Source organism: Paraoerskovia marina DSM 21750 (assembly GCF_000701465.1).
Taxonomy (GTDB): domain Bacteria; phylum Actinomycetota; class Actinomycetes; order Actinomycetales; family Cellulomonadaceae; genus Paraoerskovia; species Paraoerskovia marina.
Genome location: NZ_JNIY01000010.1, coordinates 1 through 57,671, shown reverse-complemented (window position 1 = coordinate 57,671; position 57,671 = coordinate 1). Strand labels below are relative to the sequence as shown.

General features: G+C 68.9%; 48 protein-coding genes and 2 tRNA genes (1 of these 50 running past the window's edge). 22 read left to right on the top strand and 28 right to left on the bottom strand.

The window, feature by feature from the left end; translation table 11 throughout:
* Both Q343_RS0112345 and Q343_RS0112340 read right to left on the bottom strand, forming a co-directional pair.
* A protein-coding gene (locus tag Q343_RS0112345) for a rhomboid family intramembrane serine protease (RefSeq protein ID WP_248616830.1) crosses the window boundary here: on the bottom strand, positions 1-91 show its 5' portion. It extends 713 nt beyond the left edge of the window; only the first 91 of its 804 coding nucleotides appear in the window; the start codon lies at positions 89-91; its stop codon lies off the left edge, out of view.
* Positions 92-174: 83 nt separating this feature from the next.
* Positions 175-714 (bottom strand): peptidylprolyl isomerase, encoded by a 540-nt coding sequence (locus tag Q343_RS0112340; RefSeq protein ID WP_029253876.1) that lies wholly within the window; start codon positions 712-714, stop codon positions 175-177.
* Positions 715-844: 130 nt separating this feature from the next.
* Between Q343_RS0112340 and Q343_RS0112335 the strand changes: the two genes are divergently transcribed.
* The 3 genes from Q343_RS0112335 (at position 845) to Q343_RS14200 (ending at position 5,222) form a co-directional block, all read left to right on the top strand.
* Complete coding sequence (locus Q343_RS0112335; protein WP_052367190.1) at positions 845-1,885, top strand: hypothetical protein; 1,041 nt, start codon at positions 845-847, stop codon at positions 1,883-1,885.
* A 148-nt stretch (positions 1,886-2,033) separates the two neighbouring features.
* Positions 2,034-4,556, top strand: a complete 2,523-nt coding sequence (locus Q343_RS0112330; RefSeq protein WP_043110071.1) for a heavy metal translocating P-type ATPase — start codon at positions 2,034-2,036, stop codon at positions 4,554-4,556.
* A 51-nt stretch (positions 4,557-4,607) separates the two neighbouring features.
* On the top strand, positions 4,608-5,222 hold the full coding sequence (locus Q343_RS14200; RefSeq protein WP_248616829.1) for a CueP family metal-binding protein: 615 nt from the start codon (positions 4,608-4,610) through the stop codon (positions 5,220-5,222).
* A 66-nt stretch (positions 5,223-5,288) separates the two neighbouring features.
* Here the strand turns inward: Q343_RS14200 and Q343_RS0112320 are convergent.
* From Q343_RS0112320 to dnaA, 11 genes are all read right to left on the bottom strand, one after another.
* Positions 5,289-5,364: transfer RNA gene (locus Q343_RS0112320), tRNA-Ala, on the bottom strand.
* A gap of 31 nt (positions 5,365-5,395) precedes the next feature.
* A complete protein-coding gene (locus tag Q343_RS15490) occupies positions 5,396-5,515 on the bottom strand; it encodes a DLW-39 family protein (protein ID WP_211249010.1) in 120 nt (39 codons plus the stop codon).
* Between the two features lie 32 nt (positions 5,516-5,547).
* A tRNA-Ile gene (locus Q343_RS0112310) sits at positions 5,548-5,621 on the bottom strand.
* Positions 5,622-5,683: 62 nt separating this feature from the next.
* Positions 5,684-6,544 (bottom strand): DUF3566 domain-containing protein, encoded by an 861-nt coding sequence (locus tag Q343_RS14955; RefSeq protein ID WP_248616828.1) that lies wholly within the window; start codon positions 6,542-6,544, stop codon positions 5,684-5,686.
* A gap of 2 nt (positions 6,545-6,546) precedes the next feature.
* A complete protein-coding gene (gene gyrA / locus Q343_RS0112300; RefSeq protein ID WP_043110080.1) occupies positions 6,547-9,117 on the bottom strand; it encodes a DNA gyrase subunit A in 2,571 nt (856 codons plus the stop codon).
* Positions 9,118-9,257: 140 nt separating this feature from the next.
* On the bottom strand, positions 9,258-11,309 hold the full coding sequence (gyrB, locus tag Q343_RS0112295; protein WP_029253870.1) for a DNA topoisomerase (ATP-hydrolyzing) subunit B: 2,052 nt from the start codon (positions 11,307-11,309) through the stop codon (positions 9,258-9,260).
* A 329-nt stretch (positions 11,310-11,638) separates the two neighbouring features.
* On the bottom strand, positions 11,639-12,229 hold the full coding sequence (locus tag Q343_RS0112290) for a DciA family protein (RefSeq protein ID WP_029253869.1): 591 nt from the start codon (positions 12,227-12,229) through the stop codon (positions 11,639-11,641).
* On the bottom strand, positions 12,222-13,412 hold the full coding sequence (gene recF / locus Q343_RS0112285) for a DNA replication/repair protein RecF (RefSeq protein WP_029253868.1): 1,191 nt from the start codon (positions 13,410-13,412) through the stop codon (positions 12,222-12,224). Before recF ends, Q343_RS0112290 begins: the two co-directional genes overlap by 8 nt.
* 25 nt (positions 13,413-13,437) lie before the next feature.
* Positions 13,438-14,331, bottom strand: a complete 894-nt coding sequence (gnd, locus tag Q343_RS0112280; protein WP_029253867.1) for a phosphogluconate dehydrogenase (NAD(+)-dependent, decarboxylating) — start codon at positions 14,329-14,331, stop codon at positions 13,438-13,440.
* A 24-nt stretch (positions 14,332-14,355) separates the two neighbouring features.
* Positions 14,356-15,486, bottom strand: a complete 1,131-nt coding sequence (dnaN, locus tag Q343_RS0112275) for a DNA polymerase III subunit beta (RefSeq protein ID WP_029253866.1) — start codon at positions 15,484-15,486, stop codon at positions 14,356-14,358.
* A gap of 537 nt (positions 15,487-16,023) precedes the next feature.
* A complete protein-coding gene (gene dnaA / locus Q343_RS0112270; protein ID WP_029253865.1) occupies positions 16,024-17,550 on the bottom strand; it encodes a chromosomal replication initiator protein DnaA in 1,527 nt (508 codons plus the stop codon).
* 330 nt (positions 17,551-17,880) lie between these two features.
* Between dnaA and rpmH the strand changes: the two genes are divergently transcribed.
* The 8 genes from rpmH to Q343_RS0112230 all read left to right on the top strand — a co-directional run bounded on the left by rpmH (position 17,881) and on the right by Q343_RS0112230 (position 25,659).
* Positions 17,881-18,018, top strand: a complete 138-nt coding sequence (gene rpmH, locus Q343_RS0112265; RefSeq protein WP_029253864.1) for a 50S ribosomal protein L34 — start codon at positions 17,881-17,883, stop codon at positions 18,016-18,018.
* A 2-nt stretch (positions 18,019-18,020) separates the two neighbouring features.
* The gene (gene rnpA / locus Q343_RS14190; RefSeq protein ID WP_043110070.1) at positions 18,021-18,383 is read left to right on the top strand and encodes a ribonuclease P protein component; all 363 of its coding nucleotides are present in this window, start codon (positions 18,021-18,023) and stop codon (positions 18,381-18,383) included.
* Positions 18,380-18,718 carry a membrane protein insertion efficiency factor YidD gene (gene yidD / locus Q343_RS0112255; RefSeq protein ID WP_081829820.1) on the top strand — a complete coding sequence of 113 codons (339 nt, stop codon included), beginning with the start codon at positions 18,380-18,382 and terminating at the stop codon, positions 18,716-18,718. Before rnpA ends, yidD begins: the two co-directional genes overlap by 4 nt.
* A 54-nt stretch (positions 18,719-18,772) precedes the next feature.
* Positions 18,773-19,942 (top strand): membrane protein insertase YidC, encoded by a 1,170-nt coding sequence (yidC, locus tag Q343_RS0112250; RefSeq protein WP_081829819.1) that lies wholly within the window; start codon positions 18,773-18,775, stop codon positions 19,940-19,942.
* A gap of 35 nt (positions 19,943-19,977) precedes the next feature.
* Positions 19,978-20,496, top strand: coding sequence for a Jag family protein (locus Q343_RS0112245; protein ID WP_052367207.1), 519 nt, complete (start codon positions 19,978-19,980; stop codon positions 20,494-20,496).
* Between the two features lie 1,996 nt (positions 20,497-22,492).
* Complete coding sequence (rsmG, locus tag Q343_RS0112240; RefSeq protein WP_029253859.1) at positions 22,493-23,152, top strand: 16S rRNA (guanine(527)-N(7))-methyltransferase RsmG; 660 nt, start codon at positions 22,493-22,495, stop codon at positions 23,150-23,152.
* Between the two features lie 231 nt (positions 23,153-23,383).
* The gene (locus tag Q343_RS0112235; RefSeq protein WP_052367205.1) at positions 23,384-24,328 is read left to right on the top strand and encodes a ParA family protein; all 945 of its coding nucleotides are present in this window, start codon (positions 23,384-23,386) and stop codon (positions 24,326-24,328) included.
* Entirely contained in the window at positions 24,325-25,659 is a 1,335-nt protein-coding gene (locus tag Q343_RS0112230; protein WP_029253857.1) for a ParB/RepB/Spo0J family partition protein, read from the top strand. Before Q343_RS0112235 ends, Q343_RS0112230 begins: the two co-directional genes overlap by 4 nt.
* Positions 25,660-25,768: 109 nt before the next feature.
* Here the strand turns inward: Q343_RS0112230 and trxA are convergent, their stop codons facing one another.
* The 6 genes from trxA to Q343_RS0112200 all read right to left on the bottom strand — a co-directional run bounded on the left by trxA (position 25,769) and on the right by Q343_RS0112200 (position 33,655).
* On the bottom strand, positions 25,769-26,095 hold the full coding sequence (trxA, locus tag Q343_RS0112225; RefSeq protein WP_029253856.1) for a thioredoxin: 327 nt from the start codon (positions 26,093-26,095) through the stop codon (positions 25,769-25,771).
* Positions 26,092-27,123, bottom strand: coding sequence for a thioredoxin-disulfide reductase (gene trxB / locus Q343_RS0112220; RefSeq protein ID WP_043110069.1), 1,032 nt, complete (start codon positions 27,121-27,123; stop codon positions 26,092-26,094). The genes trxA and trxB overlap by 4 nt, the downstream gene beginning before the upstream one ends.
* 92 nt (positions 27,124-27,215) lie before the next feature.
* On the bottom strand, positions 27,216-29,060 hold the full coding sequence (locus Q343_RS0112215) for a hypothetical protein (protein WP_029253854.1): 1,845 nt from the start codon (positions 29,058-29,060) through the stop codon (positions 27,216-27,218).
* Positions 29,061-29,115: 55 nt separating this feature from the next.
* Positions 29,116-31,038 carry a murein biosynthesis integral membrane protein MurJ gene (murJ, locus tag Q343_RS0112210; protein ID WP_248616827.1) on the bottom strand — a complete coding sequence of 641 codons (1,923 nt, stop codon included), beginning with the start codon at positions 31,036-31,038 and terminating at the stop codon, positions 29,116-29,118.
* Positions 31,035-33,020 (bottom strand): DUF6049 family protein, encoded by a 1,986-nt coding sequence (locus tag Q343_RS0112205; protein WP_155990741.1) that lies wholly within the window; start codon positions 33,018-33,020, stop codon positions 31,035-31,037. The genes murJ and Q343_RS0112205 overlap by 4 nt, the downstream gene beginning before the upstream one ends.
* On the bottom strand, positions 33,017-33,655 hold the full coding sequence (locus Q343_RS0112200; RefSeq protein WP_081829817.1) for an NUDIX domain-containing protein: 639 nt from the start codon (positions 33,653-33,655) through the stop codon (positions 33,017-33,019). Before Q343_RS0112200 ends, Q343_RS0112205 begins: the two co-directional genes overlap by 4 nt.
* Positions 33,656-33,691: 36 nt before the next feature.
* On the opposite strand from Q343_RS0112200, the gene Q343_RS0112195 reads away from it, so the two are divergent.
* Positions 33,692-35,188, top strand: a complete 1,497-nt coding sequence (locus Q343_RS0112195) for a CCA tRNA nucleotidyltransferase (protein WP_052367188.1) — start codon at positions 33,692-33,694, stop codon at positions 35,186-35,188.
* Between the two features lie 21 nt (positions 35,189-35,209).
* Here Q343_RS0112195 and Q343_RS0112190 read toward each other — a convergent pair whose 3' ends face one another.
* The 3 genes from Q343_RS0112190 to Q343_RS15365 all read right to left on the bottom strand — a co-directional run bounded on the left by Q343_RS0112190 (position 35,210) and on the right by Q343_RS15365 (position 37,337).
* Complete coding sequence (locus Q343_RS0112190) at positions 35,210-35,446, bottom strand: hypothetical protein (protein ID WP_029253849.1); 237 nt, start codon at positions 35,444-35,446, stop codon at positions 35,210-35,212.
* Between the two features lie 25 nt (positions 35,447-35,471).
* Positions 35,472-37,010, bottom strand: coding sequence for a DHA2 family efflux MFS transporter permease subunit (locus tag Q343_RS0112185; protein WP_081829815.1), 1,539 nt, complete (start codon positions 37,008-37,010; stop codon positions 35,472-35,474).
* Between the two features lie 162 nt (positions 37,011-37,172).
* On the bottom strand, positions 37,173-37,337 hold the full coding sequence (locus tag Q343_RS15365) for a hypothetical protein (RefSeq protein WP_169738975.1): 165 nt from the start codon (positions 37,335-37,337) through the stop codon (positions 37,173-37,175).
* 82 nt (positions 37,338-37,419) lie between these two features.
* Between Q343_RS15365 and Q343_RS0112175 the strand changes: the two genes are divergently transcribed.
* Positions 37,420-39,144, top strand: a complete 1,725-nt coding sequence (locus Q343_RS0112175; protein ID WP_029253847.1) for an FAD-dependent oxidoreductase — start codon at positions 37,420-37,422, stop codon at positions 39,142-39,144.
* Positions 39,141-39,410, top strand: coding sequence for a metal-sensitive transcriptional regulator (locus Q343_RS0112170; protein WP_029253846.1), 270 nt, complete (start codon positions 39,141-39,143; stop codon positions 39,408-39,410). Before Q343_RS0112175 ends, Q343_RS0112170 begins: the two co-directional genes overlap by 4 nt.
* A gap of 15 nt (positions 39,411-39,425) precedes the next feature.
* On the opposite strand, the gene Q343_RS0112165 is transcribed toward Q343_RS0112170, so the two are convergent.
* From Q343_RS0112165 to Q343_RS0112150, 4 genes are all read right to left on the bottom strand, one after another.
* On the bottom strand, positions 39,426-41,135 hold the full coding sequence (locus tag Q343_RS0112165; RefSeq protein ID WP_052367187.1) for a GAF domain-containing SpoIIE family protein phosphatase: 1,710 nt from the start codon (positions 41,133-41,135) through the stop codon (positions 39,426-39,428).
* 136 nt (positions 41,136-41,271) lie between these two features.
* Positions 41,272-42,600, bottom strand: coding sequence for an MFS transporter (locus tag Q343_RS0112160; RefSeq protein WP_052367186.1), 1,329 nt, complete (start codon positions 42,598-42,600; stop codon positions 41,272-41,274).
* A 45-nt stretch (positions 42,601-42,645) separates the two neighbouring features.
* Positions 42,646-43,737, bottom strand: a complete 1,092-nt coding sequence (locus tag Q343_RS0112155; protein ID WP_029253843.1) for an inositol-3-phosphate synthase — start codon at positions 43,735-43,737, stop codon at positions 42,646-42,648.
* Positions 43,734-44,309, bottom strand: a complete 576-nt coding sequence (locus Q343_RS0112150) for a PadR family transcriptional regulator (RefSeq protein WP_052367202.1) — start codon at positions 44,307-44,309, stop codon at positions 43,734-43,736. The genes Q343_RS0112155 and Q343_RS0112150 overlap by 4 nt, the downstream gene beginning before the upstream one ends.
* 346 nt (positions 44,310-44,655) lie before the next feature.
* Between Q343_RS0112150 and Q343_RS0112145 the strand changes: the two genes are divergently transcribed.
* From Q343_RS0112145 to rplI, 5 genes are all read left to right on the top strand, one after another.
* The gene (locus Q343_RS0112145; RefSeq protein ID WP_052367185.1) at positions 44,656-47,058 is read left to right on the top strand and encodes a transglycosylase domain-containing protein; all 2,403 of its coding nucleotides are present in this window, start codon (positions 44,656-44,658) and stop codon (positions 47,056-47,058) included.
* A 136-nt stretch (positions 47,059-47,194) separates the two neighbouring features.
* Positions 47,195-47,485 (top strand): 30S ribosomal protein S6, encoded by a 291-nt coding sequence (rpsF, locus tag Q343_RS0112140; protein WP_029253840.1) that lies wholly within the window; start codon positions 47,195-47,197, stop codon positions 47,483-47,485.
* 134 nt (positions 47,486-47,619) lie between these two features.
* Positions 47,620-48,171 carry a single-stranded DNA-binding protein gene (locus Q343_RS0112135; protein ID WP_029253839.1) on the top strand — a complete coding sequence of 184 codons (552 nt, stop codon included), beginning with the start codon at positions 47,620-47,622 and terminating at the stop codon, positions 48,169-48,171.
* A 90-nt stretch (positions 48,172-48,261) separates the two neighbouring features.
* Entirely contained in the window at positions 48,262-48,498 is a 237-nt protein-coding gene (rpsR, locus tag Q343_RS0112130; RefSeq protein WP_029253838.1) for a 30S ribosomal protein S18, read from the top strand.
* A gap of 22 nt (positions 48,499-48,520) precedes the next feature.
* Positions 48,521-48,970, top strand: coding sequence for a 50S ribosomal protein L9 (rplI, locus tag Q343_RS0112125; protein WP_029253837.1), 450 nt, complete (start codon positions 48,521-48,523; stop codon positions 48,968-48,970).
* A gap of 141 nt (positions 48,971-49,111) precedes the next feature.
* On the opposite strand, the gene Q343_RS0112120 is transcribed toward rplI, so the two are convergent.
* Entirely contained in the window at positions 49,112-50,425 is a 1,314-nt protein-coding gene (locus Q343_RS0112120) for an MATE family efflux transporter (RefSeq protein ID WP_043110068.1), read from the bottom strand.
* 387 nt (positions 50,426-50,812) lie between these two features.
* On the opposite strand from Q343_RS0112120, the gene dnaB reads away from it, so the two are divergent.
* The 3 genes from dnaB (at position 50,813) to Q343_RS14945 (ending at position 56,377) form a co-directional block, all read left to right on the top strand.
* Positions 50,813-52,612, top strand: coding sequence for a replicative DNA helicase (dnaB, locus tag Q343_RS0112115; RefSeq protein WP_029253835.1), 1,800 nt, complete (start codon positions 50,813-50,815; stop codon positions 52,610-52,612).
* An 839-nt stretch (positions 52,613-53,451) separates the two neighbouring features.
* Positions 53,452-54,150 carry a TnsA-like heteromeric transposase endonuclease subunit gene (locus tag Q343_RS14950; RefSeq protein ID WP_081829814.1) on the top strand — a complete coding sequence of 233 codons (699 nt, stop codon included), beginning with the start codon at positions 53,452-53,454 and terminating at the stop codon, positions 54,148-54,150.
* Entirely contained in the window at positions 54,143-56,377 is a 2,235-nt protein-coding gene (locus tag Q343_RS14945; protein ID WP_155990740.1) for a Mu transposase C-terminal domain-containing protein, read from the top strand. Before Q343_RS14950 ends, Q343_RS14945 begins: the two co-directional genes overlap by 8 nt.
* Here the strand turns inward: Q343_RS14945 and Q343_RS0112100 are convergent.
* Positions 56,374-57,602, bottom strand: a protein-coding gene (locus Q343_RS0112100) for an IS3 family transposase (RefSeq protein WP_407946453.1) whose coding sequence is annotated in 2 segments (ribosomal slippage) — positions 56,374-57,287 and positions 57,287-57,602 — 1,230 coding nt in all. Because the reading frame shifts where the segments join, the coding sequence is not laid out codon by codon here. The genes Q343_RS14945 and Q343_RS0112100 overlap by 4 nt on opposite strands.
* Positions 57,603-57,671 lie beyond the last annotated feature (69 nt).

Sequence of the window (57,671 nt, the reverse complement as noted above, 5' to 3'; positions counted from 1 at the left end):
ACTCCTTGACGCAGTCGACGCACTGGACCCCGACGGCGGCGGGGCGCTGGCACTCGGGGCACGCCGGCCGTACGCAGCGCTGGCAGCGCACGTACGACGGGCGATCGGGGTGCCGCGGGCAGACGGGAACCTCTCCCGTGCCCTGCGGCGCCCCGGGGGTGGACGCGCTGATGATCAGTCCTCGATGGTGACGGACTTGATCGTGACGTCCTCGACCGGGCGGTCGCCCGGGCGGGTGCGGACGGCGTTGATCTGGTCCACGACGGCGCGGCTCGAGTCGTCGGCGACCTCACCGAAGATGGTGTGCTTGCCGTTGAGCCACGGGGTCAGCGTCGTCGAGATGAAGAACTGCGACCCGTTGGTGCCCTCGGTCTCTCCGGTGACGGGGTTGCGGCGCGAGCCGGCGTTCGCCATCGCGAGGAGGTATTTGCGGTCGAAGCTCAGCTCCGGGTGGATCTCGTCGTTGAACGTGTAGCCGGGGCCACCCGTCCCGGTGCCCAGGGGGCAGCCACCCTGGATCATGAAGTCCTCGATGACGCGGTGGAAGATCAGACCGTCGTAGAACGGGGCGTTGCTCTCAGCGCCCGTGCGCGGGTCGGTCCAGGCCTTCTCGCCCGTGGCGAGACCACGGAAGTTCTCGACGGTCTTCGGTGCGTGGTTCTCGAAGAGCTCGATGCGGATGTCGCCGGCAGAGGTGTGGAGTGTCGCAAACATGTCGACATTCTCGCACGGGCGTGCGGATCCCGGGCCTGATTCGTCACAAGTTGCCGATGCCGGGTGCGACGTATCGGACGGAGTGGCAGAGTGACGTAGAAGATAACCGCGCCACAACGATCGGAGCTCCATGGTGGGAAAAAACCGGAAGTCCGCCAGCACGGCGGCCGCCTCCATCGACACGGAAAAGCTGAAGGCACAGGGCGCACAGCTCGCAGCCCAGTTCCAGGAGGCGCGTGAGCAGGCAGGGCCCGCGGCACGGCAGCTCGCCGACCAGGCGAAGGACGCTGCCGGAGCGGCCCGCGACTGGGCCGCTCCGCGTGCCGAGAAGGCGTGGAACGAGAGCGTGATCGCCGCGGCGCCGCGCATCGAGGCCGCCGCCGACAAGGCTGGCCCGGCCATCGACAACGCTCACGCCAAGTTGCGTGACGAGGTGATCCCCAAGCTCGTCGCGTCGGTCAACGCCGCCGCGGAGAAGGCCGGCGACACGGCGAAGCAGGCGGGCAAGGCGACCATCGCCGCTGCCGACTCCGCCGTCGCGGACCTTCAGAGCAACGTCGAGGCCACGGGCAAGGCCGCCAAGAAGGCTGCCAAGAAGGCCGAGAAGGAAGCGGCCAAGGCCGACAAGAAGTCCCACAAGGTGCTGTGGACGGTCGTCGCCGTCGGTGCCGCCGGGACCGCCGTCGTCCTCTGGCGCCGCGCCCAGCCGACGGACGACCCCTGGTCCGACCCGGTCGAGCCCGCCAGCGTCCCCGCGTCGAGCGCGAGCTCACCGGTGGGCCGTGCCGCGGAGTCGGTCGGCGAGGCCGCCGGGACGGCCGTCTCGAAGGGCCGCGACGCCGCCGACAAGGCCGCCGCGGTCGCCAAGGACGCCGCCGGCAAGGCGAGCCACGCGATCGACGACGCCAAGGACGCCACCAAGAAGGTGGCGGACAAGGCACGGGGCACGGCCGACAGCGCCGTGGACTCCGCGAAGGACGCGACGAACGACGCCGCCGACGCGACCAAGGACGCCGTCGACGACGGCACCGAGGCCGTCAAGGATGCTGCGGAGAAGTCTGCCGACGCTGCCCAGGGCACGGCGGCGAAGGCTTCCGACGCCGCGAAATCAGCGGGCTCCAAGTCCTCCGGGACCCCGAAGCCCGGCCCCAAGGGCGGGTCGACGAAGTGACCTCGGGTCGGGTGTAGCCCGACCCTCGGACGAAGGCCGTGCCCCTCGGGGCGCGGCCTTCGCGCATCTCCGCCACTTCCTTGACATCGAGGTACCCCCACGGGGTACTGTGTTGATACCCCCTACGGGTATATGGCAAGGAGTCACCATGGCAGACCGCACCCCACCCGCACCCGAGCAGCAGGACGAGCACGCCCTCCCCCTCGGCGAGGTCGACCTCGCCATCTCCGGGATGACCTGCGCATCCTGCGTCGCCCGCGTCGAGAAGAAGCTGGGGGCCGTCGAGGGTGTCGAGGCGACCGTCAACCTGCCGCTCGAGACGGCGCACGTCCTCCTCACCGCCCCCGTGACCGACGAGGCACTCGTCCAGGCCGTATCCCGCGCCGGGTACACCGCGCGGGTCACCGGACGCCGCTCGACCGACGCGCCCGCCGGTGACCACCCCTCCGCCCCGGAGAGCACCCACGCCGACGCCCACGACCCGACGGAGCACGCCCTGTCCGGCCACTCGATGGCCGAGGGGCACCAGATGGTCGAGGGCGAGGACACCTCCGCGCCGACCCCGGACCGCGGAGCCGACCTCAGACGACGATTCCTCGTCTCCGCCGTGCTCGCGGTCCCGGTCGTCCTGCTCTCGATGGTGCCCGTCCTGCAGTTCCCCGGGTGGCAGTGGGTCGTCGCCGCGCTCTCGCTCCCCGTCGTGGTGTGGGGCGCGTGGCCGTTCCACGCCGCGGCGTTCCGGGCCGCGAGGCACGGAGCGTCGACCATGGACACCCTGGTCTCGATCGGCGTGATCGCGGCGACCGCGTGGTCGCTCTGGGCACTCCTGCTCGGCGGCGCCGGAGAGATCGGGATGCAGATGGAGTTCTCCCTCCTCCCCTCCCGCGAGCACACGGGACCGCCGGAGCTCTACTTCGAGGTCGCCGTCGTGGTCACCACGTTCCTGCTCGGCGGACGCTGGGCGGAGCACCGCTCACGCCGTCGCGCCGGGGACGCGCTGCGTTCCCTCCTGGAGCTCGGCGCCAAGGACGCCGAGCACGTCCTCACGGACGACGACGGCGCTCCCCGCCGCGAGAACGGGCGGTTCGTCACCGAGTCGGTCGACGCCTCCGACCTCCGCGTGGACGACCTGTTCACCGTGCGCCCGGGGGCCACGGTGGCGACGGACGGCGTCGTGGTCGAGGGCACCAGCGCGCTCGACACCTCCCTGCTGACCGGCGAGCCCGTGCCGGTCGACGTCTCCCCCGGTTCCGACGTCACCGGTGCCACCGTCAACACGTCCGGGCACCTGCTCGTGCGTGCGACCCGGGTCGGGGACGAGACGACTCTCGCCCGCATCGGCCGCCTCGTCACGCAGGCGCAGACCGGCAAGGCCCCGGTGCAGCGCCTGGCCGACCGCATCTCCGCGGTCTTCGTGCCGATCGTCCTGGTGATCGCGGTGCTCACGCTCGTCGGCTGGCTGCTCGCCGGCGCCGACACGGCGTTCGCCTTCACCGCGGCGGTGGCCGTCCTGATCATCGCGTGCCCCTGCGCCCTGGGCCTCGCCACCCCGACCGCACTGCTCGTCGGCACCGGCCGTGGCGCCCAGCTCGGCATCCTGATCAAGGGTCCGGAGGTGCTGGAGTCGACCCGTCGCGTCGACACGATCGTGCTCGACAAGACGGGGACCGTCACCGCCGGTGAGATGGCGCTCGAGACCGTCGTCCCGGCCCCCGGCACCGACGCGGACGACGCCCTCGCCCACGCCGGCGCGGTCGAGGCGCTCAGCGAGCATCCCATCGCGCAGGCCGTCGCCGCCGCGGCCGAGACGACCGCCGACCCGACCGCGCAGACCGGTGGCGACGGCGTCACCATCGGGTCGCTGCAGGCGTTCGACTTCACCTCCACCCCCGGCGGGGGCGTCGAGGCGGTCGTCCGCCAGGCGCACTCGGGCCTCTCCCCCGCGTCCACAGGCCTGGGGACAGGCTCGCTGAACGCGCGCCGCGTCGTCGTCGGCCGCCTGAGCCTCCTCGAGGCGGACGGGCTCACCATCCCACCCGAGATTCACGACGCCGTGGCCGAGGCCGAGCAGTCCGGTGCCACCGCCGTCGTGGTCGGGTGGGGCGGCTCAGCCCGCGCGGCCCTCGTCCTGCGGGACGCGGTGAAGGAGACCTCCGCCGAGGCCGTCGCGCAGCTGCGTGACCTGGGGCTGCACCCGATCCTCCTCACCGGGGACTCCGAGGCCGCCGCCCGGACCGCCGCCCGCACCGTCGGGATCGACGAGTCCGACGTGATCGCGCGCGTCCTGCCCGAGGACAAGGCCGACGTCGTGGCGCGGCTGCGCTCCGAGGGCAAGACCGTCGCGATGGTCGGCGACGGCGTGAACGACGCCGCAGCCCTCGCCGGGGCCGACCTCGGCCTCGCGATGGGCACGGGCACGGACGTGGCGATCGAGGCGTCCGACATCACGCTCGTGCGGGGCGACCTCCGCTCCGCCGCGACCGCGATCCAGCTCTCGCGCGACACCCTGCGGGTGATCAAGCAGAACCTCTTCTGGGCGTTCGCCTACAACGTCGCGGCGATCCCGCTCGCGGCAGCCGGTCTGCTCAACCCCATGATCGCGGGGGCCGCGATGGCACTGAGCTCGGTGATCGTCGTCGGGAACTCCCTGCGGCTGCGCCGCGCCGGCTGACAAGGCCCCCCTCGACCGTCCCCGCCCGGACCCCGAACGAAGGATCTCGACGTGCCTCACCGCCCTGTGACTCCCCGAACCGTGATTCCCCGCCCCGTGGCGCGCCGGACGGCAGCCCTCACCGGTGCGCTGCTCGCAACGGTTGTGCTCCTCGCCGGGTGCTCGACGCCGGACGTCTCCACCGGGAACGACGACCTCGAGACCTACGGACTCGACGGGATGTCCGCCAAGGAGATGATCGACTCCCTCGAGGCCACACCCCTCGACGCACGGGCGACCGATCTCATCGCCTCGGTCCAGCCCACCGACCTGGTTCTCAAGGCGGGGTCCGGGGAGACGACCCTTCCCCTGCCCGACGACGAGTTCTACCTCTCGGTCGCGCCGTACGTCGACGAGACGCACCCGTGCTCGATGCACTCGCTCACGACGTGCACCGGGGAGCTCGGCGGCGAGGAGATCGCCGTGACCGTGGTGGACGACGCCAGCGGCGAAACCCTGCTCGACGAGACCCGTGAGCTCGCCGACAACGGGTTCGCGGGCCTCTGGCTCCCCCGCGACATCGAGGCGACGCTGACGATCACCCACGACGGAAAGACCGCGACAGCACCGGTCACGACCGACGAGAACGCGGAGACGTGCCTGACGACCATGCAGCTCTCGGCATAGATCCCTGGCCTGCCGCAGTTCTCCTCACGACGAAGGGCACCGACCGCGATGGTCGGTGCCCTTCGATGGTGGAGCCAGCGGGACTCGAACCCGCAACCCCCTGCTTGCAAAGCAGGTGCGCTACCAATTGCGCCATGGCCCCGCACCTCGCACGATCTGCGAGGTTTGCCGCGTCACTCGAACGTGTCGGTGACCTCAGCCCAGAGGTCGCGCTCTTCAGCGTTCTCCGTGTACTTGCGCCAGACGAAATAACCGACTCCCGCAGTGAGTGCAATGACGAGCAGCTTCTTCATGCGATCTCTCCTCCGTCGGATCGTCCGTGCAGTGGGCCCAGGAGGACTTGAACCTCCGACCTCTTCGTTATCAGCGAAGCGCTCTAACCGCCTGAGCTATGGGCCCGTGCGCCCCAAAGGGCGCGACGGTTGACGATACCTGATCTCAGCCGTCGTTCCCAAACCGGATCACTCGTCGGTCAGTGTGACGTGTATCCCACCGACCGCCGCGGCGACCAGGTTGTAGATGAACGCGAAGATCGTGGCGATCGCGGTCAGGAGCACGAGGTTCACGATCGCGATCAGCGCCGCGAGCGAGAGTGCACGGTCGAACGCGACGTACTGCAGCACGTCGACCGGGTTCTCCTCGCCCACGATGCTCTGCACGAGCCCGTCGATCTCCGTAAAGACGCCGAGCCCGTCGAGGGTGCTCCAGAACATCGCGGTCGCGACGACCCAGAGGATCCCGAGCGCGAACGACATCAGGAATGCCAGCTTCATGACGGACCAGGGGTCCACCCGCGAGACGACCAGCCGGACCCGACGGACCGACCCGTCGACCGCGGCCGGAGCCGTCGCGGTGGCCGTGCCGGTCGTGCCGGCGGCGCTCCACTGCTGGGACGACGCCGGCTGCTCGCGACCCGGCATCGCGCTCGTGCCTTCCGCGCCCGCCGAAGCTCCCTGAGGTGCTTCCTGCGCCCCGGAGGACGCCGCGGCGTTCTCCCGCTGCCCGTAGCGCTCCTGACGGGCTGCCTGCGCCTCGGCCGTCGCGCTCGCCACCCGGTCACGGGCGGAACGCGCGACGGACATGGCGGCAGCAGCAGCCTTCGCGGCCGAGGACTTCACGCCGGCGGTGGCCGACGACGCCGGGACCGTCGGCTGCTCCGTCGTCGCCGGGGGTCCGGGAGGAGTCGTCGTGCTGCCGGGTCGCTCGACCGACTTGTCCTGGTCGAACGGAAGGTCAGCGTCCTTGGCGGTGTCCTTGGCGGTGTCCTTCGGCTCAGGAGGCGGGGGAGGCGTGTCGGTCTTCAGCCGGTCGTTGGTCGTCATTCTCAGGCTTCCTCGCTCGTGGCCGCATCCGCATCTGCTGCAGATCCGCCGCCAGTGGCTGGGTCGGTGTCGTCCACCGTAGCGCCATCCTCGGCAAGTCGACTCTCGACGTTCCGCGCGACGGCGATGATCCGGTCATTCTTGCCCGGCTTCGCGAAGGTCACGCCCTGGGTGTTGCGCCCCGTGAGGTTGACCTCGGCGACCGCGGATCGCACGATCTTGCCGCGCTCCATGATGACGAGCACCTCGTCGTCCGCCTCGGTGATCAGCGCGCCTACAAGGTCCCCGCGCGCCTCGACGAGGTTCGCGACCTTGATGCCGAGCCCGCCGCGGCCCTGCACGCGGTACTGGTCGATCGGCGTGCGCTTGGCGAACCCACCCTCGGTGACGACGAAGAGGTCGCACCCTGGCACGACCACGTCCGCCGAGAGCAGCTCGTCGTCCTCACGGAACTTCATCCCCGTGACGCCCGACGTCGCACGGCCCAGCGGGCGAATGGCGTCGTCGTTCGCCTGGAATCGGATGGACTGGCCCTTGCGCGAGACGAGGATCATGTCGTCGGTCGCGTCGACCAGGCGTGCGGCGACGAGCTCGTCCGCCACACCCTCGTCGTCCTCGCGCAGGTTGATGGCGATCAGGCCGCCGCTGCGGGGGGAGTTGTACTCGCTCAGGCGTGTCTTCTTGACGAGACCGCGGCGGGTCGCGAGGACCAGGTACTCCGCGGCGTCGTAGTCGCGCATGCCCAGCACCTGGGCGATCTTCTCGCCGGGCTGGAACGCCAGCAGGTTGGCCACGTGCTGACCCTTGGCGTCGCGGCCGCCCTCGGGGAGCTCGTAGGCCTTCGCGCGGTAGACACGACCGAGGTTCGTGAAGAACAGCAGCCAGTGGTGCGTCGTCGTGACGAAGAAATGGTCGACGATGTCGTCCTCGCGCAGCTGTGCACCACGCACGCCCTTGCCGCCGCGACGCTGTGCGCGGTAGTTGTCGGAGCGGGTCCGCTTGACGTACCCACCGCGGGTGATGGTGACGACCACGTCCTCCTCGGCGATGAGGTCCTCCATCGAGACCTCGCCGCCGTAAGGGAGGATCGTCGTGCGGCGGTCGTCGCCCCACTTGTCGACGATCTCGTCGAGCTCCTCGCGCACGATCTCGCGCTGCCGGTTCTCATCCGCCAGGATCGCGCGGTACTCGGTGATCAGACGCTGCAGGTTGTCGTGCTCGTCGATGATCTCCTGGCGCTGCAGCGCGGCGAGCCGGCGGAGCTGCATGTCGAGGATCGCGCGGGCCTGCCGCTCGTCCACGCCGAGCAGCTCCATCAGGCCGGTGCGCGCGGCGTCGGCGTCGGGGGAGCGGCGGATGAGGGCGATGACCTCGTCGAGCTGGTCGAGCGCCTTGAGGTATCCGCGGTAGATGTGGATGCGCTGCTCGGCCTCGTTGAGGAGGTAGTTGGTGCGGCGGACGATGACGTCCATCTGGTGGGTGGTCCAGTGCCGGATGAAGGCGTCCAGGCTGAGCGTCCGGGGGACGCCGTCGACGAGCGCGAGCATGTTGGCGCTGAAGTTGTCCTGCAGCTGCGTGTGCTTGTACAGGTTGTTGAGCACGACCTTCGCGACGGCGTCGCGCTTCAGTACAATCACGAGACGCTGACCTGTACGCCCGGACGTCTCGTCGCGGATGTCCGCGATGCCCTGGATACGCCCGTCCTTGACGAGGTCCGCGATCTTCAGGGCCAGGTTGTCGGGGTTCACCTGGTACGGCAGCTCGGTGACGACGAGGCAGATGCGGTTCTGGATCTCCTCGACGTTCACGATCGCGCGCATCGTGATCGACCCACGGCCCGTCCGGTAGGCCTCCTCGATCCCGGCGTGCCCCAGCACGGAGGCGCCCGTCGGGAAGTCCGGTCCCTTGATCCGCTGCAGGAGAGCCTCCAGCAGCTCCTCCTTGCTCGCGTCAGGGTTCTCGAGGTGCCAGCGCACGCCCTCCGCGACCTCGCGCAGGTTGTGCGGCGGGATGTTCGTGGCCATGCCGACGGCGATGCCCGAGGATCCGTTCACCAGCAGGTTGGGGATCCGCGACGGGAGGATCAGCGGTTCCTGCGTGCGCCCGTCGTAGTTGTCGCCGAAGTCGACGGTGTCCTTGTCGATGTCGCGGACCATCTCGAGCGCGAGCGGAGCCATCTTGCACTCCGTGTATCGCGGCGCGGCCGCGGGGTCGTTGCCGGGGGAGCCGAAGTTCCCCTGACCCGCGACGAGCGGGTAGCGCATCGACCAGTCCTGGACCAGGCGGACCAGTGCGTCGTAGATCGCCGAGTCACCGTGGGGGTGGAACTTTCCCATCACGTCGCCGACGACGCGCGAGCACTTCGAGAACGAGCGGTCCGGACGGTAGCCCCCGTCGTACATCGCGTAGAGCACGCGGCGGTGCACGGGCTTGAGGCCGTCCCGCACGTCGGGGAGCGCACGGCCCACGATCACGCTCATCGCGTAGTCGAGGTAGGAGCGCTGCATCTCGAGCTGCAGGTCCACGGGCTCGATCCGGCCGTGGTGCACGGCCAGGGCGGCGGCCGCGGCCACCGCGTCCTCGCCGGTGGGTACTGCAGGGGTCTCGGGCGTGGGGTCCTGGTCAGGAGTCTGCTCGTCGGTCACGTGTTACCTCGTCTCGGTTGGGCACCCGGCATCAGGCCGGGCCGTCCTGGGCTCAGAGCGGCGGTGCGCTAGATGTCCAGGAACCTCACGTCCTTGGCGTTGCGCTGGATGAACCCACGACGTGACTCCACGTCCTCCCCCATCAGCACGGAGAAGATCTCGTCGGCAGCGGCAGCGTCGTCCATCGTGACCTGCAGCAGGGTCCGGTGCTCGGGGTCCATCGTGGTGTCCCAGAGCTCGGAGTAGTCCATCTCGCCGAGACCCTTGTAGCGCTGGATGCCGTTGTCCTTGGGGATCCGCTTGCCCTCGGCCTGGCCGGCGGCGAGGAAGACGTCGCGCTCCCGGTCGGAGTACACGTAGTCGTGCGGGGCGTTCGACCACTTCAGGCGGTACAGGGGTGGCTGTGCGAGGTAGACGTGCCCGCCCTCGATCAGCGGCCGCATGTAGCGGAACAGCAGCGTCAGGAGCAGCGTGTTGATGTGCTGGCCGTCGACGTCGGCATCGGCCATCAGGACGATCTTGTGGTACCGCAGCTTGCTGATGTCGAAGTCCTCGCCGATCCCCGCGCCGAACGCGGTGATGATCGCCTGGACCTCCTGGTTGCCCAGCGCACGGTCGAGACGCGCACGCTCGACGTTCAGGATCTTTCCGCGGATCGGGAGGATCGCTTGGTACTCCGGGTTGCGGCCACGCACGGCGGAACCGCCGGCGGAGTCACCCTCGACGATGTACACCTCGCAGAGCGAGGCGTCGTTGGACTGGCAGTCGCGCAGCTTGCCGGGCATGCCGCCCGACTCGAGCAGGCCCTTGCGGCGTGTGGCCTCGCGGGCCTTGCGCGCGGCCATCCGCGCCTGCGAGGCCTGGATCGCCTTGCGGATGATGTCCCGGGCCTCGGTGGGGTGGGAGTCGAACCAGTCGGTGAGCCGCTCGCGGACGATGCGCTGGACGAAGGTCTTGGCCTCGGTGTTGCCCAGCTTGGTCTTGGTCTGGCCCTCGAACTGCGGCTCGCCGAGCTTGACGGACACGACGGCGGTCAGGCCCTCGCGGATGTCGTCGCCCGTGAGGTTGTCGTCCTTCTCCTTGATGATGTTCTTCTCGCGCGCGTAGGAATTGACGAGCGACGTCATCGCCGCACGGAAACCCTCCTCGTGCGTCCCGCCCTCGGTGGTCGAGATCGTATTCGCATAGGTGTGTACAGATTCGGAGTACGCACTTGTCCACTGCAGGGCGATCTCGGCGGAGATGCGCTTCTCCGTGTCCTCCGACTCGAAGTCGATGATCTCCTCGTGGACCAGGTCGACCTTCTTGGCGCTGTTCAGGTGCTTGACGTAGTCGACGAGCCCGCCGTCGTACTTGTACGAGACGACGCGCGGCTTGTGTGCCTCGGCTCCCTCGGTCGCCTCGTCGTCGAGCTCGTCGCTGCCCGTGACCTCGTCGTCGGTGTCGATGTATCCGGGTCGCTCGTCCGTCAGCGTGATGCGCAGTCCCTTGTTGAGGAACGCCATCTGCTGGAACCGGGCGCGGAGGGTCTCGAAGTCGAAGTGCGTCGTCTCGAAGATGGTCCCGTCGGGCCAGAAGGTCTGCGTCGTACCCGTCTCTTCGGTCGCCTCGCCCTGGTCGAGCCCGGTCTGGGGGACGCCTCCGTCGGCAAAGCGCTGCGACCAGACGTAGCCGTCGCGGCGGACGACGGTCTCCACCTTCTCGGAGAGTGCGTTCACCACGGAGATACCCACGCCGTGGAGACCTCCGGAGACCGCGTACCCGCCCCCGCCGAACTTTCCGCCCGCGTGCAGGATCGTCATGACGACCTCGACCGTCGGCCGGTTCTCCGTGGGGTGCATCGCGACCGGAATGCCGCGCCCGTTGTCGGAGACACGCACCCCGCCGTTCGCGAGGAGCGCGACGTCGATCGTGTCGGCGTGACCGGCGAGCGCCTCGTCCACAGAGTTATCCACAACCTCGTACACGAGGTGATGGAGGCCACGCTCTCCCGTCGACCCGATGTACATGCCAGGACGCTTGCGAACAGCCTCAAGGCCCTCGAGGACGGTGATGTTGCCTGCGTCGTACGATCCGGCGTGCGGCTCCTGTGCCTTGACCTCCGGCGTCGTACCAACCACGGGCGAAGGATCGTCGTGAGGGCCGGGAACGGTGGGATTGCTCTGGTTTTCCACGGGTTGAGAGGCTCCTCGTCGTCGTGAGCACCCCACGGGGTGGGGAAACTCACCGATCACGCGTTCCGAACCCCACGAGAGGAGATCGGACCGGTGGGGGCACCTGCACGACCGACCCACGGGGGACCCGGACTGACAGCCCTATCCTACCCGCAAATCCGCAGAAACTGGTGGATGAACGGGCCCGTCCACAGAGTTTTCCACAGGCTTTTCCACCGGGGGAGCGAATCGCCTGCTGACGACGGTCCGTCGACGCCGACCCGCAGGCACGAGGTTCAACCCCATGTGTCGCGCGGGCCCTTTCCTCGGACGGACCTGGGGCCTCGCTTGAAGGACGGGCCGGCGGGCCCGAGCACCGTCAGCTCCGTGACGACTCCGTCCCCCACCTCCTTCGCTATCGTGTTGAGCACCTGCGGGGTCAGGATCCGCATCTGCGTCGCCCAGGCGGTGGAGTCCGCACGGATCACGAGGACCTTGTCGTGGAACGTCTCGGCGACGCAGTGGTTCGCGACGTCGTCGCCGACGATCTCCCTCCACCTGCCCACGACCCCACCCACCGTGACGTCTGCCGTCCATCCCCGTTGGCGCAGCAGGTTGGTGATGGCGTCGCCGAAGAGCTGGGGGTCGCGCGCGCCGGGCCCCTTGCGCTCGGCGGTCGCCGAGTCCGCCAGCGGGCTGGGACGACGTCGCCCCGGCCGGATCCCCCGTTCCTTCGCCTGGAGCCGGGCACGGTCCAGCGCCGCGCGCGCGACCGAGGCCGGGGGAGTGAGGTCGACGCGCTCGGCGAGGGGACGATGGTCGGCGACAGGTGCGACGTCGTCCCCGTCCTCCCCCTCAGGCGCGGCCGGGACGGACGGATCACTCACGGGTCACCTCACCCGTCCGGACACGGAAGCGCGCCCCGTCGAGGACCCCGGGCACGTCGTCGGGCACGGCCGCGGTGACCAGGACCTGCCCAGCCGTCGACACGATCCCCGCCAGACGTTCCCGACGGCGCACGTCGAGCTCGGCGAAGACGTCGTCGAGCACCAGGACCGGCTCACCGTGGGCCCCCCAGTCCGCCGCGCCCGCCAGGAGCCGCAGGTCGTCCGGAACCCCCTGCGTCATCACGTGGAAGGAGGCCAGTCGAAGCGCCAGGGCGAAGGACCAGGACTCTCCGTGGCTCGCATAGCCCTTGGCGGGCAGGTCGCCGAGGTCCAGCTGGAGCTCGTCGCGGTGGGGGCCGACCAGGCTGATGCCACGCTCGATCTCCCGGTCCCGAGACTCCACGAGCTGGGCCGAGAAAGCGCGCTGGATCTCCGCGACGCCGGGGACGGTGCCGCCGACGCCGGGGGAGAGGTCCTCGACCGTCGGGACGTAGGTGATCTCGGCATTTCCCTGACCGCCGCTGACCTCCTCGTACGCGGACGCCACGTACGGTCGCAGCGCGGCGATCGCCTCGAGCCGCAGCGCGAGGACCTGGGCTCCGAGGTCCGCGAGCCTGTCGTTCCACACCTCCAGAGTCGCGAGCTCGGCGGCGACGTCGCCCCGACGTGCGCGGACGGAGGCCTGCTTGAGCAGGGCGTTGCGCTGACGCAGGACGCGGTCGTAGTCGGAGAGGGTCGCCGAGGCGCGGGGGACCAGGAGCACGGAGAGCTGGTCGAGGAACCGTCGACGGCCTGCCGGATCACCCTTGACCAGAGCGAGGTCCTCGGGGGCGAAGAGCACTGTCCGCACGATTCCGAGGACGTCGCGCGCCCGACCCGGGGCACCCCTGTTGACCCGCCCGCGGTTGGACCGGCCCGGTGTGATCTCCAGCTCGACGGTCTGGGCCCGGTCTCCCCGGACGACGCGGCTGCGGATCATCGCGCGCTCGGCCCCGGCTCGCACGAGGGCAGCGTCGCCAGAGACCCGGTGGCTGCCGAGCGTGGCCAGGTACCCGATCGCCTCGACGAGGTTGGTCTTGCCCTGGCCGTTGGGGCCGACGAACGCGTTGATCCCCGGGTCGAGCTCCACGTCGGCCTGGGCGTAGGACCGGTAGTCGACCAGCGAAAGATGTGAGACGTACATCAGAGAGAAGTACAGGTGTACACGGTCACCCGTCGGCGGACGGCTTCGTCGCGTGGCCACCGAACTGGTGACGCAGAGCCGCGACCGCCTTCATCGCCGGCGACTGGACCTGACGGCTCGAGAACCGGGCGAACAGCGCCGCGGAGATCACCGGCAGGGGCACCGCGTTGTCGATCGCCTCGTCCACGGTCCAGCGCCCTTCGCCCGAGTCGGCGACGAAGTCGTCGATGCTGCCGAGTGAGGGATCCTCCTCGAGGGCGGCGACGAGGAGCTCCAGAAGCCAGGAGCGGACGACGGTACCCCGGGTCCACGCCTTCATGGTCCCCGTGACGTCATGGACGACGTCCTTGGCCGTCAACAGCTCGTAGCCCTCGGCGTACGCCTGCATGAGGCCGTACTCGATGCCGTTGTGCACCATCTTCGCGTAGTGGCCCGCACCGACGTCGCCCGCGTGGACGAACCCCTCGTCCCGCGGACCCTCCGGGCGCAGCGCGTCGAAGACGGGCATGGCGACGTCGACCACGGCCGCGTCACCGCCTGCCATGAGGCCGTATCCGTTCTTCAGACCCCACACACCGCCCGAGACACCGACGTCGAGATAGTCGATACCGTGCTCAGCCAGGACACGCGCGTGCTCGGCGTCGTCGACGTAGTGCGAGTTCCCACCGTCGATCACGATGTCGCCCGAGCGGAGGATGCCGGCGAGCTCCTCGACCACACCGCGGGTGATGTCGCCGGCCGGCACCATGACCCAGACGATGCGGCGCTCGTCCTCGAGAGCGTCCGCCAGGGCGGTCAGCGAGGGGACGTCGCTGACCTCAGGGTTCTGGTCGTACCCCGTCACCTCGATACCCGCTGCTCTCAGGCGGGTACGCATGTTCGCGCCCATCTTGCCGAGACCCACGATGCCGATGTGCATGAGTACCTCCAGGGTGTTCCAGGACTAGCTGGCGAACCGGATGGGGACCAGCAGGTAGCGGTATCCGGTGGACGGCTCTCCCTCGAGAGACTCCTGCCCGACGAACTCCACCGGCTTGTTCGGGTGCGTGAAGCCGAGGCGGACGAAGTCGGTACCCATGGCCCCGAGGCCGTCCAGCAGGAACTGCGGGTTGAACGCGACCGAGATGTCCTCGCCGTCGAGCGAGGCCTCGAGCGCCTCGGACGCCTGCGCGTCGTCTCCCTGCCCGGCGTCGAGCACGACCTGCCCCTCGCTGAAGGAGAGGCGGATCGGTGTGTTGCGCTCGGCGACGAGCGCCACGCGCTTGGCCGCCTCGATCAGCGGTGAGGTGGCCACGACGGCGCGGATCGGGCTCTCGTCCGGGAACAGACGACGGACCGGTGGGTAGTCACCGTCGACGAGCTGCGACGTCGTGTGCCGACCGCCGGCCTCGAACCCGATGAGGTCGACCCCCGCGCCGGTGCTCAGCCCCATGTTGACCTTGCCCGACGAACCGAGGGCCTTCGCGACGTCGTTCAGCGTGCGTGCCCGCACGAGAGCGACCTGGGAGATCGACGGCGAGGCCGGCGTCCACGTCATCTCGCGCAGCGCGAGGCGATAGCGGTCGGTGGCGAGGAGCGTGATGTTCTCGCCCTCGATCTCCATCCGCACGCCCGTCAGCAGGGGGAGTGTGTCGTCGCGGCTGGCGGCGACACCGACCTGGGCGACCGCGTGCGTGAACTCGTCGCCGGAGACCGTGCCGCTGAGCTCCGGCATCGCCGGGAGGGCGGGGTAGTCCTCCACCGGCATCGTCAGCAGCGTGAAGCGGCTGGCCCCGCACGTGACGACGACCTTGGACCCGTCCACGGAGACGTCCACCGGCTTGTTCGGCAGAGCACGGGAGATCTCCGCCAGCAGGCGGCCCGAGACGAGCACGGTGCCGGACTCGGAGACGTCCGCCGGGATCTCGGAACGTGCCGACACCTCGTAGTCGAACGTGGAGAGACTCAGCGTTCCCTCGGACGACGCCTCGATACGCACGCCGGCCAGCACGGGTGCCGGCGGGCGGGTGGGGAGCGTTCTTGCAGTCCATGTCACTGCGTCGGCAAGGACATCCCGCTCGACCCGGAACCTCATCCTCGAACCCTCTCGTCCAAATGTCAGTGATCACGGCCGAATCTCGTGATTCACGCGAGATCGACCGTGGTTGCACACTACGCGAGCCAGGGCCTGACGGACATCTGGCGCGACGTCGACTTTGTACCGTTCATCGACGTCCACAGTGTTGTCCACACTCGTCCACAGAAGATGTGGAAACAGGAAGGTTCTGGATTCGAACACTTGTACACACCTGTGCGTAGTGCTGTGGACAAGTGTGGACAGGGTCGGTGTCGCTGTGGACGCAACGCGGGGTGCCTGTGGGCAGAGTGTGGGTAACTTCTGTCGATCCACAGGGGCTGCGACTTGTCCACATTTTCGTGGACAGGATGCACACAGGCAGAACATGCCTCTGACCTGCGAAAACACCGGTTACCCACAAGTTCCACAGCCCCGATGACTACGACGAACTAGTTCTATAGAGGGAAATCTCAAGCACCTTCATGTGGACGGACCGGCCCGGATGCACAGATGCCGCCGTCCACACGGATGTGGACGGCGGCACGGGGGACAGAATCACCGGTGCGGCTGCTGCTTGATCCTGCTGGTGAGCTCGGTGACCTGGTTGTAGGTCGATCGACGCTCCGCCATCTGGTCGGCGATCTTCCGGTTCGCGTGCATCACCGTCGTGTGGTCCCGGCCACCGAACTGCTGCCCGATCTTGGGCAGTGACAGGTCGGTGAGCTCCCGGCAGAGGTACATCGCGATCTGACGTGCCGTGACGAGCACACGTGAGCGCGACGTCCCACACAGATCGTCGATGGTGAGACCGAAGTAGCCGGCGGTCTGGGCGATCACGACGGCGGGGGTGATCTCCTGCGGCTCGTCGTCAGTGATGAGGTCCTTCAGGACGATCTCGGCGAGAGCGAGGTCCACCTGCTGCCGGTTCAGGTTCGCGAACGCCGTGACGCGGATCAGCGCACCCTCGAGCTCACGGATGTTCGAGGAGATCTTCGACGCGATGTAGGAGAGGACGTCGTTGGGCGCTGCGAGGTTCTCTCGGCTCGCCTTCTTGCGGAGGATCGCGATGCGCGTCTCGAGGTCGGGGGGCTGGACGTCGGTGATGAGACCCCACTCGAAGCGGGACCGCAGTCGAGCCTCGAAGCCCGCGAGCTGCTTGGGCGGCAGGTCCGAGGTGATCACCACCTGCTTGTTCGCGTTGTGGAGCGCGTTGAACGTGTGGAAGAACTCCTCCATCGTCTGTTCCTTGCCCTGGAGGAACTGGATGTCGTCGATGAGGAGGACGTCGACGTCGCGGTACCGGCGCTGGAAGGCGCCCGCCTTGCCCTCACCGATGCTGTTGATGAAGTCGTTGGTGAACTCCTCGGAGTTCACGTACCGCACGCGCACGTGTGGATACAGGTTGTAGGCGTAGTGGCCGATCGCGTGCAGGAGGTGGGTCTTGCCGAGGCCGGAGTCCCCGTAGATGAACAGAGGGTTGTAGGCCTTGGCCGGGGCTTCGGCGACCGCCACCGCCGCGGCGTGGGCGAACCGGTTGGAGGCTCCGATGACGAACGTCTCGAAGATGTACTTCGGGTTGAGACGCGACGGCTCGGCCTGCCGGCGTGGCTCGGGGCTCCTGCGGCTGGGCGCCACGTCCGCGGGGGAGGGACGCTCGAAGGCTTCGTCGTCGCCGTCGGCGTCCAAGGCGTCGGACCCCGTGGCGAAGGGGTCGGCGTCCTCGCCCTGTGACGGCGGTCCTGAGCGACGTGGGGACAGGAACGCGGGAGACTCCTCGACCGAGTCGGGGGAGGGCCCCGTCGGCGGCTGGACGTCCATGTCGGGCTCGACCGAGATGGCGAACCGGACCTCCGTCCCCAGCACGGACGTCAGCGCTTCGACGAGATCGTCGCGGAGGCTGGACTCGATGAACGTCCGCACGTGATCTGCGGGCACGGCGAGGAAGACGTTTCCCTCGAAGACTGCTCGGGGCTTCGCCATCTTGACGTAGCCCATCTGGCGTCGTGTCATGTGGGGGTTGGACCCCAGTGTCGCGATCGTCTGTTCCCAGACCTCGTCGATGCTGACTTCCGCTGCGGGCACGGGGTTCCCTTCCCTGCTGACGGGCTGATGGCTGAGCCGGAGTCTGCCACGCACTCCGGTTTTCCACATAGTTTTCCACAGCCTGTGAGGTCGGTGCCGCACGGCTCAGGGCGCGGTGGTGCGTGCGCTCCGGTCATGGGCGCGCTAGGGTGAGCCGGTTTGACTTGACGCCGCACGGCGGCGTAACGTCATACAGCCGTTCCGAGCAGTTTCGGCGTGCCCGTGAGCCTGAACACCAGGACCGTGCGTCGAACGCTCAGCGGCCACATGAACCTGCAACACCAGTGCATGACCGACCCGCGGTGATGCGCCCCGACCTTGGAGCACCTCGTGAGCAAGCGGACCTTCCAGCCGAACAACCGTCGTCGTGCGAAGACCCACGGCTTCCGTCTGCGCATGCGCACGCGCGGTGGCCGCGCGGTTCTCGCTGCGCGCCGTCGCAAGGGCCGTTCCGAGCTCTCTGCCTGAGAGTGCTTCCACCGGCACACCGACTTCGCCGCTCCCCGGACTTCCGAGCAGCGGTGCGACGTGGAGCGCGTGCCGGTAGTTCAACACTCGTTGTGCACATGCTCCCGGCGTCTGACGACGCCGGGAGCATTGCTGTGCCCACCGTCGGGTTCGTCGTGTCGAAGCAGGTCGGGAACGCCGTCGAGCGGAATCTCGTGAAGAGACGCCTTCGTGGAGCGTTCCGGTCCCACCTCGAGGAGCTCCCGGCGGGATCCACGACCGTCGTCCGTGCGCTGCCAGCGTCGGCCGGCGCGGACTACAGCACGCTGGAGGCCGACCTCGACCGCTGTCTGCGACGCACGCGGACCCGCGGGGGCTCGAGGTGACGGCGCCGACGGCTCCGAGGACCGAATCAGCGGTAGCTCCGCCCCGCGTCAGCGGGTGGCGACGTGCACTCCGATTCGTCCGGAAGATCCCTGTACTCGTGCTCGTGGGCATCGTGCGCGCCTACCAGTCGGTGATCTCACCGATGACGGGTCCCACCTGCAAGTACTACCCCTCTTGCTCGCAGTACGCCCTGATCGCGGTACAACGCCATGGTGCGCTGCGGGGGAGTGGGCTCGCCGCCTGGCGGGTCCTGCGGTGCAATCCGTGGAGCGATGGCGGCGTGGACGACGTGCCAGCGACTCGACGGGACGAGACCACGCACGACCACCACTGAAAGCCGGCTCACCGCAGCAACCACGGGTGACCGACCACGAGGAGCACTCCAGCGATGTTTCAGATTCTCTACCCCATCGAGTGGGCAGTCGCATGGATCATGCAACTGTGCCACCAGGGCCTGCTGTTACTCGGGTTCTCCGACGGTCCCGGCCCTGCCTGGGTGCTGTCCATCGTCGGTCTCGTCATCATCATCCGTGTCGCCCTCATCCCGCTGTTCTTCAAGCAGATCAACGCATCCCGAGGCATGCAGCTGATCCAGCCCGAGATGCAGGCGATCCAGAAGAAGTACAAGAACAAGAAGGACCCGGCGTCGCGCGAGGCCATGAGCCGCGAGACGATGGCGCTGTACAAGAAGCACGGCACGAACCCGTTCGCGTCGTGCCTCCCGATCCTTCTGCAGATGCCGATCTTCTTCGCGCTCTTCCGCGTGCTGAACAGCCTGCAGCCGATCGCGGAGGGGAGTCAGGACGCCCTGGGTCCGATCACCCAGGAGGTCGCCTCCGACATCGAGCGCTCGACCGTGTTCGGTGCGCAGCTCTCCGACGTCTTCCTGCAGACCGACTCGATCCAGGCGAAGATCGTCATCGGCTGCCTGATCCTCCTCATGGTCGGGACGACGTTCTTCACGCAGCGCCAGCTCACGATGAAGAACATGCCGCCTGCTGCGCTCGAGGGCCCTGCTGCTCAGACGCAGAAGATGATGCTGTACTTGTTCCCGCTGATCTTCCTCGTCTCGGGTGTGAACTTCCCCGTCGGTGTCCTCGTCTACTGGTCGACCACGAACGTCTGGTCGATGGGGCAGCAGTACTACACGATCTCCCGGATGCCGGCTCCCGGTTCGGAGGCCGAGCGTCGACTCAAGGAGAAGAAGGCCAAGAAGCGGATCGCCAAGGGCTTGCCGCCAGAGGAAGAGACACCTGCGGTGGAGGAGAAGCCCCGCGGACAGCGGCAGCAGCCCAAGCGCAAGAACCGTGCAGCGGGCCCGAAGCCGGCGGCATCCTCGCAGGGCGCCGCCGCGGAGCAGGTCGGCTCGGACACGACAGCCGAAGGCAGCGATGAGGACGGCGAGTCCGGCGTGGAGAATGCATCGACTCCGCAGAGCTCGTCGGCTCCCCAGAAGCCGAACGGTCAGAAGCCACGTACGCACAAGCCCGGACAGAAGAAGCCTGGACAGAAGAAGTCCGGCGGATCCGGGAACTCCTCCAAGAAGCGCAAGAAGTGATGGACGAGCCGATGCTCGACGCGAAGGGTGAACCCATGTCGAAGGATGAAGCAGCGCCCGCAGTCGACGGAGCGCAGGAGTTGCGAACGCTCGAAGAAGAGGGCGAGATCGCGGCGGACTATCTCGAGGAGCTCCTCGACATCGCGGATCTCGACGGCGACATCGACATCGACGTCGAGAACGGTCGTGCGGCCGTGGAGATCCTGACCGAGGACGGGTCGCTCGACGAACTCGTCGGCTCCGACGGAGAGGTTCTCGAGGCGCTGCAGGACCTGTCCCGCCTCGCGGTCCAGGCAAAGACGGGGGAGCGGAGTCGCCTGATGCTCGATGTCGCAGGCTTCCGCAAGCGGCGCCGGAGCGAGCTCGTGGATCTTGCGAGCATCGCGATCGAGCGTGTGCAGTCGGGTGCTGCGCCCGAGACGTCCCTCGAGCCGATGAATGCGTTCGAGCGGAAGGTCGTGCATGACGCCGTCGCGGCCGCCGGTCTCCGTTCTGACTCGCGGGGCGTCGACCCCGAGCGCTACGTCGTCGTTCAGGCGGCCGCGACGGAGTAGCAGCTTCACGAGCAGCATCGAGGGTCTGCCCCGGACAGAAGATCTGTCCGGGGCAGACTTTTGTGGTTCGGCGTGAGGTTTCACGTGAAACGCAGGCGCGTACGTGGCTCCTTCCGTGCCCAGATGGGCCGATCGGCAGCGTCGATGCCAGCGGTCGGGAGATGTGCGATGTGGCTCTGGATCGCGCTAGCGGTCCGGTCATGTGATGGCGGGCTACGGTCGCCGGTTCAGGTCCGTGCGCAGAGTCGAGCAGTGGACAGTCATCGTCGAAGCCCTCTCTCGTCGGTCTGGGGCTGCGCTGGGGTCAGGGAGTTCGGCAGTTCTACTGTCGTCGGTGCCGGAGGACGTAGGTGGGTGGCCCGGTTTGCGAGCATGTATTGCAGACGGCGGACGGGCCGAGAGTCCGAGCGCGGTGGCGGACGCAGGGGGGAGTGTGGGTGAGTCCAGGCCCGCGGGAGGTGCGCCGTGCCGTGGATCCTGAGGATGGTCTTCTTGGCCGACAGTGCTCGATCCGGTGGCCTCTACCGCCGCCCGCACGCGCGATGTACGCGAGAGTCGCACTCAATCGCGTCCCAGGGCATAGTGCCCATGGCATGCACTCTGCACGCGGGTTGAACGGCGGTGCAAGTTCGGGTTCACAGCGCGTCCGCGTTCGATTGGACACCGGTCTCTCACGAACGAGGCGTGTCCCGATCCCTGAACTGCCAACGTGGTGCGTCTAGCGATGGCCCGGGGTTTCCGCGGAGAAGTTCGTCCGCCATTCGGGTTCGGTGGAGAGATCCTCCGAAGGGTCGACCCGACGGAACTTCTCTCGGCATGGCGGGGTCGATGACAGCCCGGTCGGGACCGGACGGAGTCTGGTGGCACGCTGACGTTCCCGCTGCTCGGGTCTGGAGGAAGTACGGACGGCGGTCAGGAGGAATTGCGGACGGCCAGCTCTGGCGTCAGTGACGAGTCCTGGGTTCAGGCAGGCTGCCTACACCGGGGTGTGGTCCGCGTTCGGAGTGCATCTGCGCGGACGTGTGTCGTTGAGGGTGCCGAGGCGCTTCGATCTGCTCAGTCGCCCATGCCAAGTGAGCGGACCTGGCGGGGGAGGGGAGTAGAGCCAGGCAGTCAGTGAAGCCGAGTACCTACGATGCCCGAAGGCGGTTCATCGTGGTGGTCTCCAGAAGGACATGGGCGAAAGTGCGTCGGTGTCTGCCTGCGCGGACCGACCGTTTCACGTGAAACGTGGCGCGGTGATGCAGCGTGGTGTCAAAGCTCCAACTTCTCTGCTCCGTGTCGGCCACACGCTGGGGTTTCTACCGTCACCCTGCGGGCTGAGCGTGATCCACAGCGTCCGTACTCGGCGGCTGACCGTCGTCGCGCTCCGAGCAGCGTCACAGTGAACCGGAAGATCGTCGGCTCCTTGCGACGTTGCGCGGGGGTGGGTGCCGTGCCGGAGACTGCGCACGCCGACCCGGAGGACTTCGCCCACGCCGATCCGCTGAGTGTCACCACCGAAGATCTGGAAGCATGCTCTCTTGCTCAGAAGGTCGGGGCCTCGGCCGCAGTGTGGTCGCTGTCCATCTGCCCGCCACGGTCGATACAGGGATCTGCTGAAGGTCGCGGACCTGTGGCCACGACAGGGGTCTGCCGGACCTCGTGGATCCGCCGGACCTCGGCAATTCGCCGGCACGGTCGTGTAAGGCCCGCACTGATGGCCAGTTCCAAGGGAGAGAGGGGAAGCGGCCATGTCCTCGTCGTGGTGGGGATGATGTCCCACTCCTCGAGGGGCCGCACCCAGCAGGTTGTCGAGGGGGCCGCGAGTACCGGGTCGGCTTCAGCCACACGGTGATCTGTGTTTCACGTGAAACATCTCTGTGCGGTGGTTTCCGTTCGTCCACAGTTGCCCGTCGCATCTCACTCCCCAGATCATGAGGACCAGCGCTCCTTGAGCTCTCGGGGTCGATAGGCTCAGTGTGTACCGGTTGGATTAACCTGAAGGGCCACCTTGATGAGTGCCGCACCCGACGAAGTAGTCGCACAGCGCGACCGAGAGCTGTCCGAGTCGCCCGCTGTCCGCGAACTCCTCGGAGAGGCGCGCCCGCAGATCGTGCAGTTCGCCGAGATGCTCGAGACTGACGGTGAGCTCCGAGGATTGATCGGCCCGCGGGAGTTGCCGCGCTTGTGGGAGCGGCACATCTTGAACTCTGCGGCTGTCGTGCAGTTCGTGCGAGATGCTCCGACGATCGCGGACGTCGGGAGCGGAGCTGGACTCCCCGGAATAGTCGTCGCGGCGATGGTCCCCTCGGCGACCGTCACGCTGATCGAGCCGATGGAACGCCGCTGTACCTGGCTGGCTGAGGTGGTCGAGGCACTCGGACTCGAGAACGTGGTGATCAAGCGCGGTCGCGCTGAGGAGTTTCACGACGCGTTCGAGGTCGCCGCGGTCACGTCGAGAGCGGTTGCTGCCCTGGACAAGCTGAGCCGCCTCTCGCTGCCGCTGGTGGAAGTCGGCGGCCAGATGGTGGTGCTCAAGGGGCAGAACGTCCAGCAGGAGATCCCTAAGGCGCTGAAGGTCATTCGCCGGTTCAAGGCGTCGGAGCCAGAGGTGCTTTCGGCAGAGGTCGCTGCAGGAGTGGAGTCGACGACAGTCGTACGAATCCGGCGGTAGGGGAGCGGTTCGTCGGTGTCCGACGAACGGCTGCACCCGCGGGTCGCACTGCGGTAGGCGCGCCTGATCAGATCGACTCGATCGGCGAGGCATCCTTAGAACGTGGAGACGGAGGCACATGTGAGTGAGGCGGAACACCGCGACAGGCCCGAGAGTGCGGGTGGGGCAGTTTCACGTGAAACGCCGAACGAGGAGATGCGCCGGGCGGAACTGATGGCGAGCCTTCCTCACATGGATGACGACACGCCACTGGCAGCACAACTGGCCATGGATGCTCGTCGACGGATCGAACTCCATGGGCGACGGTTCGCCCGACCGCCTCAGACGCGCATCATGACAGTCGCGAACCAGAAGGGCGGCGTCGGCAAGACGACGACGACCGTCAACGTCGCCGCGGGACTGGCGATGGCCGGCCTCAACGTTCTCGTCATCGACAACGACCCACAAGGGAACGCGTCGACGGCTCTGGGTGTAGAGCATCGATCGGGGACACCGTCGGTCTACGAGGTTCTCGTCGAAGGCGCTCCGATGTCGGAGTCGGTACAGCAGTGCCCCGACATTCCGACGTTGTGGTGTGTGCCGGCGACGATCGATCTCTCAGGAGCGGAGATCGAGCTCGTCTCGCTCGTTTCACGTGAAACACGACTTCGTCGTGCGCTCGACGTCTACCTCCAGGAACGTGAGGCGTCGCCAGAAGGGCGTATCGACTACGTGCTGGTCGACTGCCCTCCGAGCCTCGGCCTCCTCACGGTCAACGCCTTTGTCACGGGACGCGAGGTCTTGATTCCGATCCAGTGCGAGTACTACGCGCTCGAGGGCCTCAGCCAACTGCTGAAGACGATCGACATGATCAAGGCACATCTGAACCCCACGCTTCACGTCTCGACGATCCTGCTCACGATGTATGACGGACGCACGAACCTCGCGCAGCAGGTGGCGCAAGAGGTTCGGACTCACTTCCCTGAGCAGACTCTGCGGACGACAGTCCCACGCTCCGTGCGCATCTCCGAGGCTCCGAGCCACGGGCAGACCGTGATGACCTACGACCCTGGCTCGACCGGGGCATTGGCCTATCTCGAAGCAGCACGGGAAGTCACCGAACGTGACCCTGCACTTCGGGGCGCACCGTCTCAGACCACGACAGCAACGAATGAGCAGCAAGGGGAGACACGATGAGCGACCGACGACGAGGGCTCGGGCGAGGTCTCGGGGCACTCATTCCCACGTCGAGCGAGGGTGCGCGGCCGGTCGACGTCTTCTTCCCCAGTTCATCACCGACGGCGGACGGTCCGGAAGAGTCCACCGTCGCTGTCGCCACGGTGTCTGTGCCGGAGTCGCTTGAGGACCTCGCGAACTCAGACGGTGGCACCGACGCCACGGCTACGGGCGACGCGGATGCGCTCCACGCCCGTGAGGACGCGGGGGAGCACGACGAGAGTGTCGATCAGAGGGGTTCCGCGACCCCTTCGGCGCCCAAGGACGCGGAGGACGGCTCCACGTCCAGTGGAGCGGTGGTCACGGGTGCAGACAGCCTCCTGAACAACCCGGCTCCCATGCGCAGCCGGAACCAGGCAGACGAAACCGAAGCCCGGTCCGAGTCCGGGCCGGCACGTCAGGAGTCCGCTGCTGGAGAAACCCACGCCGCTGATGTTCCACGTGAATCACCGTCGGACGGCGGCCTCGTCCCGGTGCCCGGTGCGACGTTCGCAGAGCTCGGCATCGATGCGATCCACCCCAACGCACGCCAGCCCCGGACGGTGTTCGACGAGGGGGAGCTTGACGAGCTGATCGGTTCGATCCGCCAGATCGGTGTCCTGCAGCCGATCGTCGTCCGTGCCGACGGAGATGGCTACGAGCTCATCATGGGGGAGCGGCGGTGGCGTGCTTCGCGTGCCGCCGGCCTCGACACGATCCCTGCCATCATCCGGTCGACCGACGACGCAGACATGCTGCGCGACGCGCTCCTGGAGAACCTCCACCGTGCAGCACTGAATCCCCTTGAAGAGGCTGCGGCGTATCGCCAGCTTCTCGACGACTTCGGCTGCACCCACGAGGAACTCGCCTCACGCATCTCCCGGTCGCGGCCGCAGATCTCGAACACTCTGAGGCTCCTGAAGCTCCCACCCCTGGTCCAACGACGCGTCGCTGCCGGAGTGCTCTCGGCGGGCCACGCGCGGGCGTTGCTCAGCCTCGACGACCCGGCAGCTGCTGAACAGCTTGCGCAGAGGATCGTGGCGGAGGGCCTTTCCGTCCGTGCGACGGAGGAGATCGTCGCTCTCGGTGGGCTCGACGACAAGCCGAAGCGTGCCCCGAGAGCGGGTCAGCGCATCCAGGCGATCGAGGATCTCTCGTCGCGGCTCTCGGACCGGTTCGAGACGCGCGTGAAGGTCAACCTCGGAAAGAACAAGGGCCGCCTCACGGTGGAGTTCGCCTCGGTCGAGGACCTCAACCGCATCCTCGACGTCATGGCTCCGCAGGACCCGGGAGTCTTCCGCGAGAACGGCTGACCAGCACAGACGGACCGCTGACCAGCACAGACACATGTCCGCAGATACACGTCGAGGGCCCCGCACCGCGGGGCCCTCGACGTGTATGAGGTGATGGTTCAGCTGGCGATCAGGCGAGGACCTCGTCGATCTCCTGCGCGATCGCACGCTTGGGGCGGGCACCGACGATCGACTTCACGAGCTCGCCGCCGCGGTAGATGTTGAGCGTGGGGATCGACGTGATGCCGTAGGCGGCAGCAGTGGCCTGGTTGGCGTCGGTGTCGAGCTTGGCGATCGTCACCTTGCCCGCGTAGTCCGATGCCAGCTCCTCGAGAACGGGGGCCACCTGACGGCACGGGCCGCACCACTCGGCCCAGAAGTCCACAATGACGGGAACGTCGGAGTCGAGGACGGTCTCCTTGAAGGTCGCGTCGGTGACGGGAACGGTGGCGCTCACTTGATCTCCTCCAGTGCTTCGGGGAGCCCCTCGGGGTTCGGCTCGGCGGGGGTGCCGGCCAGGGACTCGAGTCCGGCCTTGTCTGCGGCCTCGGTCAGGAACGTCTGAGCATCGAGGGCGGCAGAGCAACCGGTGCCCGCCGCCGTGATGGCCTGGCGGTAGATGTGGTCGACTGCGTCACCGCACGCGAACACACCCGGAAGGTTGGTCGCGGTCGTGGGGTGGTCGACGACGATGTAGCCCTCGTCGTCGAGCGTCACCTGCTCGGTGAGGAGCTCCGTGCGCGGGTCGTGGCCGATGGCGACGAACAGCCCGGTGGCGTCGAGCGTGCGGGTCTCGCCGGTGGTGGTGTCCGTCAGCTCGAGGGACTCGACCTTGTCGGTCCCGTTGATGCCGCTGACCGCGCTGTTCCACGCGAACTCGATCTTCGGGTCGGCGAGAGCGCGGTCGGCCATGATCTTCGAGGCGCGGAGCTCCTCGCGGCGGTGGATGATCGTGACCTTCGAGGCGAATCGGGTGAGGAACGTCGCCTCCTCCATCGCCGAGTCGCCACCGCCGACGACGGCGATGTGCTGGTTGCGGAAGAAGAACCCGTCGCACGTCGCGCACCACGAGACACCGCGGCCGGAGAGTCGCTTCTCGTCGTCGATCCCGAGCTCGCGGTACGCGGACCCGGTGGCCAGGATGACGGCCCGGCTGCGGAACGTCTCGCCGTTCGCGGTCGTGACGGTCTTGATGTCACCGGTGAGCTCGAGCGTCTCGGCGTCGTCGTAGAGGATCGTCGCGCCGAAGCGGTCCGCCTGGCTCCGCATGTTCTCCATGAGGTCCGGGCCGAGTACGCCCTCGGGGAACCCGGGGAAGTTCTCGACCTCGGTGGTGTTCATGAGCGCGCCACCCGCGGTGACCGAGCCGGCGAGGACGACAGGCTCCAGGCCTGCGCGCGCGGCGTAGACCGCTGCGGTGTACCCCGCGGGCCCCGATCCGACGATGACGAGGTCTCGGACCTCGGGGGTTGACTCCTGGTTCACGTGTTCTCCTTCTTCGCTGGTCTCCTGCGAGGGGAACACCGCGAGGGGTGGCGATGTTCCAGGCGTCCGCAGCGGCGCGACACGGTCGTCCGCTAGGAAACGATGATCTCCTTGAGCTCCACCCGGTTGCCGCCGTCCGCTGCCTGTGGCAGCTCGGTGAACCACAGGACGAACGTATCGACCTCGGTGGCGTCGAAGTTGAACTCGGTCTGTCCCTCGAGTGAACCGGAGGCGAGAACATCGCCACCCGTGGGGTCGGAGCTGTCGGTCGCACGGATCTCGACGTTTCCACCGGTGTTGTTGGTGTCGAGGATGACCGTCGAGACCTCGGCGGGCTCCTTGAGCTCCACCGCGTATCCGACGCCGTCCTTCAGCCCGCCGAACTGGGGGGACCCGTACGTGCGGGTGTACCAGAACGTCTCGGGCTGGCCGTCGTGGGCACGCTCGACGGCTTCCGGGTGCTCGCCTGCGGTGTCGCCGGCTTCCTCGCCCTGGGGGTCCAGCTGGTCGCCGTCGTCGATCTCGGGGACGACCACCGGGGCCTCGGAGGTCGGCTCCTCGGTCGGCTCGTCCTCGGTCTCCTCGCCGGTGTCTTCCGGGGCCGCCGACTCGTCGCTCGTGGAGACGTCGGGAGCGGCGTCGACGGTCGAGTCGAAGGGAGAGAACACCTTGTTCAGCGACCAGACCAGCACGAGGATGACGGCCAGGGCCGCAAGTGCGATCACGATCCACGTCGGGTCGAACCGGCCGCCGGTGGACGACGAACCGTCGGTCCCGGCCCCCGCGCCGGCCGGAGCAGCACCCAGGGGCTGGCCCGCGGAGGTCTGGGTCGGGGCCGCCGGGGGCGCACCGAACTGCGCCGTCGACGCCGCGGACGCACCGAAGGCGGACGTGCGCGCCGGACCTGCGCCCGGCTGCTGAGGCTGCGGACCGGACTGGGGAGCCGCGGGCTGCGGCGGTCGCGTCGGGACGGGTGCGTGCTGCGTGGGCACGGGACCGGTGGGCGCGCCCACGGCGCCGGCGGCGTTCGCGGCCCCGGCCGCTCCGGCAGCGGCGCCTGCACCGGCCGCGCCGAACGCCGAGGTGCGGTGGATCCGCGGGCCTCGGCTCGACTGCCGGACGGGAGCACCTCGCGGGGGCTCCGGTGCGATCGGGGTCGGGGGTGCCGGGGGAGCGAGCTCGGGCCACGGCTCGAGGTCTGCGACGACGTCACCGGGGACCTGGGGCCCGCTCTGCGACCCCAGGGCGAGTGTCGACGTCGTGAGCGCCGCGAGGTCGGCGGGGACGTCCGGCGGGGGCACGGGGGTCCCGTCGCGGCGGGTCGCGGACAGCGGGGCCGGGTTGCCGGCGGTGAGTCGAAGGTCGTCCAGCGGGGCGCCGCCCCAGCGGGTGGTGAGGATGTAGTAGAGCAGGGCCACGAGCCCGACGGAGTCCGCCCGGGACGCCGCGTCGTCGGAGAGTCGGCGGCCGGCCACGCCGCCGTCGAGCCCCAGACCGGTGACGATGACGTCCCGGCCGTCGATCCGGACGCAGGACGGTCGCAGCGCGAGGTGGTGGACACCACGACGGCGCGCGGCCTCGAGCGCGGCGGCGGCCTCGCCGACCACGGCACGGGCCTGGTCGGCGCTGAGCTGCCCGGCCTCGACGACCTCGGTCAGCGGCGTGCCGCGGAACGACTCCGTGACGACGTACGAGACGCCCTCCTGGGCGCCGACGTCGAGCACACGGGTGAGGCGGGAGTCGGAGATCAGGGCGGCTCGTCGGGCGGCGTCGAGCGCCGCTCCCGCCGAGTCGCCGCGGACGACGGAGATCCGGACCTGTCGGTCGAGGACCGTGTCGTGCGCGGACCACGCCTCGACGTCGACGAGATCTGTCACCTGCCGGTCGCCGAGCCGGTAGCGACCGACCAAGGTTGTACCGGGACCGAGGGAACTCACCGAACCTCCGAAGCGACATCGTGGGTAGGACCAGCACCATGCTACGCGGTGATCGTTATCTCCCGGGCCGAATCTTGGCCATCAGAGGCCGTGCGAGGTCGTCGAGCTCGCGCACGTGCATGATCCGGAGGAGCAGCAGGTAGACGGCGAGCATCACGAGCCCTGCGCAGCCGGCGACGAGCAGCGCCCGGGTCCAGCTCAGACCGTACAGATCGCCGAACGGCTGGAGGGCCAGCCAGCCTGCCCCGGAGGCGACGAGGCTGGCGACGAGGACGCGCACGAGGAGCCGGAGGACCCGGGCGCCGTCGAGGCCGTCGAGCCTCTTGCGGAGCCCTGCGGCGCGGAGGATGATCACCAGGATGTTGGACAGGGACATGGCACCGGCGATCCCGACCACCCACCAGCGGGCGTCGAGCACCGCCGTCGCACCGTAGGCCGCGGCCAGCAGCAGGACGGTGCCCAGGAACTGGATCAGGAAGACGGAGCGGCCGTCCTCGTACGCGTAGTAGACCCATTTCATCAGCACCATGCCGCCGAGCGGGAAGAGACCGATCGACATCGCGACCAGCACCTGGCTGATCGCGACGATCGACGCCGGACTTCCCGTGGGGACCAGGAGCTTGGTGACGGGGTGGGCAAGGACGATCAGCACCGCCGTCGCGAAGATGGTGAAGACCGCGATCACGCGCAGGCCGCGGGAGAGGTCGGCGCGGACTGCGGCGGTGTCGCGGGCGTTCGCCGCCGCGCTCATCCCTGTGAACAGCGCGGTGGCGATCGACACGGTGACGAGCGAGTGGGGCAGGAGGTAGATCATCAGGGCCTGGGAGTAGGCGGCGGGTCCGGCGACGACGTACGCCTCGGGGGAGGCGGCGACGACGCCGGTGATCAGTGCCGAGCTCCCCGCGGCGTCCGCGAACGGTCCGAACCCCTGGCTCAGTGCTGTGCCGGGTGCCGCTGCGGCGATCCGGGTGATCATCAGGACACCGAGCTGCTCCAGCAGCACGGCCCCGAACGTCCATCCCGCGACCTGCCCGGCGCTGCGCAGGCCGATGCCACGGAACCCGAAGGCCACGCGCCAGCGGAAGCCGCCGCGGTAGAGGGGGACGAAGAGGACGAGCGCCTGCAGCGCTATGCCGGCCGTGGCGGTGCCGGCGAGGAGTGCGATCTTCGGGCCGTCCCACGCGGAGAGGTCGTCGACCTGCCCGGTGGCGGCCGGGCCGTAGATCGCGATGAAGACGGCGAACCCGGCGATCGAGACGAGGTTGTTGACGACGGGGGCCCACATGAACGGCCCGAACTGGCGGCGGGCGTTGAGGACCTGGCCGAGCAGCGTGTAGAGCCCGTAGAACATCAGCTGCGGGATGCACCAGTACCCGAACGTGATGGCCAGGGCGAGCTGCGGGTCGGACCAGGAGTCGCCCGCGTAGAGCGGGATGATGATGCTGGACCCGAGGGTCAGCAGCACCGTGATCGCGAGGATGAACGTCATCGCGAGCGTGAGGAGCTTGCCGATCCGTTCCTCGGGGTTGCGCTGCGTGTAGGCGCGCACGATCTGGGGGACGAGGACCGCGTTCAGCACGCCGCCGGCGAGGATGGCGAAGAAGATGTTGGGAATCTTGTTCGCGACGTCGAAAGCGTCGGCGGCCAGGCCGGTGGCCCCGACGGCCCCGACGAGGAGCATGTTGCGGACGAGGCCGAGCCCGCGGGAGACCGCCGTGCCGGCCGCCATGACTGCGCTGGAGCGGCCGAGGGACGAGCCGCCGCCTCCGGTCTCGCCACGTCCGGTCTCGCCACCCCCGGTTGCGCCCCCCTGGGGCGCCACGTCGTCGGGAGTGACGTCGTCGGGCGTCACGTCCCCGCCGGCGGTGTCGGGCTCGGTGAGGTCCGACGACGTCGGCTGCGTCCCGGGGGGAGCGGTCGCCGGGATGGTCTTCGGTGCGGGTGGGCGGGGTGTCCCGCGACGGCGTCCGTGTCTCACGGCGTGGCTCCTTGCTCCGACCGCGCGGTGGCGGTGCTCCGCCGGTGCCTGCGGACGGTGCGCCAGATTCCCCCGACGAGGAACCCGCCGAGGATGATGCTGATCACCCAGAGCCCGACGCCCGCCCAGTCGGCGCGGACGCGGACCTCGAACGTCGAGGAGTCGGCGACGCGCGAGCCGTCGGGGGCGAGGATCGAGATGGTGACGTTCACGTCGCCCGATCCGACGGCGGTGACCGGGACGGGGACCGGCGTCACGGTGCCGGCGGTGATGACGGCGGGCGGCACGGTGTCGGCCTGAAGCGCGGAGTCGTCCGGCTCGAGGACCACCTGGACGGTCGCGTCCTGCCCGAGGTCGTTCTGGACGTTGACGCGCAGGTCCCCGGACTCGGCGATGAGGTTGTAGTCGGAGGACTCGACGATGCTCACGGCGTCGAGCAGCTCGGCGGCTCGCCCGTGGGCGATCACTACGTCGGAGTCCCGGGCCTCGGGCTCGTCGCGTCCTGCGATCGCCGTGGGAGCGACGAGCGCGGGGTCCACCTGGGCGAGCAGCGCGTCGGGGTCCTCCACGATGGTGGAGAACTCTGCGATCGACGCGCGGTCGCGCACGAGCAGGTCGACGTCGGCGACGTCGAGCTCCGCGTCCGCGACGACGGAGGCCGGCAGCGGGGTGCGGGACCCGGGCGTCGGGGTGGTCTCGAGCACGGTGTCGAGGTCGACGACCCCTGCCCAGGGGAGCGCGTCGAGGGCGGAGAGGGCGTCGGCCGTGAGCTCGGCGTCGGGCGTCCAGTCGCGGGGGAACGCGGCGAGGACCGTCGTCGTCTGCGAGGGGCGCTCCGCCGCGATGGTCGCGGTCTCGGCCATGACCTGGCGGGCGTCGCCGACCTCGGCGTCGCCGCTCGTGGCCCGGGTGATCAGGTCGGAGAGGGACTCGTCCGCGACGACGGCGGTCGCGGAGCTGCCGTCGACGTCGACGCGGGTGGTCGCGTCGGGGGTCGCCACGCTCGACGCCGACGGTGCCAGGGCCCCGGTGACGACGACGAAGTCGGCGGCGTCGGCCGAGGCGGCGACGGTCGCCTGGTCCGGTGCCGGGGCGGGCCAGATCAGGTCGGTCCGCCACTCGGACCCGGGGCCGGTGACGTCGAGCCGCGGCACGTCCTCGCCGGCGTGGGCCAACGCCGCGGGGTCCGGGTCGAGGGCGGGCAGGGCGAAGACGTCGCGGTCCTGCGCCCCCGCGACGACGTCGGCCACCCACGACTCGGCGTCGTCGGTCTCGACGAGGTTCGCCTCCTGCACCAGCCAGGGATCGACGGCCCACGCGATGGGCTGGTCCTCGGTCGCGGCGACGACGTCCGCGAGCCTGCGGTCCGGGCGGACCGCGTCGGTCAGCGCGAGCTCGGCGGTCGTCGGGTCGGTGCTGACGAGGGGACCGACGACCGGGGCGAGGAGGCCGACCTGGACCGGGGCGACGTCGTCGGACCCCTCGGGGGACCAGACGACGAAGGTGCGGTCCACGACGACCCCGTCCCCGGTGCTCACCGCGACCGCGATGCCGTGGGCGCCCCAGTCGGTCCAGGACCCGATCCCGGCCTGGGCGCGGGTGAACTCGAACGTGACGGAGGCGTCCTCGCCGGGTTCGATCTCGTCGATCTCCTCGGTGAGGATCTCCAGCCCCACCGGGCCGTCGTCGTCGGCGGTGCTCCACGTCTCGACCCACGACCGGGTGTGGCCGTCCTCGCGGTCGATCCCGAGCCGCGCCGTGGCGTCCGTGATCGGCTCGGACCCGGTGTTGGTGACGGTGGCCACGACGGTGACCTCAGTGTCGTAGTCGAGGATCGCGGGGGTGACCTCACCGATGCTGACGGTGGCGTTCGACGTCGCGTCGTCGGCCGACGCCGCGGGGACCGTTCCGAGGCTGAACGCCCCGATGGCTGCCAGCACTGCCACGGCACGTGCCCACGCGCCGGAGCGAGGGTGAGTCATGGGGCGTCTGTGCCGTTCTCGTCGGGGTCGCGGGGCCGGGCTCGGGTTGCTCGGGACACGGTACCGCGCACGTAGCGCACCTCGAGACCGGCCAGGATGTCGCTCGCCGCGGCGACGAGCCTCCGCTCGTTCGGGTAGGCGAGGCGGTCCGGGAGGTCGCGCATCGCGATCCATGCGACGTCCTCGGCCTCGTGGTCGGGGTCGTTCTCGATGGTCAGGTAGCCGCCGACGGCGTCGAGCAGGAAGTGGTGGACGACCTTGTGGACGCGGTGGTGGTCACCGGCGAACCAGTAGTCGATGGTGCCGAGCGGGCGTCGGACGACGCCGTCGATGCCCGTCTCCTCGGCGATCTCGCGGACCGCGGCCTCCTCGGCGGTCTCCTCGCCCTCGAGGTGCCCCTTGGGCAGGCACCACTCGAGCCGTCCCCCGCGGTTGCGGCGCGCGATCACGGCCACGTGCGGACCGTCGGGACGCAGGTCGACGACGACGCCGCCGGCGGAGACCTCGTCGACGACGGGTTGGGGGGTCGGTGGGGCCACCCGGCGACGTCGTTCGTGGGGATCGATGTGCATCCGGTGGCCGCCAGGTGGCGCAGGGGCTCCCCGAGGATCCGGGGAGTGGGCAGCCGAAGACATGCCGCAACTTTACCCACGTCGGTAGGATTGGCTGTTGTGCCCACTCCGACCACGCGCCCTCTCCCCGACGAACCACGCCTGCAGCTCGACCTGCAGCGGAGGGCGCTTGCCGTCCTGACGCGGATGGCGCCCGTGGCGGTGGAGCTGGGCACGGTGTTCCGCGACGCCGGGCACGAGCTCTCGCTCGTCGGCGGCCCCGTCCGCGACGCGTTCCTCGGCCGGGCGAGCAACGACCTCGACTTCGCGACGTCGGCGTCCCCGGACGAGACCGAGAGGATACTCGCCGCCTGGGGCGACGCCCACTGGGACATCGGCAAGGAGTTCGGCACCATCGGCGCCAAGCGGTTCGCCCGCGGGGGAGACGACGAGGTCGTCGTCGAGGTCACGACGTACCGCAGCGACGAGTACGACCCGGAGTCGCGCAAGCCGGTCGTGGCGTTCGGGGACACGCTCGAGGGCGACCTCTCGCGGCGGGACTTCACGGTCAACGCGATGGCGGTGCGCGTGCCGGAGATGGCCTTCGTCGACCCGCACGACGGCCTCGCCGACCTGGCCGCGAAGGTGCTGCGCACCCCGATCGTGCCGGAGCGGTCGTTCGACGACGACCCGCTGCGCATGATGCGTGCGGCCCGGTTCGCCGCCCAGCTCTCGTTTCACGTGGAACAGGGCACCCTGGCCGCGATCGTCGCGATGGCGGGCCGGATCTCGATCGTCTCGGCCGAGCGTGTGCAGACCGAGCTGTCGAAGCTGCTCTGTGCCGGCGCCCCGCGCCTCGGGCTCGAGGTCCTCGTCGACACCGGCCTGGCCGACCACGTCCTCCCGGAGCTGCCCGCGCTGCAGCTCGAGATCGACGAGCACCACCGGCACAAGGACGTCTACGCGCACTCGTTGATCGTGCTCGACCAGGCGATCGCCCAGGAGACCGGCCCGGACGGCGTCGTCCCCGCGCCGGACCTGGTGCTCCGCCTCGCGTCGCTGCTGCACGACATCGGCAAGCCCGGGACGCGGCGGTTCGAGGACGGTGGCGGCGTCAGCTTCCACCACCACGAGGTGGTCGGGGCCAAGCTGGTGGCCAAGCGTCTCAAGGCGCTGAAGTACGAGAAGCAGGTCGTCAAGGACGTCGCCCGCCTCGTCGAGCTCCACCTGCGCTTCCACGGGTACGGGGAGGGGCAGTGGACGGACTCCGCGGTCCGCCGCTACGTCACCGACGCCGGTCCGCTGCTCGAACGCCTCCACCGGCTCACCCGCGCGGACTGCACCACGCGCAACCGGCGCAAGGCCGAGCGTCTGTCCCGGGCCTACGACGACCTCGAGGCACGGATCGCCGCGCTGCGGGAGAAGGAGGCCCTCGACGCGGTCCGCCCAGACCTCGACGGGTCGCAGATCATGGAGATCCTGGGGATCGGCCCCGGGCCTCAGGTCGGCGAGGCCTACCGGTACCTGCTGGAGCTGCGGATGGAGAACGGCCCGCTCGGCGAGGAGGCGGCGCGCGCCGCGCTCACCGCCTGGTGGGCCGAGCGAGCCGCGGAGTAGGCCCGCGGCCCGGGCGCAGGCTCAGTCGCCGTTGTAGTGCTCGATCACGCGGGTGACGAGGCTCGCGCCGACGAGCACGATGCCCAGCATCTGGAGGATCTGCAGCACCGTGCCGGAGACGGCCCAGATCCAGAGCTCGGACTGTGACTCCGGCTGCAGGTCCTGCGCGCCGTTGAGCGAGACGATCCCGAGGAGCGTCCCGACGACGAGCGCGAGACCCGTCCAGAACATCTGGGACGAGGTGAGGTGCGGGGCCATGTGAACCTTCCGACGACGTGGGCGGTCAGGCTATCGTGCGCTCGTCCGCGCCCGTGTCGCCGTCTACGGAGGCCCTGGGTGCCGCAGCGGGCCCCGCGGCACCGGTGTCGTCGGGCCGTTTCGCGTCGTCGACGTCTGCCCCCGACGCGTCCTCGCGGTCCTCGGTGCTCGCGTCCTCGTCCGGCCGGCGGAGCAGGACCGCCGCCACGAGAGCGACCACGGCGACGACGGCCCCGACGGTGAACGAGGCCCGGACGCCGCCGGCAAGAGCAGCGGTCTCGCCGACCCCCTCGGCGACGAGCGTCGAGGAGCGGGCGCTCATGATCGCGACGAAGACCGCCGTCCCGGCGGCCCCGGCCAGCTGTTGCACCGTGCCGATCGTGGCCGACCCGTGGGCGACGAGCGACGGACGGACGGAGGAGAGCGCCGTCGTGAAGAGGGGGGTGAAGACGAACGCGAGGCCCAGGCTCATCACGACGTGGGCGGCGAGGACGCGCCACGAGCTGCTGCCGGCGTCGACGAACGCGAGCATTGTCAGGCCCGCGGCGACCAGCACGAGCCCGGGAACGACCAGCGGGCGCGGCCCGACCTTGTCGTAAAGCCGCCCGACGGTGGGGGACAGCAGGCCCATGATGAGCGCGCCGGGCAGCATCGTCAGGCCGGTGTGCAGCGGGTCGAGACCCAGGACGTCCTGCAGGAACAGCGGGAGCAGGATGATCACGCCGAACAGCGCGATCATGCCGGTCGCGAGGATGCCCAGCGCGACGCTGAAGCCGCGGGAGCGGAACACCCGCAGGTCCAGCAGTGCGCGGTCGTCCTTCTGCAGCTGGATCTGGCGTGCGATGAACGCGGCGAGGAACAGCGCCCCGACGACGACGGGGACCCAGGCGGGGAAGATCCCGATGGCCTCGCCCTCGCCCAGGCTGGACATGCCGTAGACAAGCCCGCCGAAGGCGCCGACGGCGAGGAGGACGGACAGGATGTCGAGGGGGCTGTGGGTCCGTTCGGCGGTGTTGCGCACGTAGACGGCACCGAGCGCGAACGCGACGAGGGCGATGGGGAGGATGACCCCGAAGACCCAGCGCCAGCCGAACGCGCCGATGACCGCGCCGGACATCGTGGGGCCGAGAGCCGGGGCTGCAGAGATGACGAGCGAGACGTTGCCCATCACGCGCCCTCGGGTCATCGGCGGGACGAGCGTCATGACCGTCGTCATGAGCAGGGGGAAGAGGATCGCGGTCCCGGACGCCTGGACGACGCGGGCCGCGAGCAGGATGGCGAAGCTGGGTGCGAACGCCGCGGCGAGGGTGCCGACGCTGAAGAGGCCCATGGCGAGCAGGTAGCCGCCGCGCGTCCCCAGGCGTCCGAGGATCCATCCGGTGGTGGGGATGATGATCGACATCGTGAGCAGGAACGCGGTGAGCAGCCACTGGCCGGTCGCCGCGCTCACGCCGAACTCGTCCATGATCGCGGGGAGCGCGACACCGACCGTGGTCTCGTTGAGGATCGCCACGAAGGTGGAGACCAGCAGGATCGCCACCACCATGACGTGTTCCCGGGGCATGCGTTCGCCCGAGGTTGCGGGCGCGGGGCTGACTGATGTCACGAGGGTTGCTCCGGGTGTCGTCGGCGGGGGGTGCGTCGGCGGCGGTGTTCGCTGCACAACGTCAACCGAAGCAAGTGTCGCCGCATTCCCGGCGGTGGGCCACCTCTTATCCGGGTGGTCCTACCGCTTGAAGAGCCGGGAGAACATGCTCGGCGCGGCGGGCTCGCCCTCGTGGCCGGGGCAGCGGTCGGCCCGGGGGACGTCGGCCATGACGGCGTCGACGTGCTGGCCGCAGCCCGCCCAGGTCGTCTTTCCGCAGGACCTGCAGGTGACCGGTCGGCACATGGTGAATCTCCTTCTGTTCGGTGTCGAGGACCACCACTATACCCCCAGGGGTATAGTGGTGGTCGAATCCGAGGAGGAATGCATGAAGATCGTGATCATCGGCGGCGTCGCCGCCGGCATGTCGGCAGCGACCCGTCTGCGTCGCCTGGACGAGAAGGCCCAGATCGTCGTCCTGGAGGCGGGCGAGCACGTCTCGTACGCCAACTGCGGCCTGCCCTACTACGCCGGCGGCGTCATCGAGGACCGCGACGCGCTCCTCCTGCAGACCCCGGCCTCGCTGCACGCCCGGTTCCGCCTGGACGTCCGCGTCGGCAGCCGGGTGACCGACGTCGACCCCTCCGCGCGCACGGTCACCGTCGGCGGCCCGGACGGCACGTACACCGAGACCTACGACGAGCTGGTGCTCAGTCCCGGCGCCCGGCCCGTCGTCCCGCCCGTCCCCGGCGCCGACCGCATGCTCGTCCTGCGCGACGTCGCCGACGTCGATCGCCTCGCGGCCCGCATCGACACGGCCCGGTCCGTCGCGGCCGCCCGCGGGGACGACGCGGGCCACGCGGTCGTCGTCGGGGGTGGATTCGTCGGGGTCGAGGTTGCGGAGAACCTCGTCCACCGCGGGCTGCACGTCACCCTCGTCGAGCTCGCCGACCAGGTCCTCGCCCCGCTCGACCCCGAGATGGCCGTCCGGGTCCAGGACGAGCTCGTCGCGCACGGCGTGGACGTCCGGACCGGCGTGAGCGTCGGGGCGGTCGGCGAGGACACCGTCACGCTGCACGACGCCGCGGGTGCTCCCGCGGGTGAGGTCCGGGCCGACCTCGTGGTCGCCGCGATCGGCGTGCGGCCGGACACGTCACTGGCCGAGGCGGCCGGGGCCCTGGTCGGTCCTCGCGGTGGCATCGTCGTCGACGACGACCTGCGGACCAGCGTGCCGCACGTCTGGGCCGTCGGGGACGCGGCGGTCAAGCGCGACGCGCTCGCCGAGGACGGCGACGCGACGACCCTCATCCCGCTCGCCAACCTCGCCAACCGGCACGGCCGCCACGTCGCGGACGCGATCACGGGCCGCCGCACCGGCACCCGGCGTGCGATCGGGACGGCCGTCGTCGGGGTCTTCGGGCTCACCGCCGCCTCGACGGGCCGCAACGAGAAGCGCCTACGGGCCGAGGGGCGCGCGTACCGGGCGATCCACGTCCACCCCGCCAGCCACGCCGGGTACTACCCCGGTGCGCAGCCGATCGCGCTCAAGGTGCTCCTCGACCCCGGCACCGACGCGATCCTGGGGGCGCAGGCCGTCGGGCGGGACGGCGTCGACAAGCGGATCGACGTGATCGCGACCGCGATCGTGGGTGGCCTGACCGGCTCGGACCTCGCGGACCTTGAGCTGGCCTACGCCCCCGCCTACGGGTCGGCGAAGGACCCCGTCAACATGGTCGGGTACGTCGCGGACAACCTGCGGGCGGGGGAGTCGCGGACGATCCAGTGGCACGAGCTCGACGCCGAGATCGAGGCGGGTGCGGTTCTCGTGGACGTCCGGTCCGCCGACGAGTTCTCCCGTGGAACGATCGAACCGGAGACCGGCGCGCCGTCGGTGAACATCCCGGTGGACGAGCTGCGCGACGGTGTCGCCACGATCCCCGCCGGACGCCGCGTCGTCGTGCACTGCCAGGTCGGCTTGCGCGGACACACGGCGGCACGAATCCTGACCCAGCAGGGGTACGACGTCGTGAATCTCGACGGCGGGTATCTCACCTGGGCGGACGGCATGCGGGCACGGCGCAGTTCCGGACTGACGAACGAGGGAGTGGCATGAACGAGGAGTCGGAGGCACGCGACGCCGTGCTGAAGCGATTGCGACGGGCGCAGGGGCAGCTCGCCGGTGTCATCGGGATGATCGAGGACGGCCGGGGCTGCCGGGACGTCGTCACGCAGCTGGCGGCGGTGTCGAAGGCGCTCGACCGTGCGGGCTTCAAGATCGTCGCGACGTCGTTGCAGGAGTGCATGACGAGCGAGGACGGCCGCAGCAGCGACGACCTGTCGAGCGAGGAGCTCGAGAAGCTCTTCCTCGCGCTCGCGTAGCCCGACCGGTCCGTCCTAGCCGGCGGGCAGGTTGCGCACTACGAGGATGCACGTGTCGTCCTCGCGCTGACCCGTCGTCGCGCGGACGAGCTGGTCAGCGACCTCCCGGGCGGTCAGCCCGGGCGGCAGGGCCTCGGCCGCGGCGCGGAGCTCCGCGATGCCGGCGGGCAACGGCCGGTCGCGGCGTTCCACCAGTCCGTCGGTGTAGAGGACGAGGACAGCGCCGGGGACGAAGTCGACCGTCGACTCCGACACGTCCCCGCGGGTCGGGACGCCGAGCGGCGTGGTCAGCGCGCCGTCCAGGGCCACGACGGTTCCGTCGGGGTCGATGAGGAACGGCGTGAGGTGGCCGGCGCGCACGTAGTGCAGCCGCCGGAGTCCGTCGGAGTCCGGGGCGTCGATCTGGGCCAGCACGCACGTCGCCAGGTCCGTCATGCCGAGCGTCTGGACCAGGTGGTCGACGGAGTCCACGGCCTCGGCGACATGATGGCCCGCCCAGGCCTCCACCCGCAGGGACGAGCGGAGCTGTCCCATCGCGGCGGCCGCGGCGATGTCGTGCCCGACGACGTCCCCCACCGAGACCGAGACCCCGCCCTGGGGGAGCGGCACGACGTCGTACCAGTCCCCGCCGACGTCCGTCCCGTCCGAAGCGGGCTCGTACGTCGCGGCGCAGTCGAGTCCGGGGACGTCGACGAGGCGGGGTAGCAGGCTGCGCTGGAGGGTCACGGCGACCTCGTGCTCGCGCTGGTAGAGCCGCGCGTTCTCGAGCGCGAGGCCGGCGCGGGCGCCGAGGTGGACCAGGTCCTGCGCGTCGTCGTCGTCCATGGCGTCCGGCGAGCGGGAGAGGATGCCCAGCGCTCCGAGCGGGCCCTCGCGTCCCTGGAGCGTGACCGCGATCGCCCGCGAGGCGCCCAGGCGTCGGATCGAGGTGCGGTGGCGGGCGTCCGGGATCTGGTCGATCAGCGCGGAGTTGATGTCGAAAGGCTGGGCGACGAGGGTCTCGCCGCCGCGTAAGGCGTTGAGAAGGGCTGGCGACCCGTGCACCCAGGCGGTGCTCTCGGCGAGCGGCCTCGCCGCGGCGAGCTGTCCGGCGGACCGCCGCCGGGTGGAGACGTAGGCGGCCCCGACGCCGTTGTCCCGGTCTGCGAGCACGACGACCACCCAGTCGCCGAAGTGCTGGGCGACCAGGTCGGCGAGCCGCGACGCACCCTCGTCCATGTCGAGCACGGTCGTGAGCTCTTGCGTGATCTCCGCGAGCAGGTGCATACGTTCGTTGCGGCGGTCCGCGCGACCGATGCGGGCGGCGTGCGCGGCGACCGCCTCGACGTCCGCCGTCGCGTCGGTGTGGTAGCCGACGTGGTGGGTGAGGGTGCCCTCGTCGTCGTAGACCGGCGAGATCACCATGCGGTTCCAGAACTCGCTGCCGTCCCACCGGCGGTTGCGCAGCGTGGCGCGCACCGTCTCACCCTTGAGCAGGCCCGCGTGCAGCCGGTCGACGTCGGCGCGGTCGGTAGCGTCGCACTGCAGGACGCTCATGTCCTGGCCGACGAGGTCGTCGGCGTTGTAGCCGCTCATCCGCTCGAACTCCGGGCTGATCCACACCAGGGTGTCCCGCCCGTCCCGCACCTCGGTGAGGGACAGCGCGACCCGTGCCTCGAGCGCCGCGCGCAGCGAGAGCGCCGCGCGGTGCGGCAGCTCGCGCGCCGGAGGGCGGTACGTCGTCATCAGGCCTCGTCGGTCGACACTGGCGCTCCCTGCCCAGGATCGCGGTTGGAGTCTCCGATTGTGCGCGACACCTGACGGAGAGGTCTACCCGACAGACCGTGGGATCGCTACCACTTTTGTGGATCCTGTGAGTCGGCTATGCGGGAGGACGGGCCGGTCGGCCTCGGTCGACAGGCCCGACGTCGGCCGGGGTCCGCGCGGCGAACCGTCCGTACACGACGGCAGCCACGACATAGACGACGGCGAGCCCCGCGAACACGCCGGGGGAGTACCCCGAGTCCGGGAGGGCGAGCGCGGCCAGCGCCGCCGCCCCCACGAAGGCCGCGTTGTACAGGACGTCGTAGAGCGCGAAGGCCCGTCCGCGGAACGCGTCGTCCGTGTCGCGCTGGACGATCGTGTCGACCGCGATCTTGGCTCCCTGGGCCGCCAGCCCGAGCAGGACGGCGCCGACCAGCATGGTCGTCCACGTCAGCGTGACGGCCAGCAGCACCTGGCTCCCCGCCGCCAGGCACAGCATGATCGCGATCCACAGGTGCGGGCCCGTGCGCGGGCTCAGCGTCGGCGTGAGGAGCACGGCGAACGCGAATCCCAGCCCCGACGCGGCGAGGACCGACCCGAACGCCGCGAGCCCGGCCTGCGTGTCCGCCGGGTCTGCGAGGACGTTGCGCGAGATCAGGATGCTCGCGATGAAGGTGACGCCGTAGACGAACCGGTGCGTCGCCATCACGGTGAGCGCCTGTCCCGGCGTGCGGCGGGCCCAGAGGTAGCGCGCGCCGTCGGCGAGGCCCTGGGCCGTCCGGGCGAACTCGCCGCGGAGCTCGGCGCCGCGCACGATCCGGTCGGGGCCGAGCAGGTCCTTGTCCATGCGGGTGGCCAGACCGGCGGCGACGGCGAACGCGACCGCGGCGCAGACCAGGGCCGCGGAGTCCTTGACCCGGCCGGGCTCGAACCCGAGGCCGAGCACGAACCCGATCAGTCCGCCGGCACCGGCGGCGACCGCCCCGAGGGTCGGGGCGAGCGAGTTGGCGGTCAGGAGCAGCGGGCCGTCCACCACCCGCGGCTGGGCGGCCGACAGGGCCGCGAGGAGGAACCGGTTCACCGAGAGGGTGAGCAGGGCGAGGACGTAGATCCACGGCCCGGCGCCGGACGTCAGCATGACGACGGCGATGACCGCGGTCAGCGCGACCCGGGTGAGGTTGCCCCAGAGCAGCACCTGGCGTCGTCGCCAGCGGTCGAGAAAGACGCCCGCGAACGGGCCGACGATCGTGAACGGTGCGAGCAGCACGGCGAACGCGATCGCCACCTCCTCGGCGGTGCCCTGCGAGGTCGCCGAGAAGAAGAAGAGCGTGGCGAGGCCGACCTGGAACATGCCGTCGCCGGACTGGGAGACCAGACGGACGGTGAAGAGGCGGCGGAAGCCCTGGAGCGCGAGGAGCGCCCGCAGGTCGGCGAGGACGGAACCCATGACGGCCGTCGTGGCGGCCCACCGGGGTGGGCCGCCACGATCGGGTCAGCGCTCGGCGTCGCCCGCGATGAAGGCCTCGAGCTGCGCCCGGCCCTTCGTGTCCTCCATCTGTACAGGAGGAGACTTCATGAAGTACGTCGAGGCCGAGAGGATCGGGCCGCCGATGCCGCGGTCCTTGGCGATCTTCGCCGCACGCACGGCGTCGATGATGATGCCGGCCGAGTTGGGGGAGTCCCAGACCTCGAGCTTGTACTCGAGGTTCAGCGGCACCTCGCCGAACGCGCGACCCTCGAGACGCACGTAGGCCCACTTGCGGTCGTCGAGCCACGCGACGTAGTCCGACGGGCCGATGTGGACGTTGCGGTCCGACTTCTTGTTGGCCAGCGGGCCGTCCAGGTTGGACGTGACGGCCTGCGTCTTCGAGACCTTCTTGGACTCGAGACGCTCACGCTCCAGCATGTTCTTGAAGTCCATGTTGCCGCCGACGTTGAGCTGGTAGGTGCGGTCCAGGACCACGCCGCGCTGCTCGAACAGCTTGGCGAGCACGCGGTGCGTGATGGTCGCGCCGACCTGCGACTTGATGTCGTCGCCGACGATCGGGACACCGGCGGTCTCGAACTTCTCGGCCCACTCGGGGTCCGAGGCGATGAAGACCGGCAGGGCGTTCACGAAGGCGACGCCCGCGTCGATGGCGCACTGCGCGTAGAACTTGGCGGCCTCCTCCGACCCCACGGGCAGGTAGCAGACGAGGACGTCGGCCTCGACCTCGCGGAGCGCCGCGACGACGTCGACCGCCTCGGCCGGGGACTCCTCGATGGTCTCGGCGTAGTACTTGCCGATGCCGTCCAGGGTCGGGCCGCGCTGCACGGTCACGCCGGTCGGCGGGACGTCCGCGATCTTGATCGTGTTGTTCTCGGACGCGTCGATCGCCTCGGCGAGGTCGAACCCGACCTTCTTGGCGTCGACGTCGAAGGCGGCCACGAAGTCGAGGTCGGAGACGTGGTAGTCGCCGAACTGGACGTGCATCAGGCCGGGAACGGATCCCTCAGGGTCAGCGTCGCGGTAGAAGTGCACGCCCTGGACGAGGGACGAAGCGCAGTTACCGACGCCAACGATGGCGACGCGGATGGAGGTCATCCTTGCTCCTTGCTGTTCGTGCCGGGACGAGAGTCGTCGTCGGCTGTGGTGTGGGTGTTCTGGTGCCGGTCACGCTCGGTGGTGATCAGACCGTCGAGCCACCGAACCTCCTGCTCCACCTGCTCGAGGCCGTGGCGCTGAAGCTCCTCGGTGTACTCGTCGAGCCGTTCACGCGTACGCGCGGCGGACTCTCGAACCGACTCCAGTCGCTCGGTGAGCCGGGTTCGCCGGCCCTCGAGGATCCGGAGGCGGGTGTCGGCGTCCGTCTGCGCGAAGAACGCGAAGCGGACGTCGAAGTTCTGGTCCTCCCAGGTGGCGGGGCCCGACGATGCGAGCAGCGCCTGGAGGTGTTCCTTGCCCTCGGATGTGAGTTCGTACACGATCCGCCCGCGACGGCCGGCCAGGGCGTGGCCGGGGATCGCGGGTGACTCGGTGCCGACGATCAGGCCCCGGGCGCTCATCGACTTCAGCGCCGGGTACAGCGACCCGTAGGACAGGGCGTGAAAGGAGCCGAGCAGCAGGTTGAGCTGCTTGCGCAGCTCGTACCCGTGCAGCGGCGAATCAGCCAGCATGCCCAGGATCGCGGTCTCGAGCACGGCCGAGCGGCTGCGCGCGATGTTGACCTCCCGGGGCACGGTGTCCGCGGTCGCGTGGGCGACCGGGAAGCTGACGAAGAGCACTTTAGTACAATCGATGTATCGAGTCGATACATCGTCAGATTAGGTCGCCGACGGTGATCGGTCAACGGGAGCGCGGACGCGCAGGGTTGTGAAGAAGGTGCGAGGGGCCTGCGGATCATCTGCGGGATGTGCTCAGATCCGGACACCGGGCGACCTGCTCACGGTGCGACCGTCTAGTGTTTCGGTGGGCTGCCGTCCGACGGCGCCCTGACCCATACGTGCGAGGAAGAGGATCACCGTGGCGAAAGACCGTGACCGGGGCGGTGCCGTCGGCAGCGCCGATGCCGCGCCGCGCCGCAGGTTCGTCAACTACCCGCGCTCGCACGTCAAGAGCTTTCGCCGGTGGCTGCCGTCCTGGCGCGTCCTCGTGGGCACCATGCTCGCCGGGATGGCGCTGGTCGCCGGCGTCGTGATCGCCGCGTACAACACGATCACGGTGCCGCTCGCCTCCGACCTCACCAAGTTCGAGGCGAGCACCGTCTACTTCGACGACGGCGAGACCGAGATGGGCAAGCTCTTCGCCTCGGACGGCAACCGCGAGATCGTCGAGTACGACTCGCTCCCGGACTACGTCGGCAACGCCGTCGTCGCCTCGGAGGACCGCACCTTCTGGACGAACTCCGGCATCGACCTGCGCGGTATCGCGCGCGCGGCGGTGAACAACCTCACCGGAGGGGAGCGCCAGGGCGCCTCGACCCTCACCCAGCAGTACGCCGAGCGCTACTACATGGGCACGACGACCGACTACGTCGGGAAGTTCCGCGAGGCGATCCTCGCGCTGAAGATCACGAACACCCAGGAGAAGGACGACATCCTGGGCAACTACCTCAACACCATCTACTTCGGCCGTGACGCGTACGGCATCGAGTCGGCCGCGCAGACGTACTTCCACAAGTCGGCGACGGAGCTGACGATCTCCGAGTCCGCGATGATCGCGGGCCTGATCCCCTCGCCGCGCAACTGGGACCCCGAGTCCAACCTCGAAATGTCTCAGGCGCGCTGGCAGCGCACCCTCGACAACATGCTCGAGGACGGCTACATCACCCAGCAGGAGTACGACGAGGCCGAGTTCCCCGAGTACTACGACTGGGAGCGCGAGAACCGGTACGGCGGCACCGACGGCTACCTGCTGAAGATGGTCGAGGAGGAGCTGATCGCCAGCGAGCGCTTCACCGACGAGGAGATCCAGACCGGTGGGCTCCAGATCCACACGACGATCGACAAGACCGCGCAGGACGCGGCGGTCGCGACCGCGAAGAGCATGCCGGAGGACGCGGACGACGCCGTCGAGTTCTCCCTCGTCTCCATCGACCCCGAGGACGGTGGCATCGTCGCGCTCTACGGCGGCCCCGACTTCATCGAGCACCAGTTCAACAACGTCACGCAGGGCGCGGCCCAGCCGGGCTCGACCTTCAAGCCGCTGACGCTGATCGGTGCGCTCGAGAACGGCAAGCAGCTCACGGACCGGTACCCGGGCTACAGCCCGATGCAGATCATCGAGCCGAGCGCCGACAACCCCGAGGGCTGGAACCCGGGCAACTTCAACAACGAGCAGTACGGCAACATCGACCTCGTCGAGGCGACCGCCAAGTCGGTGAACACCGTCTACGGCCAGCTCAACGTCGAGATCGGGCCGGACAAGACCGTCGACGTCGCGCACCGGCTCGGCATCGACTCCGAGATCCAGGCCGTCGCGTCCAACGTGCTCGGTGTGAACGAGGTCCACCCGTACGAGCTCGGCACCGCGTACGCGACGATCGCGGCGGGCGGTCTCCACAACGACACCCACATCGTCAAGAACGTCACCCTTGCCAACGGCGACAGCAAGTACGACCCGCCGCGCACGCCCGAGCGGGTCGCCGACCCGGACGTCATCGGCGCCGCGACGTACGCGATGACCCAGGTGATCGAGGAGCCGGGCGGCTCCGGAAACCCGGCGCAGGCGCTCGAGCGTCCCGCCGCGGGCAAGACCGGGACGGCCAACGACAACGTCGCCGCGTGGTTCGCCGGCTTCACCCCGCAGCTCGCGACCGTCGTCGGGATCTGGCAGCCGGGCGAGGACGGCGGGAACGACACCATCACGCCGTTCGGCGGGTACTCGGAGATGACCGGTGGCTCGTGGCCCGTCAACGCCTGGACCGACTACATGACCCAGGCCCTCGAGGGCGAGCCCGTCGAGGAGTTCGCCGAGTTCGAGGAGCCGACGCCCACGTACACGCCGACGGAGGAGCCGGAGACCGAGGAGCCGGAGACCGAGGAGCCGGAGACCGAGGAGCCCGAGACGGTCAAGGTGCCGGGCAACCTCGTCGGGATGTCGCAGGCCAACGCCGTCGCGACCCTCGGGGCACTGGGACTCAACGCCCAGGTCTCGGAGGAGTACTCCGACCAGCCCCCGGGCGTCGTCATCCGGGTCTCGGGCGCCGGGAACGTCCCCGCCGGCTCCACCATCGGCATCACCGTGTCGAAGGGACCGGAGCCGCAGGCGCCGGACCCCGACCCGGAGCCGACGGAGACGGAGCCAGCCGAGCCGACGGAGCCGCCCGAGCCGACGGAGCCGACCGAGCCGCAGCCGACGGAGACCACCCCTGATCCCGAGGGCGGCGGCAACGGCAACAACAACGGCAACGGTGGTGGGCAGTAGCCCTCCTGGAGATCCGGTAGACTGGTGCGTCGCTGTGTCCTCACCCCCGACCTCGGGGAGCCGGGCACGGCATCGCATCAACCCTCCTGTCACGGAAATACCGTGACCGCAGAGTCCACAGGAGGTGGGTTCACGCATGCGCCAGTACGAAATGATGGTCATCCTCGACGCCAGTGTCGAGGAGCGCACCGTTGCTCCGTCGCTCGACAAGTACCTCTCGGTCATCACGACCGAGGGTGGCTCGATCGACAAGATCGACATCTGGGGCCGTCGTCGCCTCGCCTACGAGATCGAGAAGAAGTCCGAGGGCATCTACGCCGTCGTCGACTTCACCTCCACCTCGGACACCGCCAAGGAGCTCGACCGCCAGCTCGGACTCAACGAGTCCGTCGTGCGGACGAAGATCCTGCGTACCGGCAAGCGCTGAAACTTTTTCCACACACCCCCACGCTCGTCGTGACGGTGTCACCCGCCCGTGGTTGGGTAGTGACTCGGAACGACACGAACGCACCGACGACGGCGCACCGCCGCTCGTCCGGGACACGAGACTGAGGAGTTGGCATGGCTGGAGACACCGTCATCACGGTGGTCGGGAACCTGACCGCGGACCCGGAGCTTCGCTTCACCCCGTCGGGTGCGGCCGTCGCCAACTTCACGATCGCGTCGACGCCTCGGCAGTTCGACCGCCAGAGCAACGAGTGGAAGGACGGCGACACGCTGTTCATGCGCTGCTCCCTCTGGCGTGAGGCTGCGGAGAACGTCGCAGAGTCCCTGACGAAGGGCATGCGCGTGATCGCGCAGGGCCGGCTCGTCCAGCGTTCGTACGAGACCCGTGAGGGTGAAAAGCGCACCGTCGTGGAGCTGCAGGTCGACGAGGTCGGCCCGTCCATGCGTTACGCCACGGCCAAGGTCACCCGCGCCTCACGCGGTGGTGGCGGCGGCGGATTCGGTGGCGGCGGCTCCAGCAGCGGCGGTGGGTTCGGTGGTGGCGGCAACGCCAGCTCCGGTGGAGGATTCAGCAACTCCGGTGGCGGTCAGAACGACGACCCGTGGGCAACCGCGGGACCCGCGTCGGCCTCCGGCGGCGGGTTCTCGGACGAGCCCCCGTTCTGATCGACGCCTCACCCCAGAACACCCTTCCGGGTGACGGTGCCGGCACTGCCCGCACCGGATCCCCGGACATGAAGACGAAGGAGCTACGCCATGGCAAAGCCTGTGGTGCGTAAGCCGAAGAAGAAGGCTAACCCGCTCAAGACGGCCAAGATCGAGACCGTCGACTACAAGGACACCGCTCTTCTGCGGAAGTTCATCTCTGACCGCGGAAAGATCCGTGCACGTCGCGTCACCGGCGTGTCCGTGCAGGAGCAGCGTCAGATCGCCAAGGCCGTCAAGAACGCACGCGAGATGGCCCTGCTGCCGTACTCGTCGTCCGCTCGCTGATCAGGATCAGGAAGGAACTCTCATGGCCAAGCTGATCCTCACGCACGAGGTCACCGGACTCGGTGAGCCCGGCGACGTGGTCGAGGTCAAGGACGGGTACGCCCGTAACTTCCTCGTCCCCCGCAAGCTCGCGACCCCGTGGTCCAAGGGCGCCGAGTCGCAGGTCTCTGCGATTCGCAAGGCTCGCAAGTCCCGCGAGATCGCGTCGCTCGACGACGCGAAGGCTGCGCGCGACTCGCTGCAGTCCAAGCCGTTCACGATCGACGCGAAGGCCGGCGAGTCCGGTCGTCTCTTCGGTGCCGTGACCACGGCCGACATCGCCGACGCCATCGCGGCCGGCGAGGGCCCCAAGGTCGACAAGCGCAAGATCGAGATCGGTCAGCCGATCAAGTCGGTCGGCGCGTACACCGTCGCGATCCGCCTGCACCCCGAGGTGTCGGCGAACGTGGACGTCCAGGTCGTCTCGGCCTGACCCGTCTGCAGCTGACGCTCAGTAGCCCGGTCCCCGTGCGGGGGCCGGGCTTCTGCGTTCCCTGACCACGTCAGCGACCGTCTCGGCGGCTCCGCGGCGGCGGGCTCCGCCTCGGCGGGCCCCGTCGTCCCCGCGGGGGCGCTATGCCGGCGACGCCCCCGTCACCATCCAGCGGCCGCCCCGGGCCCGCAGGCCGGTGGTGACGGCGCGGGCCGCCATGAACACCCCGGCGAAGGCGAGCCACAGCCACGCCAGGCCCACGGGTCCGTCCGGGGCCCAGCGCTCGACCGCCAGCGCGAACGGTGCGTAGACCACCAGCGTCACCATCCCCGCCCAGGCGAGGTAGCGGCCGTCGCCGGCACCGATCAGCACCCCGTCGAGCACGAACACCCACCCGGCCATCGGCATCAGCACGCCTGCCACAGCCATGCCGAGCGCGACGGCGACGCGCACCTCGGGGTCACTGGTGAACAGCAGCGCGAACCACCAGCCGCCGAGCGCCATCACGAGGCCGATCGCCGCGCCCCCGAGGACTCCCCACTGCAGGGTGCGACGCAGGACGGCGCGGGTGGCACCGACGTTACCGGCACCGAGGCTCTGCCCGATGAGGGCCTGCGCGGCGATCGCGAGCGCGTCGAGGGCGAAGGCCGCGAGGCCCCAGACGGAGTTCACCACCTGGTAGCCGGCCAGGGTGACGGCGCCGAGGCCGGTGGCGACGAAGACGGTCAGCAGGATCGCGAGGCGCAGGGACAGCGTCCGGATCAGCAGGGGCGTCCCGGCGACGGCGTTCTGCCAGATCCCGCCGGCCGCCGGTCGCATCGAGGCTCCGGCAGCGCGGGCGCCGCGGACGACGACCGCCACGAGGATCACCGCCATCGACCACTGGGCGACGGCGGTCCCGATGGCGGAGCCTGCGATACCGAGCCCGAACCCGTACACCAGGACGACGTTGAGGATCGTGTTGAACACGGCCCCGCCCGCCGCGACGTAGAGCGGGGTGCGCGTGTCCTTCATGCCGCGGAGGACGCCCGTCGCGGCGAGCACGAGCAGCATTCCCGGAAGCCCGAGCGAGGAGATCCGCAGGTAGACGACGGCGTAGCCCGCGACGTCGCCGGACCCGCCCATCACGTCGATGGCCCACGGGGCCAGCGCGAGCAGCGCCGCCGAGAGGACGACGCCGAGCCCGAGGGCGAGCCACATGCCGTCGATGCCCGACTGCAGGGCCTCGCGCTCGTGCCCGGCCCCGATGCGTCGCGCGACGGCGGCGGTGGTGGCGTAGGCGAGGAAGACGCAGAGCCCGACGACGGTCAGCAGCAGCGTGCTGGCGAGGGAGAGTCCGGCGAGCTGGGCGGTGCCGAGATGCCCGACGACGGCGCTGTCGACGAGCACGAAGATCGGCTCGGCGACGAGGGCACCCAGGGCGGGGACGGCGAGCCCGAGGATCTCCCGGTCCATCTGTCGCCCGCTGGGCGGCGTGGACGACGGGTTGCCTCGGCGTGTCGTCGGCGTGTCGCCGGATGAGTTTTCGTCCACACGCTAGAGGCTAGTGTTTATGCGGCTCCTCGGGGCCGTCGCACAGGTGTGACGTGAGTTATCCACACCCTTGTCCACGGGGTGTGCACAGGGATGTGGGCGTCGTCCACAGGCCGTCCACAGCACTGTCCACAGGCTGGGCCCCGATCGTGTTGCCCCGGGGTGGGGGGAGTCCTATCGTCGCGTGGTCGTGTCTCTGCGGCCCGGAACGTGGGCCGCTCCGAATGTCGGTCGCTCGGAGTAGAACTGCTCTCGAGGGCCCGACCGTCCGGGGGAGCGGCGGACACCGACGAGGCGTATGGAGGGCACATGTCGATCGAAGAGCTCGAAGCGGGCTTCGGTGGCGAGGGACCCTCCGGGGGCGCAGCCTTCGACCGCACCCCGCCGCAGGACGTCGCGGCCGAGCAGAGCGTGCTCGGCGGCATGCTGATCTCGAAGGACGCGATCGCCGACGTCATCGAGCAGGTCCGCGGCACGGACTTCTACCGCCCGGCGCACGAGGCCGTCTACGACGCCGTCGTCGACCTCTACGGGCGTGGTGAGCCGGCCGACGCGATCACCGTCGTCGCCGAGCTGCAGAAGCGCGGCGAGCTCGGCCGCATCGGTGGAGCGCCCTACATCCACGACCTCATCTCGATGGTGCCGACCGCCGCGAACGCCGGGTACTACGCCCGGATCGTGCGCGAGCGCGCCGTGCTGCGCCGTCTCGTCGAGGCCGGGACGCGCATCGTCCAGCTCGGCTACGCGGCCGACGGCGGCGACGTCGACACCATCGTCAACAACGCCCAGGCCGAGGTCTACTCCGTCACCGAGCGCCGTGCCGCCGAGGACTACGTGCCGCTCGGCGACATCATCGGCGGCACCGTCGACGAGATCGAGGCAGCGGGCCACCGTGGCGAGGGCATGGTTGGCGTGCCGACCGGGTTTGCGGACCTCGACCGCCTCACCAACGGGCTGCACCCCGGGCAGATGATCGTCCTGGCAGCAAGGCCGGCCATCGGCAAGGCGCTCGCGCTCGACACCCCGCTGCCCACACCCTCGGGCTGGACGACGATGGGCGAGGTGGAGGTCGGCGACGAGCTGATCGCCGCCGACGGAACGCCGACGCAGGTCATCCGCGCGACGGAGGTCCTCGAGGACCGCCCCTGCTACGAGGTGGTGTTCGACGACGGGACGACGATCGTCGCGGACGCGCTCCACGAGTGGGCGACGAGCACGAGCGGTCGACGGGACGACGTCGAGGTCCTGACGACGGAGGCCATCGCCCGGTCGATGGCGCAGGGCGATGCGCACACGGTCGCGACCGATCAGCGCGCGTGGAAGATCGTCGACGTGCGCGAGACACCCTCGGTCCTCGTGCGATGCGTCGAGATCGCCCACCCTGAGCACCTGTACCTCGCGAGCCGGTCGATGATCCCGACGCACAACTCGACGCTCGGCATCGACATCGCACGCAGCGCGTCGATCAAGCACGACATGACGTCCGTCGTGTTCTCGCTCGAGATGAGCCGCAACGAGATCACCATGCGTCTGCTCTCCGCCGAGGCGCGTATCCACCTGCAGAAGATGCGCAACGGCTCGATGGGGGAGGACGACTGGCAGAAGCTCGCGTCCACCATGGGCAAGATCACCGAGGCGCCGCTGTTCATCGATGACTCCCCGAACATGTCGCTGATGGAGATCCGGGCCAAGTGCCGGCGACTCAAGCAGAAGCACGATCTGCGGCTCGTGGTCATCGACTACTTGCAGCTCATGACGTCCGGCAAGCGCGTCGAGTCGCGTCAGCAGGAGGTCTCCGAGTTCTCGCGTGCACTCAAGCTCCTCGCGAAGGAGCTCGAGGTGCCGCTGATCGCGATCTCGCAGTTGAACCGTGGCGCCGAGCAGCGCACCGACAAGAAGCCGGCGATGTCGGACCTTCGCGAGTCGGGCTCGATCGAGCAAGACGCCGACATGGTGATCTTGCTCCACCGCGAGGATGCGTACGAGAAGGAGTCGCCGAGAGCCGGCGAGGCCGACCTGATCGTGGCAAAGCACCGAAACGGGCCGACGGACACGATCACGGTCGCGTTCCAGGGTCACTACTCGCGGTTCGTCGACATGCAGGCATGAGTTGACCTGTTTGTCGAGATGCAACCTATTCTGAGGAAACTCCCACCTAGTTAAACTGGACGAAAATTGATCGATTCTTGACTGTTCCATGAGGTGGGCTGATCGTGTTGCCCGGGTCCCTCTGCTCTTCGCGGGGCGCGGTTGCGGGATCAGGGTGGGCCGAGTGCCGATGTTGCGATGTCGGGGTATCGGAAGAGTTGGAAGCGCAGGGCCTTTCGGCGGCTCAGGAGGTTCGAGCGGTCTACTTTGCGAGCGGCCGTCAACGCGGAGTCGACCTCGGCGAGCGCGTCCAGGAGTTCCGCGCGTCGGCGGTGGTGCCTGTTCCGGCAAGCGGAGCTGCAGAATGCACCGGGGCGGCCAACGGGAGCGAGGGTGCATTGCTTCGTGCAGGAAGGCTCCATGCAGGGCTGGGGCGCGTAGAGGTCTTCTTCAGTCAGCATCTGGTCTCCGGCTTCCGGAATGCCTAACACGCCTGGTCAGGATGGTTTTCGACTCTCGGTGTGAGAGATGATGGACGAAACCTACCCGCCCATCTTGTGCTAGATAGGTCATGTCAGCAACTGAGGATCGGTACTCGTGGACGAAACCATCTATCGCATCTGATCGATCGGGACTAGTCTTATCGGACCATCCCCGTGGTGGTAGAGCCCGCGCGTAAGCGTGAAATGGGGTGCCGCTGCGACAACAGCGACACCCCGGTGACGGCTCTGATGTGTCAGGTGAAGACGAAGGGCCGTCGATGGCCAGTCTAGAGTGCGTGACCCCCGCCGTACATGAAGTGCGTGCTGTGCGTCGTCATGCCTTGGTGACCGCCAGATGGCCTGCGGGAGGACTGCACGATGGGGCCGACGTGGATCTTTCGGATCGATGGCGTTGCTGCGTGGGATTGGTCCCGTGGAGACCCTCCGTTGCGTCGGCTGAAGCCGGTCCGCCGTCCTGCAGCGGATGCGATGTCCCGACACACGCCTGTACGGATTGCCTGTCAGACCACGGGGTCAACCCTGTTGGTGGAGTCGACGCTTGAGCTCGAGGCCGCTCGTAGCCTCGACCGCGATTGCGATGTTGAGTGGATCGTGGCACAACCGGTCGCGATCCAGTTTGACGATGGCCGCACGCACGTCGTTGACCTCCTTGCGGTCCATACCGGCGGCAAGCGGGTGCTCTGGGACGTTCGCCCCGATGTCCGCCAAAACGACAAGTTTCGGCAAGTGGCGGCTCTGACTAGAGAGGCGACAGCGAGCGTGGGCTGGGGCTACGAGGTCTTCGGTACGCAACCCAACGCCCGTCGACTGAACGTGATGTGGTTGGCGACATTTCGTCGGCCACCGAAGTGGCCTCATGCGCGAATTGCGTCGGTTCTTCTGAGAACAGCGGCGCCGGGTGTCGCATTGGGAGCATTGCTTGCTCTCGACGAGGGCGACGGGCACCTCATCGCCACCATGTGGCATCTCATCTGGACCGGGGATCTGGCCATCAATGTCGACGAGCCGCTCACCGCTAATTCAAGGGTCAGCATCGGCGGTGTGAGCCGTGCGTGAGAACCGAATTGAGCTTCGGGCGGGGTCGATGGTACTGACTGAAGATGGCACCGCAGTGGTCGTGCATGTCGATAGGGCCGGGATCGAATTGCGCGATGTGCGTGGTTCGGTGACCTGGGTGGAGTGGCCAGATCTTCGTACCATACAGCCCATCGACAGTACGAACCCTGCGGAGCCTGATCCGCCAGCGCTTCGAGGCTTTGCCGAGGTCTGGACACGTCTGAGTGGTCCCGCGCGCACTGAGGCGATGTGGAAGCTCGCCATCGTGCAGGAGTTGATGACTGGGTACCGGAACGGACATCAAATCCTCGCAGTGGAGGGTGAACCGTCAGACCTGTTCGACCCGACGTTGGGATCGTCTGTCGCAGAGCGCGCAACGCGGATGGCAGAGCGGTTGACTCATGAGGCGCGGACCAGTCGTGGAACCCATAGTCGGCCTGTGTCCGTGAGCTCGGTGAGCAGTTGGGTACGAAGATGGGAGACCGGTGGACTGCTCGGGCTCGTCGATGGGCGGCGACTTAAGACAGTCGAAGCGTTTTCGACGATCCCGTGGGAATGGCGACGAGTTGCCAACGATGTGATTGCCGAACTTGATGGCGATGTGTCCACAGTGAGCCAGCGGGAGATCAACCGGCGGATCAAGGCACAACTAGCGGCGGACGGCCGGGAGATTCGTGCCCCGGAACGGGCCGCCGGCCAATACATCAGCCACCTCGTGCGGCATCAGGGACGAACTACGCGGGCCCAGCGATCGAACAAACTTCGAGGCGTCGGAGGCACCCAGTCCTACCCGGCGATGGTTCCGGGACAGATGGTCGCGATCGATGTTACGCGTTCGGATGTCCTCGTGTGGTGTCCGACGCGAGGAGGGCCCTGCAGCGTCGAGATCATCTCCGCAATGGACACCGCTACGCGCATGATTCTCGCGCTGCGTGTCGTGCCGATGAGCGCGGATTCGCACGATGCGGCGATGCTGCTCTACGACGTCATGCGGCCGTTCTCGCAAGTCGTTGAGGGAACCACCGTGTCGGACTGGGCATGGGCGGGCGTCCCGGAGCAGGTTGAGTTCTATGCGGACGAGTCTGAGGCAGAGGATGACTGCTCCGGCATAGAGGTCACGTGTCCTCGGTCCTGCCGACGGTTGCCGACCGCGGCGGGGCTACATGGGACTCACGTCGTACCGGCTGTGCAGCCTTCATCCATTCGCGCAGACCACGGTTCGATCTTTGTCTCGCAGGTCTTTCGGGAACTGCTCGCCCGGTTTGGGATCGACCTTGCTCTCTCTCGCACACGCCGACCCATCGATAACGGCATCTTGGAGAGGTACCACGAGACCCTCCAGCGAGGGCTTCAGCAATTGCCTGGGTACAAGGGCCGAAATGTTGCCCAACGGGGTCGGGTCGTAGGAACCCCCGGAGCGGACGACGATGAACCGCTGCTCACAGCGGGCGAATTGGAGCGCTGGCTGCGGAGCTGGATCGTCTTGGACTACCACCGAACCCCGCACAGCGGACTCCGTGTGCCGGGTGCGGAGGGGATTGATCTGCGCCCTGTCGAGATGTTCGACGCTCTGTTGCGGATCACCGGTCGTTTGCATGTTCCGCAACGACCTGACCTCATCTACGACTTCCTGCCGATTCGGTGGGGCACGGTCAGGTCCTCAGGCGTGGAGTTTGAGGACTTGGTCTATGACTGCCGCGAGCTGGATGGCTACCGGAACGTGGTTCTCGGGACTTTTCGCGAGCAAGACGCCGCAATGCCGTTCCACTACGACCCACATGACGTGTCGCGCGTCTGGTTTCGCACGAGCGATACGGGCCGAATAGTCGAGGTCCCGTGGCGCCGTGGCCATCTGGTCGACGCCCCGTTGACCGAGAGCCTTGTTCGCGAGGTGCGAGGTGTTGTTGCCCGTAGGGGATCGGCTCGACTCCGCCGCACAGTGGCTGAGGACGAGATCATCGCGGAACTTGGGACTCTTCTCGATGGAGTCGTGCCCAGGGAGTGGCGCAAGCGCATTGGCGCGGCACGACTTCGCCGTGACTCCTCAGCAAGGGATCACACAGAGGCAGCCGTAGCGATGACGGTGGCGGAAGGGGTGCGGCAAACTGCATTGCGTCGAGGCCACGAGGACGGCAGGCATTCGACGAGAACTAGTGATGACACCTATTCAGTCTGGGCGGATTCGTGGGCCTTGACCCCAGATAGTGGACACGCGCTGGGTGGTTAGGCGACCAGTCGCAGCGTAGCGGTGGTCGTGGTCTCGTAGGTGATCGGTGAGCGGTATCCGCACCAGGAGTGGCGGCGGCGCTTGTTGTAGTGGTTGATCCAGCGGAACACGGTCCGGCGGGCGTGTTCGGGGCCGTGGTAGGCGTGCGCGCCGGCGAGGGTTTCGCGTTTCATCGTGGCGTTGAACGACTCCGCCAGGGCGTTGTCCGCGCTGGAGCCCACGGCGCCCATGGACTGCAGCACGCCGTGGCGGGCGCAGGCAGCGGCGTAGTCCTTGGAGGTGTAGACCGCCCCATGGTCGGCGTGGAAGATCGCGTCAGTCAGGGTGCCGCGTTCACGGGCTGCGGCATCCAGGGCGTCGATGACGAGCTCGGTGCGCATGTGGTCGGCGATCGACCAGCCGACCAGTCGGCGTGAGTAGCAGTCGATCACGGTGGCCAGGTAGAGGAATGTGCCGTCACCGCAGGGCAGGTAGGTGATGTCGCCGACGTACTTGCGGTTCGCCTCGACGGCGGTGAAGTCGCGGCCCAGTAGATCGGGGTACTTGCGATCGGCGGGTTCAGGGATCGTGGTGCGTACACGTCGGCGCAGCCGCAGCCCGGGCAGAGCGTGCTGACGCATCACGCGGGCGACTCGCTTGCGGTTGACCCGCTCAGGCTCGGCGACGCCGTCGTTGAGGTCCGCGGTCACCCGCGGCGCCCCGTAGGCCTTGTCCTTCTTCTGCACCGCCACGATCCGCGCGGCCAGGGCGTCGTCAGCGGCCTTGCGGGCGGCCCTGGCGCCAGCGGTGGCGACCCACTTGTAGTACGACGAACGGGCGATCCCCATGACCCTGCACAGCCGCTTGACCTCGAAGGTGTCGCAGTGGTCGGCGACGAACTGGAAGCGGCTCACCAGTTCGTCTCCCCGGCGAAATATTTCGCCGCCTTCTTCAAGATGTCCTTCTCGGTCTCGGTGCGCTTGAGATCTGCCTCCAGGCGGGCGACCTGGGCGCGCAGCCGGGCGTTCTCCTCCTCGGCGGTCCCGGCCCCACCACCGGTGGTCGACGACGCCGTCGTCCCGGAGGCCGACCTTGTCGGCACGCCGGCTGCCTTGAGCCAGCTCGACAACGTCGCGTCGTAGACCCCGAGCTCGTCCGCGATCTGTCTGATCGTCGCGCCATCGGTGCACCGGTAGAGCTCGACCGCATCGAGGCGGAACTCCTCGGAATAGTTCTTCCTCGCCATGAGTGGATCATCTCGCTTCCTCCAGGACGAACCTGGATCAAGCGTGTCCACTATCTGGGGTCAAGGCCC

What these genes read in the sequence shown, in the direction of transcription:
- Q343_RS0112340 (WP_029253876.1), bottom strand. Translation starts at nt 714, where the DNA reads ATGTTTGCGACACTCCACACCTCTGCCGGCGACATCCGCATCGAGCTC.
- Q343_RS0112335 (WP_052367190.1), top strand. Translation starts at nt 845, where the DNA reads ATGGTGGGAAAAAACCGGAAGTCCGCCAGCACGGCGGCCGCCTCCATC.
- Q343_RS0112330 (WP_043110071.1), top strand. Translation starts at nt 2,034, where the DNA reads ATGGCAGACCGCACCCCACCCGCACCCGAGCAGCAGGACGAGCACGCC.
- Q343_RS15490 (WP_211249010.1), bottom strand. Translation starts at nt 5,515, where the DNA reads ATGAAGAAGCTGCTCGTCATTGCACTCACTGCGGGAGTCGGTTATTTC.
- Q343_RS14955 (WP_248616828.1), bottom strand. Translation starts at nt 6,544, where the DNA reads ATGACGACCAACGACCGGCTGAAGACCGACACGCCTCCCCCGCCTCCT.
- recF (WP_029253868.1), bottom strand. Translation starts at nt 13,412, where the DNA reads ATGTACGTCTCACATCTTTCGCTGGTCGACTACCGGTCCTACGCCCAG.
- gnd (WP_029253867.1), bottom strand. Translation starts at nt 14,331, where the DNA reads ATGCACATCGGCATCGTGGGTCTCGGCAAGATGGGCGCGAACATGCGT.
- dnaN (WP_029253866.1), bottom strand. Translation starts at nt 15,486, where the DNA reads ATGAGGTTCCGGGTCGAGCGGGATGTCCTTGCCGACGCAGTGACATGG.
- yidC (WP_081829819.1), top strand. Translation starts at nt 18,773, where the DNA reads ATGTTTCAGATTCTCTACCCCATCGAGTGGGCAGTCGCATGGATCATG.
- Q343_RS0112245 (WP_052367207.1), top strand. Translation starts at nt 19,978, where the DNA reads ATGTCGAAGGATGAAGCAGCGCCCGCAGTCGACGGAGCGCAGGAGTTG.
- rsmG (WP_029253859.1), top strand. Translation starts at nt 22,493, where the DNA reads ATGAGTGCCGCACCCGACGAAGTAGTCGCACAGCGCGACCGAGAGCTG.
- Q343_RS0112235 (WP_052367205.1), top strand. Translation starts at nt 23,384, where the DNA reads ATGGATGACGACACGCCACTGGCAGCACAACTGGCCATGGATGCTCGT.
- Q343_RS0112230 (WP_029253857.1), top strand. Translation starts at nt 24,325, where the DNA reads ATGAGCGACCGACGACGAGGGCTCGGGCGAGGTCTCGGGGCACTCATT.
- Q343_RS0112205 (WP_155990741.1), bottom strand. Translation starts at nt 33,020, where the DNA reads ATGACTCACCCTCGCTCCGGCGCGTGGGCACGTGCCGTGGCAGTGCTG.
- Q343_RS0112200 (WP_081829817.1), bottom strand. Translation starts at nt 33,655, where the DNA reads ATGTCTTCGGCTGCCCACTCCCCGGATCCTCGGGGAGCCCCTGCGCCA.
- Q343_RS0112190 (WP_029253849.1), bottom strand. Translation starts at nt 35,446, where the DNA reads ATGGCCCCGCACCTCACCTCGTCCCAGATGTTCTGGACGGGTCTCGCG.
- Q343_RS0112185 (WP_081829815.1), bottom strand. Translation starts at nt 37,010, where the DNA reads ATGCCCCGGGAACACGTCATGGTGGTGGCGATCCTGCTGGTCTCCACC.
- Q343_RS15365 (WP_169738975.1), bottom strand. Translation starts at nt 37,337, where the DNA reads ATGTGCCGACCGGTCACCTGCAGGTCCTGCGGAAAGACGACCTGGGCG.
- Q343_RS0112175 (WP_029253847.1), top strand. Translation starts at nt 37,420, where the DNA reads ATGAAGATCGTGATCATCGGCGGCGTCGCCGCCGGCATGTCGGCAGCG.
- Q343_RS0112170 (WP_029253846.1), top strand. Translation starts at nt 39,141, where the DNA reads ATGAACGAGGAGTCGGAGGCACGCGACGCCGTGCTGAAGCGATTGCGA.
- Q343_RS0112165 (WP_052367187.1), bottom strand. Translation starts at nt 41,135, where the DNA reads ATGACGACGTACCGCCCTCCGGCGCGCGAGCTGCCGCACCGCGCGGCG.
- Q343_RS0112160 (WP_052367186.1), bottom strand. Translation starts at nt 42,600, where the DNA reads ATGGGTTCCGTCCTCGCCGACCTGCGGGCGCTCCTCGCGCTCCAGGGC.
- Q343_RS0112155 (WP_029253843.1), bottom strand. Translation starts at nt 43,737, where the DNA reads ATGACCTCCATCCGCGTCGCCATCGTTGGCGTCGGTAACTGCGCTTCG.
- Q343_RS0112150 (WP_052367202.1), bottom strand. Translation starts at nt 44,309, where the DNA reads ATGCTGGCTGATTCGCCGCTGCACGGGTACGAGCTGCGCAAGCAGCTC.
- rpsF (WP_029253840.1), top strand. Translation starts at nt 47,195, where the DNA reads ATGCGCCAGTACGAAATGATGGTCATCCTCGACGCCAGTGTCGAGGAG.
- Q343_RS0112135 (WP_029253839.1), top strand. Translation starts at nt 47,620, where the DNA reads ATGGCTGGAGACACCGTCATCACGGTGGTCGGGAACCTGACCGCGGAC.
- rpsR (WP_029253838.1), top strand. Translation starts at nt 48,262, where the DNA reads ATGGCAAAGCCTGTGGTGCGTAAGCCGAAGAAGAAGGCTAACCCGCTC.
- rplI (WP_029253837.1), top strand. Translation starts at nt 48,521, where the DNA reads ATGGCCAAGCTGATCCTCACGCACGAGGTCACCGGACTCGGTGAGCCC.
- Q343_RS0112120 (WP_043110068.1), bottom strand. Translation starts at nt 50,425, where the DNA reads ATGGACCGGGAGATCCTCGGGCTCGCCGTCCCCGCCCTGGGTGCCCTC.
- dnaB (WP_029253835.1), top strand. Translation starts at nt 50,813, where the DNA reads ATGTCGATCGAAGAGCTCGAAGCGGGCTTCGGTGGCGAGGGACCCTCC.
- Q343_RS14950 (WP_081829814.1), top strand. Translation starts at nt 53,452, where the DNA reads ATGGGGCCGACGTGGATCTTTCGGATCGATGGCGTTGCTGCGTGGGAT.